This window comes from Lysinibacillus sp. NPDC096382, from assembly GCF_044762845.1.
In the GTDB taxonomy this organism is placed as follows: domain Bacteria; phylum Bacillota; class Bacilli; order Bacillales_A; family Planococcaceae; genus Lysinibacillus.
In genome coordinates, this window is sequence record NZ_JBIWFC010000024.1 from 13,824 (window position 1) to 71,494 (window position 57,671).

General features: G+C 37.3%; 53 protein-coding genes and 3 riboswitches (1 of these 56 only partly in view). Of the genes, 38 read left to right on the forward strand and 15 right to left on the reverse strand.

Annotated elements, in window-relative coordinates; translation table 11 throughout:
* From ACIQZA_RS22780 to ACIQZA_RS22790, 3 genes are all read left to right on the forward strand, one after another.
* Positions 1 to 271, forward strand: a 271-nt coding sequence (locus ACIQZA_RS22780) for a hypothetical protein (protein ID WP_403009986.1), incomplete at its 5' end; no start/stop codon positions are given.
* A 236-nt stretch (positions 272 to 507) separates the two neighbouring features.
* Positions 508 to 1,845, forward strand: a complete 1,338-nt coding sequence (locus ACIQZA_RS22785; RefSeq protein ID WP_402884118.1) for an AAA family ATPase — start codon at positions 508 to 510, stop codon at positions 1,843 to 1,845.
* On the forward strand, positions 1,838 to 2,569 hold the full coding sequence (locus ACIQZA_RS22790) for a hypothetical protein (RefSeq protein WP_400940878.1): 732 nt from the start codon (positions 1,838 to 1,840) through the stop codon (positions 2,567 to 2,569). The genes ACIQZA_RS22785 and ACIQZA_RS22790 overlap by 8 nt, the downstream gene beginning before the upstream one ends.
* A gap of 8 nt (positions 2,570 to 2,577) precedes the next feature.
* Here the strand turns inward: ACIQZA_RS22790 and ACIQZA_RS22795 are convergent, their stop codons facing one another.
* Positions 2,578 to 2,724 carry a hypothetical protein gene (locus tag ACIQZA_RS22795; protein WP_402884120.1) on the reverse strand — a complete coding sequence of 49 codons (147 nt, stop codon included), beginning with the start codon at positions 2,722 to 2,724 and terminating at the stop codon, positions 2,578 to 2,580.
* A gap of 182 nt (positions 2,725 to 2,906) precedes the next feature.
* Here ACIQZA_RS22795 and ACIQZA_RS22800 point away from each other — a divergent pair, with 182 nt between their 5' ends.
* The 6 genes from ACIQZA_RS22800 (at position 2,907) to ACIQZA_RS22825 (ending at position 9,488) form a co-directional block, all read left to right on the forward strand.
* A complete protein-coding gene (locus ACIQZA_RS22800; RefSeq protein ID WP_427495712.1) occupies positions 2,907 to 4,079 on the forward strand; it encodes a glycosyl hydrolase family 18 protein in 1,173 nt (390 codons plus the stop codon).
* A gap of 242 nt (positions 4,080 to 4,321) precedes the next feature.
* The gene (locus ACIQZA_RS22805; protein WP_402884122.1) at positions 4,322 to 6,553 is read left to right on the forward strand and encodes an S-layer homology domain-containing protein; all 2,232 of its coding nucleotides are present in this window, start codon (positions 4,322 to 4,324) and stop codon (positions 6,551 to 6,553) included.
* Positions 6,554 to 6,709: 156 nt separating this feature from the next.
* Complete coding sequence (locus ACIQZA_RS22810; protein WP_400940883.1) at positions 6,710 to 7,144, forward strand: MarR family winged helix-turn-helix transcriptional regulator; 435 nt, start codon at positions 6,710 to 6,712, stop codon at positions 7,142 to 7,144.
* Positions 7,145 to 7,192: 48 nt separating this feature from the next.
* Complete coding sequence (locus ACIQZA_RS22815; RefSeq protein WP_400940885.1) at positions 7,193 to 8,176, forward strand: ring-cleaving dioxygenase; 984 nt, start codon at positions 7,193 to 7,195, stop codon at positions 8,174 to 8,176.
* Positions 8,177 to 8,266: 90 nt separating this feature from the next.
* Positions 8,267 to 8,884 carry a nitroreductase family protein gene (locus ACIQZA_RS22820; RefSeq protein ID WP_400940888.1) on the forward strand — a complete coding sequence of 206 codons (618 nt, stop codon included), beginning with the start codon at positions 8,267 to 8,269 and terminating at the stop codon, positions 8,882 to 8,884.
* Positions 8,885 to 8,945: 61 nt separating this feature from the next.
* Positions 8,946 to 9,488, forward strand: coding sequence for an NADPH-dependent FMN reductase (locus ACIQZA_RS22825; protein WP_400940890.1), 543 nt, complete (start codon positions 8,946 to 8,948; stop codon positions 9,486 to 9,488).
* Between the two features lie 424 nt (positions 9,489 to 9,912).
* Here ACIQZA_RS22825 and ACIQZA_RS22830 read toward each other — a convergent pair whose 3' ends face one another.
* The 4 genes from ACIQZA_RS22830 to ACIQZA_RS22845 all read right to left on the reverse strand — a co-directional run bounded on the left by ACIQZA_RS22830 (position 9,913) and on the right by ACIQZA_RS22845 (position 12,409).
* The gene (locus tag ACIQZA_RS22830; RefSeq protein WP_402884124.1) at positions 9,913 to 10,509 is read right to left on the reverse strand and encodes a biotin transporter BioY; all 597 of its coding nucleotides are present in this window, start codon (positions 10,507 to 10,509) and stop codon (positions 9,913 to 9,915) included.
* 588 nt (positions 10,510 to 11,097) lie between these two features.
* Positions 11,098 to 11,412: a DMT family transporter gene (locus tag ACIQZA_RS22835; RefSeq protein ID WP_400940895.1), complete on the reverse strand. Its 315-nt coding sequence runs from the start codon at positions 11,410 to 11,412 to the stop codon at positions 11,098 to 11,100.
* Positions 11,412 to 11,765, reverse strand: coding sequence for a DMT family transporter (locus tag ACIQZA_RS22840; RefSeq protein WP_142510312.1), 354 nt, complete (start codon positions 11,763 to 11,765; stop codon positions 11,412 to 11,414). Before ACIQZA_RS22840 ends, ACIQZA_RS22835 begins: the two co-directional genes overlap by 1 nt.
* Positions 11,766 to 11,830: 65 nt before the next feature.
* A complete protein-coding gene (locus ACIQZA_RS22845; RefSeq protein ID WP_400940897.1) occupies positions 11,831 to 12,409 on the reverse strand; it encodes a TetR/AcrR family transcriptional regulator in 579 nt (192 codons plus the stop codon).
* A 149-nt stretch (positions 12,410 to 12,558) separates the two neighbouring features.
* Between ACIQZA_RS22845 and ACIQZA_RS22850 the strand changes: the two genes are divergently transcribed.
* From ACIQZA_RS22850 to ACIQZA_RS22860, 3 genes are all read left to right on the forward strand, one after another.
* The gene (locus tag ACIQZA_RS22850) at positions 12,559 to 12,729 is read left to right on the forward strand and encodes a hypothetical protein (RefSeq protein WP_400940899.1); all 171 of its coding nucleotides are present in this window, start codon (positions 12,559 to 12,561) and stop codon (positions 12,727 to 12,729) included.
* Between the two features lie 72 nt (positions 12,730 to 12,801).
* Positions 12,802 to 13,968 (forward strand): endonuclease Q family protein, encoded by a 1,167-nt coding sequence (locus tag ACIQZA_RS22855; protein ID WP_402884163.1) that lies wholly within the window; start codon positions 12,802 to 12,804, stop codon positions 13,966 to 13,968.
* Between the two features lie 212 nt (positions 13,969 to 14,180).
* Positions 14,181 to 15,806 carry an S-layer homology domain-containing protein gene (locus ACIQZA_RS22860; RefSeq protein WP_402884126.1) on the forward strand — a complete coding sequence of 542 codons (1,626 nt, stop codon included), beginning with the start codon at positions 14,181 to 14,183 and terminating at the stop codon, positions 15,804 to 15,806.
* A gap of 239 nt (positions 15,807 to 16,045) precedes the next feature.
* Here the strand turns inward: ACIQZA_RS22860 and ACIQZA_RS22865 are convergent, their stop codons facing one another.
* Both ACIQZA_RS22865 and ACIQZA_RS22870 read right to left on the reverse strand, forming a co-directional pair.
* The gene (locus ACIQZA_RS22865; RefSeq protein ID WP_132364200.1) at positions 16,046 to 16,333 is read right to left on the reverse strand and encodes a DUF2653 family protein; all 288 of its coding nucleotides are present in this window, start codon (positions 16,331 to 16,333) and stop codon (positions 16,046 to 16,048) included.
* A complete protein-coding gene (locus tag ACIQZA_RS22870) occupies positions 16,321 to 16,794 on the reverse strand; it encodes a hypothetical protein (protein ID WP_400940904.1) in 474 nt (157 codons plus the stop codon). Before ACIQZA_RS22870 ends, ACIQZA_RS22865 begins: the two co-directional genes overlap by 13 nt.
* Positions 16,795 to 17,089: 295 nt before the next feature.
* Between ACIQZA_RS22870 and ACIQZA_RS22875 the strand changes: the two genes are divergently transcribed.
* The 11 genes from ACIQZA_RS22875 to ACIQZA_RS22925 all read left to right on the forward strand — a co-directional run bounded on the left by ACIQZA_RS22875 (position 17,090) and on the right by ACIQZA_RS22925 (position 33,818).
* The gene (locus ACIQZA_RS22875) at positions 17,090 to 18,106 is read left to right on the forward strand and encodes a YdcF family protein (protein WP_402884128.1); all 1,017 of its coding nucleotides are present in this window, start codon (positions 17,090 to 17,092) and stop codon (positions 18,104 to 18,106) included.
* 59 nt (positions 18,107 to 18,165) lie between these two features.
* Entirely contained in the window at positions 18,166 to 19,452 is a 1,287-nt protein-coding gene (locus ACIQZA_RS22880) for an SEL1-like repeat protein (protein WP_402884130.1), read from the forward strand.
* A 555-nt stretch (positions 19,453 to 20,007) separates the two neighbouring features.
* The gene (locus ACIQZA_RS22885) at positions 20,008 to 21,297 is read left to right on the forward strand and encodes a methyl-accepting chemotaxis protein (protein WP_402884132.1); all 1,290 of its coding nucleotides are present in this window, start codon (positions 20,008 to 20,010) and stop codon (positions 21,295 to 21,297) included.
* 266 nt (positions 21,298 to 21,563) lie between these two features.
* Positions 21,564 to 22,952: a protoporphyrinogen oxidase gene (locus ACIQZA_RS22890; protein ID WP_402884134.1), complete on the forward strand. Its 1,389-nt coding sequence runs from the start codon at positions 21,564 to 21,566 to the stop codon at positions 22,950 to 22,952.
* 125 nt (positions 22,953 to 23,077) lie between these two features.
* A riboswitch (SAM riboswitch) is annotated at positions 23,078 to 23,176 on the forward strand.
* A 345-nt stretch (positions 23,177 to 23,521) separates the two neighbouring features.
* Entirely contained in the window at positions 23,522 to 25,369 is a 1,848-nt protein-coding gene (locus tag ACIQZA_RS22895; protein ID WP_402884136.1) for a bifunctional homocysteine S-methyltransferase/methylenetetrahydrofolate reductase, read from the forward strand.
* Positions 25,362 to 28,793 (forward strand): methionine synthase, encoded by a 3,432-nt coding sequence (metH, locus tag ACIQZA_RS22900; protein WP_402884138.1) that lies wholly within the window; start codon positions 25,362 to 25,364, stop codon positions 28,791 to 28,793. The genes ACIQZA_RS22895 and metH overlap by 8 nt, the downstream gene beginning before the upstream one ends.
* A gap of 77 nt (positions 28,794 to 28,870) precedes the next feature.
* Complete coding sequence (locus tag ACIQZA_RS22905) at positions 28,871 to 29,371, forward strand: GNAT family N-acetyltransferase (RefSeq protein ID WP_132364257.1); 501 nt, start codon at positions 28,871 to 28,873, stop codon at positions 29,369 to 29,371.
* 615 nt (positions 29,372 to 29,986) lie between these two features.
* Positions 29,987 to 31,018: a Delta(5) desaturase DesA gene (gene desA / locus ACIQZA_RS22910; protein ID WP_400940920.1), complete on the forward strand. Its 1,032-nt coding sequence runs from the start codon at positions 29,987 to 29,989 to the stop codon at positions 31,016 to 31,018.
* Positions 31,019 to 31,330: 312 nt separating this feature from the next.
* Positions 31,331 to 32,476, forward strand: a complete 1,146-nt coding sequence (locus tag ACIQZA_RS22915; protein ID WP_427495703.1) for a sensor histidine kinase — start codon at positions 31,331 to 31,333, stop codon at positions 32,474 to 32,476.
* 16 nt (positions 32,477 to 32,492) lie between these two features.
* Positions 32,493 to 33,104, forward strand: a complete 612-nt coding sequence (locus ACIQZA_RS22920) for a response regulator (RefSeq protein ID WP_400940923.1) — start codon at positions 32,493 to 32,495, stop codon at positions 33,102 to 33,104.
* Between the two features lie 171 nt (positions 33,105 to 33,275).
* Positions 33,276 to 33,818, forward strand: a complete 543-nt coding sequence (locus ACIQZA_RS22925) for a methyltransferase (RefSeq protein ID WP_400940925.1) — start codon at positions 33,276 to 33,278, stop codon at positions 33,816 to 33,818.
* 236 nt (positions 33,819 to 34,054) lie between these two features.
* Here ACIQZA_RS22925 and ACIQZA_RS22930 read toward each other — a convergent pair whose 3' ends face one another.
* The 3 genes from ACIQZA_RS22930 to ACIQZA_RS22940 form a co-directional block, all read right to left on the reverse strand.
* Positions 34,055 to 35,029: a proline dehydrogenase family protein gene (locus ACIQZA_RS22930; protein WP_142510327.1), complete on the reverse strand. Its 975-nt coding sequence runs from the start codon at positions 35,027 to 35,029 to the stop codon at positions 34,055 to 34,057.
* A gap of 80 nt (positions 35,030 to 35,109) precedes the next feature.
* Positions 35,110 to 35,862, reverse strand: a complete 753-nt coding sequence (locus ACIQZA_RS22935) for an ABC transporter permease (protein ID WP_400940930.1) — start codon at positions 35,860 to 35,862, stop codon at positions 35,110 to 35,112.
* A complete protein-coding gene (locus ACIQZA_RS22940; RefSeq protein WP_400940933.1) occupies positions 35,859 to 36,590 on the reverse strand; it encodes an ABC transporter ATP-binding protein in 732 nt (243 codons plus the stop codon). Before ACIQZA_RS22940 ends, ACIQZA_RS22935 begins: the two co-directional genes overlap by 4 nt.
* A gap of 110 nt (positions 36,591 to 36,700) precedes the next feature.
* Here ACIQZA_RS22940 and ACIQZA_RS22945 point away from each other — a divergent pair, with 110 nt between their 5' ends.
* Positions 36,701 to 37,201 (forward strand): methylated-DNA--[protein]-cysteine S-methyltransferase, encoded by a 501-nt coding sequence (locus ACIQZA_RS22945; RefSeq protein WP_400940934.1) that lies wholly within the window; start codon positions 36,701 to 36,703, stop codon positions 37,199 to 37,201.
* A 94-nt stretch (positions 37,202 to 37,295) separates the two neighbouring features.
* Here ACIQZA_RS22945 and ACIQZA_RS22950 read toward each other — a convergent pair whose 3' ends face one another.
* The gene (locus tag ACIQZA_RS22950) at positions 37,296 to 38,591 is read right to left on the reverse strand and encodes an ammonium transporter (RefSeq protein ID WP_402884141.1); all 1,296 of its coding nucleotides are present in this window, start codon (positions 38,589 to 38,591) and stop codon (positions 37,296 to 37,298) included.
* Positions 38,592 to 38,604: 13 nt separating this feature from the next.
* Positions 38,605 to 38,946 carry a P-II family nitrogen regulator gene (locus ACIQZA_RS22955; protein ID WP_142510350.1) on the reverse strand — a complete coding sequence of 114 codons (342 nt, stop codon included), beginning with the start codon at positions 38,944 to 38,946 and terminating at the stop codon, positions 38,605 to 38,607.
* Between the two features lie 312 nt (positions 38,947 to 39,258).
* On the opposite strand from ACIQZA_RS22955, the gene ACIQZA_RS22960 reads away from it, so the two are divergent.
* The 12 genes from ACIQZA_RS22960 (at position 39,259) to guaA (ending at position 53,595) form a co-directional block, all read left to right on the forward strand.
* The gene (locus tag ACIQZA_RS22960) at positions 39,259 to 40,719 is read left to right on the forward strand and encodes a nicotinate phosphoribosyltransferase (RefSeq protein WP_142510332.1); all 1,461 of its coding nucleotides are present in this window, start codon (positions 39,259 to 39,261) and stop codon (positions 40,717 to 40,719) included.
* Between the two features lie 22 nt (positions 40,720 to 40,741).
* The gene (gene nadE / locus ACIQZA_RS22965; RefSeq protein ID WP_402884143.1) at positions 40,742 to 41,566 is read left to right on the forward strand and encodes an ammonia-dependent NAD(+) synthetase; all 825 of its coding nucleotides are present in this window, start codon (positions 40,742 to 40,744) and stop codon (positions 41,564 to 41,566) included.
* A gap of 660 nt (positions 41,567 to 42,226) precedes the next feature.
* Entirely contained in the window at positions 42,227 to 42,547 is a 321-nt protein-coding gene (locus ACIQZA_RS22970; protein ID WP_402884144.1) for an NAD synthetase, read from the forward strand.
* A 515-nt stretch (positions 42,548 to 43,062) separates the two neighbouring features.
* The gene (locus ACIQZA_RS22975) at positions 43,063 to 43,704 is read left to right on the forward strand and encodes a nitrous oxide reductase accessory protein NosL (protein ID WP_400940943.1); all 642 of its coding nucleotides are present in this window, start codon (positions 43,063 to 43,065) and stop codon (positions 43,702 to 43,704) included.
* A 60-nt stretch (positions 43,705 to 43,764) separates the two neighbouring features.
* Positions 43,765 to 45,036 carry a right-handed parallel beta-helix repeat-containing protein gene (locus ACIQZA_RS22980; RefSeq protein ID WP_402884164.1) on the forward strand — a complete coding sequence of 424 codons (1,272 nt, stop codon included), beginning with the start codon at positions 43,765 to 43,767 and terminating at the stop codon, positions 45,034 to 45,036.
* A complete protein-coding gene (locus ACIQZA_RS22985) occupies positions 45,033 to 45,485 on the forward strand; it encodes a nitrous oxide reductase accessory protein NosL (RefSeq protein ID WP_400940946.1) in 453 nt (150 codons plus the stop codon). The genes ACIQZA_RS22980 and ACIQZA_RS22985 overlap by 4 nt, the downstream gene beginning before the upstream one ends.
* Complete coding sequence (locus ACIQZA_RS22990) at positions 45,485 to 46,297, forward strand: ABC transporter permease (protein ID WP_255505275.1); 813 nt, start codon at positions 45,485 to 45,487, stop codon at positions 46,295 to 46,297. The genes ACIQZA_RS22985 and ACIQZA_RS22990 overlap by 1 nt, the downstream gene beginning before the upstream one ends.
* 227 nt (positions 46,298 to 46,524) lie before the next feature.
* A complete protein-coding gene (locus ACIQZA_RS22995) occupies positions 46,525 to 47,205 on the forward strand; it encodes an ABC transporter ATP-binding protein (protein WP_402884147.1) in 681 nt (226 codons plus the stop codon).
* A 239-nt stretch (positions 47,206 to 47,444) separates the two neighbouring features.
* Positions 47,445 to 48,389 (forward strand): AAA family ATPase, encoded by a 945-nt coding sequence (locus ACIQZA_RS23000; protein ID WP_402884149.1) that lies wholly within the window; start codon positions 47,445 to 47,447, stop codon positions 48,387 to 48,389.
* The gene (locus tag ACIQZA_RS23005; RefSeq protein WP_402884151.1) at positions 48,386 to 49,567 is read left to right on the forward strand and encodes a DUF58 domain-containing protein; all 1,182 of its coding nucleotides are present in this window, start codon (positions 48,386 to 48,388) and stop codon (positions 49,565 to 49,567) included. Before ACIQZA_RS23000 ends, ACIQZA_RS23005 begins: the two co-directional genes overlap by 4 nt.
* Entirely contained in the window at positions 49,564 to 51,750 is a 2,187-nt protein-coding gene (locus ACIQZA_RS23010) for a transglutaminase TgpA family protein (RefSeq protein WP_402884152.1), read from the forward strand. The genes ACIQZA_RS23005 and ACIQZA_RS23010 overlap by 4 nt, the downstream gene beginning before the upstream one ends.
* A 35-nt stretch (positions 51,751 to 51,785) precedes the next feature.
* Positions 51,786 to 51,887, forward strand: a riboswitch (purine riboswitch).
* A gap of 157 nt (positions 51,888 to 52,044) precedes the next feature.
* Entirely contained in the window at positions 52,045 to 53,595 is a 1,551-nt protein-coding gene (guaA, locus tag ACIQZA_RS23015) for a glutamine-hydrolyzing GMP synthase (RefSeq protein WP_402884154.1), read from the forward strand.
* 47 nt (positions 53,596 to 53,642) lie between these two features.
* On the opposite strand, the gene ACIQZA_RS23020 is transcribed toward guaA, so the two are convergent.
* Genes ACIQZA_RS23020 through ACIQZA_RS23030 form a run of 3 tightly spaced genes read right to left on the reverse strand, consistent with a single transcriptional unit; the run spans position 53,643 to position 55,049 of the window.
* Complete coding sequence (locus ACIQZA_RS23020; RefSeq protein ID WP_400940958.1) at positions 53,643 to 54,185, reverse strand: DUF7010 family protein; 543 nt, start codon at positions 54,183 to 54,185, stop codon at positions 53,643 to 53,645.
* 10 nt (positions 54,186 to 54,195) lie between these two features.
* The gene (locus tag ACIQZA_RS23025) at positions 54,196 to 54,612 is read right to left on the reverse strand and encodes a hypothetical protein (protein WP_402884156.1); all 417 of its coding nucleotides are present in this window, start codon (positions 54,610 to 54,612) and stop codon (positions 54,196 to 54,198) included.
* A complete protein-coding gene (locus ACIQZA_RS23030; protein WP_402884158.1) occupies positions 54,609 to 55,049 on the reverse strand; it encodes a LytTR family DNA-binding domain-containing protein in 441 nt (146 codons plus the stop codon). The genes ACIQZA_RS23025 and ACIQZA_RS23030 overlap by 4 nt, the downstream gene beginning before the upstream one ends.
* Before the next feature lie 439 nt (positions 55,050 to 55,488).
* Here ACIQZA_RS23030 and ACIQZA_RS23035 point away from each other — a divergent pair, with 439 nt between their 5' ends.
* Positions 55,489 to 56,157 (forward strand): MOSC domain-containing protein, encoded by a 669-nt coding sequence (locus ACIQZA_RS23035; RefSeq protein ID WP_402884160.1) that lies wholly within the window; start codon positions 55,489 to 55,491, stop codon positions 56,155 to 56,157.
* Positions 56,158 to 56,383: 226 nt separating this feature from the next.
* Positions 56,384 to 56,485: riboswitch (purine riboswitch) on the forward strand.
* A 135-nt stretch (positions 56,486 to 56,620) separates the two neighbouring features.
* Positions 56,621 to 57,671: the 5' portion of an NCS2 family permease gene (locus ACIQZA_RS23040; RefSeq protein WP_142510346.1), read on the forward strand. 254 nt of this gene lie beyond the right edge of the window; the window shows 1,051 of its 1,305 coding nt (coding positions 1–1,051); its start codon is at positions 56,621 to 56,623; the stop codon falls past the right edge of the window.

Below are 57,671 nucleotides of genomic sequence, written 5' to 3' on the forward strand. Positions count from 1 at the left end.
TATGGTTGTGGCGGATATGGTTGCGGAGGACGTGGTGGATATGGTTGTGGCGGATATGGTTGCGGAGGACGTGGTGGATATGGTTGTGGCGGATATGGTTGCGGAGGACGTGGTGGATATGGTTGTGGCGGATATGGTTGCGGAGGACGTGGTGGGTATGGTTGTGGCGGATATGGCCGCGGTGGATGTGGATGTGGTGGATATGGCTGCGAAGGTCGTGTCGGATACGGTGATGGGTTTAAAGATGGATATGGGCTACCAGAAGGCATAGTAGGGTGAAACGGAATGTTAACATCAAGATCTTCGGGATTAAATCCAGGATTGACCAATGAAACACACCTTTCTTCGTTTTTTCTTTTCTAACATATGCCTACTATTAGGATTGTCATAGGCATTAAACTAGAAGAATGATCGATAAGCGTATATTTAATTAAAATAGAAAATGTTATAAAATATATCAAATTTAATTATAATAGAAGAAAATATCATTAAAGGATGTTTATATAAATGACTATTATAAAAATCAAGAAAATAAAAGTACAAAATTTAAGAAATGTACGTCATGGTGAAATTGTGTTAGCGGTAAATTTCGAGACATTCCTTAAGCCAAATGTTGTAGGTTTATACGGACAGAACGGTTCTGGAAAAACAACTATTGTTGATGCATTCGGCTTGTTAAAGGCACTTATCTCCGGTTGGATAGCTGAAATTAAATTACCATCTGAGGAAAAGAAATTAATTATGGCAGGGGAGGATACGGCAAGTATTGAGTTCGAGTTTCTAGTAGAAAATCAATTTGGCACATTTTTTCTCAATTATTATGTAGAGTTACAAGAAGATGATAACAGACTGTACACAACGGTTGAACGTGTAGCTTACAGAGAAAACGAGAAAGGGAAGCGTTCAAAGATTTTAATTAATGTTACAGAGGAAGACATACAACTACGTAAAGCAAATCTTTCTGATATGAATGAAAAAATGCGTATCCAATTACTAGTCATTCACCAATTGTCTAAAAAACAATATATGTCCTTTGTCTTTCACAAAGATTTAAAGCCGTTATTACAGGATAGATTGTCAGAGTTAGAAATGCAATTGCTTCATAATTTAGCAATAGATTTTAATCGTGATTTACATGTTGTTAACAATCAAAATATCGCACCATTATTTGAAGAGCGCAGTATGCCTTTTAGCATCCATCTCGAAAAAACTCGTGGTTCTATCCCTTACAATTTGAAGGGGCCAGCATTATTGCCAGAGGAAGCATTTTACGTGTTATGTGAAGTAATAGAGCAAAGTAATCAAGTATTATCAGCGATTATTCCAGGTCTCTCTATAAAGATTAATGTACTTACAAAACAAACTATGGATAATGGAGAAAAAGGAATTCGTTTTGAATTTTTATCGCAACGAGGGGAGCGCGAATTACCGTTAAGGACAGAGTCAGAAGGGATTTTGAAAATTATATCTGTACTCAGTGTGCTCATTGCGGTTTATAATAACCCAAATGCTTGTGTAGTAATAGATGAATTAGATTCTGGTGTTTTTGAATATTTGTTAGGCGAGTTGTTAACAGTGATTGATGAGGGCGGAAAAGGTCAACTTATTTTTACGTCTCATAATTTACGTGTGTTAGAGGTGCTAGCTATTAAAAACTTATGGTTTACGACAACGAATGAGGATCGTCGTTATATACAGCTAAAGGGTATTAAAGAGGTAAATAATGCTCGAGATGTTTATTTACGTGCAATTCAGTTGGGCGGACAGGATGAAGATGTTTATAAAGAAACGAAGACATTTAAAATTAAGCGTGCCTTTAGAAAAGCGGGTGTCCAGCGTGACTAAAAAAGTTCTTTTAATTATTGTAGAAGGGCATACGGAGCAAATTGTTTTAGAGGATTTTCTAGATGAACATTTTGCAAATTCAACGATTCGCTTCGATGTACAACGGGAAGATATTTTAACGAAATGGGATGCTAATAAACGGATACCTAATATTAAAAATAGTGTTACACGAGTGATTCAGAACTATTTGGAGAAGTATAAGTTTTTAGCGAAGGATTTAACCGCTGTCGTTCATATTACTGATGCAGACGGTTGTTTCATAGCCCCTGAATTTGTCAAGGTGAAGGGAGATATTGAGCAAAATTTATTCTATACAGAAGATGCAATATTAGTGAAATCAGAGAAGCGTAAGGAACAAATCGAACAACGAAATGACATGAAGGCGAATAATGCTAAAATCCTTATGGCAAATGATCATTTTAGCATTCATCGATTAAGAATACCGTATCAGCTATTCTATTTTTCTACAAACTTAGAGCATGTACTATGGAATGAGCGTAATGAAGTAGCGACGGAAAAGGTGCAAAAGGCTGATGAATTTATGGAAAGTTTATCGAGCTCCATAGAAGAATTTTTAAAAGAATATCTCCCAGTTAACCCAGAGCTTCCGTATAAAGAAAAAATGAAAATGAGTTGGTCATTTTTAATGGAGGGCTGTAATTCGTTACAACGCGGAACAAATGTACCGTTATTATTTGAAATGATTAAATCGGATATACAATAAAGTGAGAGTTAATCAGTAGTGAAAAATGAAGCGTCAGCAACGACAAATATAGAGGAAGCGGTTAGACGCTTGCTCACTAAAAAAGGTCCTTTCGTTAGAATAAGCGATGGCTCTTTTTTCGTTTTAGGGAAGCTATTCTTACTTAGTAATGACATCTTTTCATTTCCTAATTCATAAGCTTTACAGGTGTGATTTTATCAAGCAAGAAGGAGGCATTGACATTCAAATACATGTTGTACGGGCAGGGGAGTCCTTATGGGGTATTGCGAAGGCATATGGGACAACAGTTCAAAATATTGTAGATGCCAATCAAGTTCCTGAACCAAATCGATTAGTTATAGGGCAAGCTCTTGTGGTACCGATTGTCGGAAATTTCTATTATGTGCAGGCAGGAGACAGTCTATATTCAATCGGCCAACGCTTTGGCATTAATTATTTAACACTTGCTCAGGTGAACAATATTAGTCCGAGTCAACCGTTATCGATTGGTATGCGACTTTATATTCCACCTCAACCAAAAACAAGAGCTGAAACATTGGCATATTTAGAGCCGAGAGGGACATTCGTTAGTGAGGCATTACTAAGTCAAGCAAGAGAAGCGGGTCCATTTTTAACTTATCTAGCTTTATTTAGCTATGAGGCAAGAAGAGATGGAACGCTTAAGGTGCCACCGAGTCAAGGTGTGGCGCAAATTGCAAATGATACAGGTGCTTCTCTAGCAATGGTTGTCTCGAATTTGGAGAATTTTAGTTTTAGCGGTGACTTAGCGAGAGATATTTTTCAAAGTACAGCCGTACAGGATTTGCTCTTTAATAATATTCTTGAAGAGGCAAAGCGTTTAGGAACCGTTAAAGATATTCATTTTGATTTTGAGAATTTGCCGGGCGATCAACGACAGGCGTATAACAATTTTTTAAGGAGAGCGGTGAGTCGATTCCATCCTCAGGGATATACCGTATCGACAGCGCTAGCTCCGAAAACAAGTGCTAGTGAGCGGGGTCCGTGGACGGAGGGGCATGATTATAAAGCACATGGAGAAATAGTGGATTTTGTTATGTTAATGACCTATGAATGGGGCTATTCTGCAGGGCCCCCTATGGCAGTATCGCCACTTCCAGAGGTAGAAGCGGTTGTTAAATATGCAGTAAGTGAGATACCTCGGAACAAAATTATACTTGGACAGAATTTATATGGGTATAACTGGACATTGCCTTTTGTGCAGGGGGGGCCTAATGCAGAAGCAGTTAGCCCACAAAGAGCAATCGAGATTGCTAAGAAATATAATGCTGCTATTCAGTTTGATTTGAGATCTCAAGCACCGTTCTTTGAATACTACGATGAGCAAGGTAAAGCACATGTGGTATGGTTCGAAGATGCCAGATCCATTCAAGCGAAGTTCGATTTAATCAAACGGTACAGACTCCGAGGAGTAGGCTATTGGAAGTTGGGTCTACCATTCCCTCAAAATTGGTTATTAATTGGGTCCAACTTTGATGTAGTAAAGAAATGAGAATTTTTAGGGAGCAACCAAGCAATTTCGCCTTGGCTTAATTGTAGCTGTCGCTTTGCTTTCGCGCAGACAAACATTGCGGCTGACGCATCGCTTTCGTACAGAAAAGATATGCTGAATGAAGATAAAATAGCTCTATGTCTATTCTATTTTCCGATAAAAATGAATAATCTGAAAATGTCATATCTATTTATGGTAATCTATACTATAATTATGGTAAATGATAATCCAGGAGGGATATTTTGGGTAAATTTAAAAAGTTAGGTATTATACTAACGTCTACTGCATTTTCTGTTAGTGTACTTTCGCCAATGGCACAAGCTTCGGCAAATGTAAAAGAACCACAAGAGAGAGTTGCAATTCAAGTTTCTTCAACAGAAACAAAAGTAACAAAAAGTATGCTTATTAAGCAATTGAATACAATATTCCCAGACAAATTCAATTTTGTAACAGAGAAAGATTTCTCAATGGGGGAAGCGCATTACTTTAATGATGACAAAACGATACGCTATGAATTGAACTTTAATAAAACAATCAATGGCAAAGACGTTTATGGTGATTTTACTTTTAAAGGCGAAGATTTGGAATTAGAAAATTTCTCCTATCAGCCTGTCAATATAGCGGAAGCATTGTACCCGGTGAAATATTCAGAGGGTGAAGCAAAGAAAGTTGCTCAAGACTTCCTAAAGAAATTGCCGAGCACTGCGAATTACAAGCTTCGTGAGGACAATAGATTTGGTGACTTTGGTTTTAGTTTTAGTAGACCTTTATCCGAACCAACTTCGTATTCATTCATGTACTCGCCTACACACAATGGTGTGTCACTTAGTAATGAGTTTATCCATATTACAGTTCTAGCAAATGGTGAAGTTACAAGTATGTATCGTAATACTGAGCCAACTAGCAAGGCAACATTTGATAACTTAGATCAGAAAAAGAATGAGTCAGACATCCTAGCACAGGTTCGTGAAAAACTGTCAGTTGACTTACGTTATATAGTTGACTATAACTACCAAACAGGCGAAGCGATTGCTAAGCTTGTGTATATGCCACCAACTAGCTTTAATGGTGTACATGCAATAAATGGGCAATGGCAAACAATGAATGGTTTCACTTCTCAAGTACCGAAGACAAAAGGTGTAGAAAAACTTGCAGCGCAACCACTTGCACCTAAGAAAAATGGTATTACATTAGCAGAAGTTGAAGAGTTAGCTAAGTCTATCTTAAAAGTTGATACAGACAAAGCCAAGCTACAAATTCATTCGGTTAATGAAAGAGAAAATGAAAATGGCGAAACAATTTATGATGTGAATTATATGTATGATCTCGGTAATTACGGCACAGGTAGTTCACTTGAAGTCAACAAAGCAACAGGTGAAATTACAAACTACTGGAATACAAGTAGAGAATTCATGCAGACAGATGTTAAAGTAGAACCAATTTCAAAAGATGCTGCGTTAGCAAAAGCGATAGACTACTTAAAAGAGTGGTCTCCGTCATATATTCATAATTATTCAAAACCACTAGAAGATGCAATATATGATAAAGACAACAAACAGTATTACTTCTCTTTCCCACGTATTGTCAATGGCATTGCCGTAGCAGGGGATGAAATTTCCGTAGGTATCAGTGCTGATGGGAAATTAAGTTCTTTAAATGTTAATTATCGCAAGATTGATAATTGGCCGTCTGTAAACAAAGCTATTCCTGCTGATAAAGCAAAAGCAACATTCAATGAGGGGCTGAAATTGGAGCTACAGTATGCAAAACAGGATGGCGAGGATAATCACCACTATGATTTAGTATACACGCCGGTTTATAATGGAATTTTGTTCAATAGTATTGATGCAACAACGGGTGAATGGCTTCAAAAAGTTGGTGATACGAAAGAAAAACCTGCCATTTCGCATCCAACAGCTGGAGGAGAATTAACTTATTTATTACACCAAAATGTGTTAGAGGTTAAAGACCCAGCAAACTTTAATGCTGATACAGCCGTAACAAGAGGAGAAGCTTTGAAAATTTTAGTTAAATCATTATCATACGGATATGATTTCAATCCGTATGGAGGAGACAACGTTAAGCAATCCTTCAAAAATATTGACAAAAAGCATCCATTATACGGAATCGTTGAACAAGCTGTAAGAATGGGCATTTTACAACCGGCGGATCAATTTGCAGTAGATACAGCATTGACTCGTCAAGAGCTTGCCGAATGGTTAGTTCGTGTACTAAATTTAGAGAGTGCTGCTAAGCATAGTGACATTTACAAATTAAACTTTACTGATGCAAGCTCAATTGATCCAGCGTACGCAGGTTATGTTGCTTTAGCGAGTGCAATGGGACTAATTGATGGACAGCAAAATAAATTCAATGCTACTGAGAAAGTGACGTATGCAGATTTGGCTGTATCTACAGTTCGTCTAGCAAAGGCTGCCTTTGAACAGAACGGCAACGGTCGTCATTACTATTAATAGTCGATAATTTATACATGAAAGGGCATCCCCTGATTTTTGGGGATGCCTTTTTTGTGATTACAGTAAAAAGGATTGCTGATCAGCAGCTTATATGTTATTATTATCTCGAATTAGAGATAATTGAATTCGAAGTAAATGGAAAGAGGGAGTCGTATGAAGGAAGACAATCGTAATTTAAAAGCTTTTACGGTCTTGTTCCGAGCATATCAAACGATTCAAGATGCAACAAAGAGAGATTTACTTCAATACGATTTAAATCAAACTGAATTTTCGGTACTTGAGTTTTTATATCATCATGGTGAGCAACCAATCCAAGTAATTGGAAAGAAAATTTTAATCGCAAGTAGTAGTATTACGTATGTTATTGATAAGCTCGAACAAAAAGGTTTTGTGTATCGACGTGCTTGTCCGAGGGATCGTCGTGTCACATATGTTTTATTAACATGCGAGGGTCAAGCGTTGATGGAAGAAATATTTCCGAAGCATGAACAAAAAATTAACGAGATTTTTGAAGTATTAGATCAACAGGAGATGGACACAATGACCCTGTCTTTGAAAAAGGTTGGTTTGAACGCAGTTAATAAATAAATACTTTACTTAATATCTCGAAATCGAGATAAATAGGAGGGGCATAAAATGAATCATTTAAAAGGAATTCACCACGTTACCGCTATTACAAGTAGTGCGGAAGAGAATTATAAATTTTTTACTTATGTATTAGGGATGCGATTAGTGAAAAAAACGGTTAATCAGGATGATATCCAAACATATCATTTATTTTTTGCAGATGATAAAGGTAGCGCTGGCACTGATATGACATTTTTTGATTTTCCAAACATTCCAAAAGGTGTGCATGGAACAGATGAAATTTCTAAAACTTCATTCCGCGTGCCAACAGATGCGGCATTGGACTATTGGGTAAAACGTTTCGATCGATTAAATGTTAAACATTCAGGTATTAAAGAGCAATTTGGCAAGAAAACTTTATCATTCGTCGATTTTGACGATCAGCAATATCAACTTATTTCTGATGAAAACAATACAGGTGTTTCATCAGGCACTCCATGGCAAGATGGACCGATTCCTCTTGAATATGCAATTACAGGCTTAGGTCCGGTTTTTGTGAGAGTTGCTAATTTTAAATATTTCAAAGAGATGCTAGAAAAAGTGATGCTCTTTACAGAAATCGGTGAAGAAGGGGATTTCCATCTGTTTGAGGTTGGTGAAGGTGGAAACGGTGCACAACTTGTTGTAGAACTTAACACAGTTCTACCAGTAGCTCGTCAAGGCTTTGGTACAGTACATCATGCTGCATTCCGCGTAGAGGATCGAACTGTACTAAATGAATGGACTGAACGATTTGAAAGCTTTGGCTTCCATACCTCAGGTTACGTAAATCGTCATTTCTTTGAATCACTTTATGCACGGGTAGCACCTCAAATTTTATTTGAGCTAGCTACTGATGGCCCAGGATTTATGAGTGATGAGCCTTATGAAACTTTAGGTGAAAAATTGTCGTTGCCACCATTTTTAGAGCCAAAGCGTGCACAAATAGAAGAACTTGTCCGTCCAATTGACACTGTAAGAAGTACGATTACGTTCGATAAAGAATATGAGTAAAACTTTTTATCCCATTCAGCAGAGAGACTCAAGCCTCTGCTGAATGAAAATTACATACTCTAAAAAGAAAAATGATTGGAGGTCAGTTAGATGGAATTTTCAAAGCTAATAGATAAGCGTCGCTCTGCGAATAATTTTATAGAGGACATCAAGATGAGCGAAGAAGATATACGTCCCATTTTGGAGGATGTTAAGCTTGCTCCTTCCGCCTTTAATTTACAACATGCTGATTATATCGTTGTATTAGATGAAGAAAAAAAAGAAAAAGTACGAGAAGCTGCATACGGGCAATATAAAGTACATTCAGCCTCAGCGGTTATACTTGTATTAGGAGATAAAGAAGCCTATAAAAATACTGCTAACCTTAATCAAGGGATGGTAGACTTAGGCATTATTAATGCTTGTGAATTAGAAAATATCGTCAATGAAAACGCTAAATTTTATGAAGAACGTGGCAAGGAATTTATGAAGGAGGAAGCAATTCGTAACGCTTCACTTTCAGCTATGTTATTTATGCTGGCAGCCAAAAATCGTGGATGGGACACATGTCCAATGATCGGCTTTGATCAGCAACAAATGAGAGCTCTTTTTAATATTCCAGAAACACATGAGATTGCACTAATGATTACTATAGGTAAAGAAAAAGAAAGTAGTCGCCGCTTGCGTGGTTACCGTAAACCAGTTGAGGAATTTGCAACCTATTATTAGGACAGTATAAAATAAAACTGTCTACAAATAATAAAATTAATGCACATTTAGGAGGAATATTGTGAAAGTAGTAGCAATCGTAGGTAGTATCCGTAAAGAATCTTATAATATGCAATTAGCAAAATTTATTCAAAAGCGTTATACTGAGAAATTTGATCTTGAAATATTAAGTTTGAACGATTTACCAATGTATAATCAAGATATCGAAAATGAAGCACCACAGCCTGTACTTGATTTTAAAGTACAAGTAAAAGCGGCAGATGCAGTTCTTTGGTTGACACCAGAATATAATGGTACAGTGCCAGGTGTTATGGTTAACGCCATCGATTGGTTATCTCGCGTTGATAAAGTAATGATTGGCAAGCCATCATTCATGATGGGGGCATCAATGGGTAACTTAGGTACTGTTAAAGCACAATTACATTTACGAGATATTTTATTCTCACCTGGAGTAAATTCACCATTACTTAGTGGTAATGACGTTTATATTGGAGCAGTACACACTAAATTTGATACAGAAGGCAATTTAACAGATGAAGGTACTATTAAATTCCTTGATGTAGTTATTGATAACTTTTTAAACTGGATGAAAAAATACGTTTAAAAATAAAAAAGAATGTCCCATAAGTATGCAATAAACTTATGGGACATTTTTTTGTTTGTTGGATTTAAAATAGAGCGACAGATAGAAGAGCCAAGCGACAAATAGGACAATTAGAAAAACGCCCTTTCTAGCATTACACTAAAGTGGGGCATTTTTAGGAGATAAATTGTTTATTTATTCTTTAACAAAAAAGTTGTGAATAAAATGTATGCTATTTATATAAGTTGGTTGGAGTGGAGGCTGGGCGACTCCTTGGGGATCAGCAATAAAGGAACGAAGGCTAAAAGCATCACGTCCTGTGATAACGCTTTCGTGACCAACATCGTGTTGGCCCGAGACCCTGGTGCGAGCAGCGCGAGTGAAGCGGCTCATCGGACGCCCCCAGCCGGAACGGAAATCAACCCCTCGTTATGGTGATAAGCTTTTATCTAATCGGGATTATTTTTAACACTTTTTGAAGGCGGTATGCAAAAATACCTGCAAATATAGCTAAAATAATATCCTTTGGCAAAGGAGGCATCATCCAAAGCCATGCCACTTTATAAGTGAAAGCATCAGGAGCACTAGCCCATAGCTTGTAGGCAAAGTACATCCAATTTGTTCCTAGTAAGTAATTAATAGCTGTAGCAACTAATGCAGCAACTACATAGCTTTTTTTCGTTCCACTACGTTCTACAATAAGCCCCGCGACAAATGCAGCTAATATGAAAGAAACAATGAAACCAAAAGTAGGGCTAATCATTTGACCAAAGCCTCCGTTGAAACGAGCAAATACAGGTGCACCTGCTAACCCTATGCACATATAAACAGTACAAGCGAATGCCCCTTTTCTACTACCAAGAATAAGTCCTGCTAAAATAGCAAAAAATGTTTGCAATGTGATAGGTACGCCACCAATCATCATGAAAGGTACAATAGACGTGATATTAGCTCCTATCATCATCAATGTTGAAAATAGTCCAATGTATGCAAGATCGACAGTTCTTAATTTGTGATGTGTATGTTCCGCAACTGTTGCCATTATTTCACCCCTAAAAAGTAATGCTACTAATAGTAGTGTAAAAAAATAAGCATTTTGTGTCAACTTAATAAAAATAAATAGTTAACACAAAATGTTTATTTTGCTTGTTAGCTATAGACTAACGTTTAAAGTATATGCTGGAAACGTCATAATTAAAAAACGGACGCTGTCTCTTAACGAGGAGTTCTATGATGATTTAGCCATTGTTCTAGAATGGGGAGGCAAGGGTTTGAAGCCAGGAGACCTGCTATTTAGTGATTCCTGTAATATACACGAGGATGAATGCAATTACGAACAATATCAAACTTTGTTTAATCGAGGTATTTTCATGCCCATTCTCACTGTGATAACGCCTTCGTGACCAACATCCTATTGCTGCCGCTACGTTACACTACGCTTTCGCACAAAAAACATCCGTTGCCCCAAGTGGCTCATCGGACGCCCCCAGGAAGCTTTGCTCTGTGCGAAAGCGAAGCGTCAGCGGCAAAGCGCCCAGTCGGAACGGAGATCAACCTATCAATTTGCCAAAAAGCCCTACTAGGCTTTAGCACTTACTCACTCACAATACTTTGAATTAAAATGAATAAATTAAGATACTGCTTTTAATCCTGCCACACCAATGATAATGGCGATGATACTAATAATTCGAGTCAGGTTTTTAGATTCTCCGAAGAATATAATATTCACGAGAACAGCACCAACTGTACCAATGCCGACCCAAATTACATAGGCAATGCTTAACTGTAAATAGTTAAAGGATGCATATAATAGCATAAAGGACATCCCAAAGCCGCCTAGATATATCGATAAATTTCGTATATTTTTTTCCTGACTATAAAAGCGTAAACCTACAACACCGACAATTTCCGAAATTGCAGCTAATAAAACAAGTATCCAACCCATTATGCATTAGCTCCTTTCTCTTTAACATGATCTTTTGAAGGGTTATCAGCTAAATTAAGACCAATAACACCCAGTACTAAAATAAACATGAAAATTCCTTTAATAGCATTAAACTCACCTTCAAAAATAAAAATGTCCATTAATGTAGTACCAATTGTACCGACCCCAGCAAAAGTCGCGTAAACCGTTCCTGTAGGTAGGTTTTCACAAGCCTTCGATAAGAAGTGAAAATCCAATGCAATTAGGGACACAATAATAGCCCAATGCCACCAAGAATCGGCAACATTAAAACCAAATATCCAAAACAATTCAAACAAACTAGTTAATCCAACATAAATCCAATCTTTTTGCATAGTTAAATTCCTTTCTATCATTATGACTGACATTCAGTCATTTTTAGCGTAAAAGAGAACGTCACTTATGCGTGACGTAAATCGAGTGCATGATGTAAAAAGTCGAGGAGCTCAAGCTTTTGAAGTCTAATTGTTTCTTCTTCACTATCATCATACAAATAAATTTGTTCAGCGGCAGACTCTACTAGACCGATTATAAGTTTAGAAGAACGAGTAGTATTTAGGGAAGCGCGTATCGTTCCTTGCTGTTGAGCTTCAACCAAGAAATGATTCATCCATTCGTAATAGGGAGCATATATATTTTCCCATTCTTTCATATGCTCAGTTTGTGTAATACCGGCATAGATAAGTGCAAATACATCTCGATATTCCTCTGTTAGAGAAAAAACAATATCTACTACTTTTTCTAGCTGCTTTGCGAAAGGCTCCTGTTTTGAAATCCCATCGTTAATAGCAGCAATAATTTTCTCAACCATAACCTTTGCAATGGCTGGCATAACTGAAAGGCGTGATGGAAAATAAAGATAAAATGTCCCTTGCGCGATACCTGCAGCTTTTACGATATCTGAAACCTTTGTTTTTTCAATTCCTTTTTCACGGAAAACTTCAATTGCGGCTTGGATAATTTTCTCTTCTTTTGACATGAAATCCCTCGCTTTTGTCCTGCTTATTTAATATGTTACAAAATAGCTGAAATAAAGTCAAAGAATAATGACTGACAATCAGTCATTATTTTTTTTAGTATATATGTTTTTTATTTGGGGAACTTTATTCATGAAAGGATTTGATGAAAATGGAAGAGATAAAGATTGCGCAATTAGATCAACAACAGCTTGAAAAACTTAATGAGCTTGAAAAGAACATTGGAGTGACATTAGTGGCCTATGATTCTTCGACAATACCATCGCAGGGCTCGGGTGCTTTCGAGTCAAACAATAGTACTAACAGCAATCATCCATCATAATTAAGAATAAAATGCCTTGCAGCAATGTGAGGCTTTTTTATGTCATCTAAAAGTAGGGGGAGGGAGACAATGATGCAAGATTTTTATGCAGATTTACACGTTCATATTGGGCGTACTTCAAGTGGTCGTGCTGTTAAAATTACTGGCAGTAAAACGTTAACGTTAGCAAGAATTTTAGAGTCTTCAAGTGCAAGAAAGGGACTAGATATTATCGGGATTATTGATTGCCATTCACCAGAAGTAATGGATGAAATGTCAGAGATGATCGAACAAGGAGAACTGAAGGAGCTAGAACAAGGAGGGCTTCGTTTTCAAGAAACAACACTTATTCCAGGTACTGAAATAGAGATTTATGATCATCATTGCCTTGGACCAATCCATGTACTTGCCTATTTTCCAACACTTGTGCTTATGAGGGAATTTTCAAAATGGATGTCTAATCATATGAAAAATATTCATTTAAGCTCTCAGCGCATTTATTGTGATGGTCGAACATTACAACAAAAGGTTCATGAATTAGGCGGGCTTTTTATTCCTGCTCATGTTTTTACACCATTTAAAAGTTTGTTCGGTAAAGGCGTACATCGTAGTTTAACAGAAGTACTTGACCCTCAACTTATAGATGCGATAGAGCTTGGTTTGAGCTCCGATACCGAAATGGTGAGTAACATTAAAGAACTGCAAGCATATACATTTGTCAGCAACTCTGATGCTCATTCACTTGGAAAAATTGCACGTGAGTATCAAAAATTAAGACTATCTAATGCAAATTTTACAGAATTAAAGATGGCGCTTCATGAACAGCAAGGTCGAGCAGTAACAGCCAATTATGGCTTAAATCCTTTGCTTGGTAAATACCATGAGACTGTCTGCGCGAAATGTGGTGAGCAGCTTAGCAATTCTGCAACAATCTGTACAAACTGTGAAAGCACGCAAATTATAAAAGGTGTTGCAACACGGATTAAGGAGCTTTCAGAGCAAGTTACAGATAAACGTGCACGACCGTCATATATTCACCAAGTACCACTAGATTTTATTCCAGGATTAGGGCCAAAAATGATGGAACGATTAGTACAAGCATTTGGTACAGAGATGAACATCTTGCATCGGGTTACGCTAGAACAACTCGAACAAATCGTGCCGTACAAAATTGCCAAGATGATCGATTTAGCAAGAACAGGGCAATTGGCTATTGAAGTTGGTGGTGGCGGTATTTATGGGAAGGTTCAACTGGAGTAAAAAATGATTTTTAGCTCATCATCAAAAGTTGTGGATGACATTTGTTAAAACGTATGTAGTTTATATAAGTTGAAGACTGGACGCTACGAGGAAAGCGCCCAGTCGGAACAGAAATCAACCACACGTTATCGTGAAATATCGCCTCTCGTTTAACCCATTTTTACCCTATTTATATTAAAATAGTAATTAGTGAAAATTGGAGGAGTGGGTGTATGCAATTATCAAAGAAATTTCGTTTTTTAACGGCTAGCGTTTTGGCATGCCAATTAGTAGTACCACCAATAGGTGTGAATGCTGAGGAACAAAGAGACTACATAGCGCCAAGTTGGGTAGTTCAAGCTGATTATGTAGCACTGGGTGATTCCTTAGCACACGGTATGAATGACGGTGGTATCATCGGGTTAGGTTACACAGATTTTGTTGCACAAGCTTTACAGCAAGATGGTTTCATTACTTCTTATAATAAAGGGTTTGCATATTCGGGCTATACAACGAAAAATATATTAGAAGATATACAAAATAATGTGGAAAAGCCAGTGGTAGGATTTGGTTATCGAAGTGAGGAGGTAAAGCTCCGTACATCTATTAAAGAAGCTGAGATTATTACGCTAACTGCTGGCGCCAATGATATAATACCTATTTTAAAAGAGTCGCAGATAACTGGCATTAATGCAGCAATGATGTTAAAAGCTTCACAAGAGGCAATAAAAAATATTGCGGCTATTTTAGAAGAAGTGAAGAAGCTTAATCCGAATGCTCAAGTTTATGTCATGGGCTATTATAATTCTTTTCCGTACTATAGCGAGGATTTACAGACACAATTTAAAATGCTATTAAAGGTTATGAACGCAACGATAAAAACAACTGCTGAAAAATCGGGTGCCGTTTTTGTACCGACATACGATATTGTAGCAAAAGATATTCCGAGCTATTTGCCAAATCCTGAAAATATTCATTTAAGTGAAGCAGGCTATTTCGCAGTAGCGAACGAGGCATTTCTACCAGCGATTAAAGCAAGTTCTTTATGGGATGTATCAAAATTTATTCAAGTAAATATGAAAGATCGTACAACTGTAAAAATAAGCTGGCAGGAAGCGAGAGATAATGTAGGTGTCACTAGTTACAACGTATATGTAAATAGTAAGCTAACATTTACACAAAATGCTGAGACAACGACGATAACCTTGGATAATTTAACAGAGAATACAGCATACACGATAGCTGTTAAAGCGGTTGATGCAGCTGGTAATGAAAGTGTTCAAAGTCCATCAGTTACTTTTACTACAGGGAGAAATTTAACCTTTACCGATATAGAAAAACATTGGGCAAAGGAGTATATTCTAAAGGCCACTAAAGAAGGTATTATGAAAGGTTACGCAGATGGTACGTTTAGACCTGAGCAAAATGTTACTCGTGCACAGGCTGCTACGATGCTTGTTAGAAGCCTAGGTTTAACGACGAAGGAACAAGCACCATTTAAAGACATCGCAAACTATGACGTTGGAACTCAGTCAGAAATTGCAGCAGCTTATGCGTATGGGTTAATTAAGGGAACGAATGGGAAGTTTAATCCAGGACAGCCGGTTACTCGCGCGCAATTAGCATTAATGATAAATAGAGCCTATGAATCTAAACAAAAGCAACATTATGCTATAAAAGGAAAAGCACCATTCACTGATATTGCTTCCTACAATGAAGAAACAAAACATGCAATAACGATGTTGTATGAGCTTGATATGGTTAGAGGGAACGAAGGGGAATTTTCACCTGAAGCTCCTACAAAACGTAGCCATGCTGCGAAAATATTTGTGAATTTTAACAGTCTATTAAAAAAGTAAAATAATTTAAGGTAGAGGTTGTGAATAGAAACCTCTACCTTTAGACGTTTACATTTGTTATTTTTATTGCGATGAATATCTAGCACAATTTAGGAGCTCATATCAAAAGTCGGGGATGACAATTATTGAAATATATACCATGTGGATAAGGTGAATAACAAGCAAAAAAAACGTCTTTAAAAATAACAAAGCAGTTCAATAAATCTTTAAGATTTATTGAACCGCTGTTTTTTACTTATTTACGATAGTTTAGCAATAATACCTTCTTCGTCGTCCAGAACGAGTTCGATGCCTGTTGAAAAAGGGTCACCATGTAGGACATCTTTAATCCATACACGTAGTGCACCGATCATTGCGGCTGTATCGAACATTTCGATTTGACCATTAACTTCAATTTCTGCACCAAAGCCTGTGTCATCGTCGTATGTTAGTTCTACAAGTACATCTTCAGGGCGAATGTTTTTATAGTAGGACTGTGATAAACAAATTGCATTTATAATATCTTGCTCATTAATTATTTGTGCCATTGTGCTTCCTCTTTACGTTTTTTATCTTTAAACATATTAACAATTTTTATAACTAGCGTTACGATAATCATGATGGCTGCAACGTTAATTAATAAGCCTAAAATATTACCAAGCATACCCATACCACTGAAAAGACTTCCGAATAATAAACCAGCTAAGCCACCAAGCATTAAGCCTTTCATAAGGCCGCCTGAGAAGAACCCACCTTTCTTAGCTGTTGAATCCGTTTTGTTTGTAGAAGTTGTATTATTTTTATTTGTTGTTGCATTATTTTGGTCTTTAGTTTTATCCTGAGATTTTTGGATATTTGAGTTGTTGTTATTATTGTTGTTTGAGAAACCTTTTTTACCTGACTTATAGGATTTAGCTTCTGCAGTTGGTGTATCTGAGATGAATAATGTTGCTCCAACAGACGCAAACATAAGTGTCGCTGCAAAAATAGCAGCAAGGATTTTTTTCATTACTTGTATTCCTCCAATATAATTTTTAGTTTTGTCTAAACTAGTTCTTAATAGTAATTTTACATGAATCTTCTCGAAAAATAAAATAAACGCTTCGATCAATTTAGAGATAGCATCAAATTTGAACAAGAAGTGTCTGTGTTATCACCAATTTTATGCATGCACTACTTATAATGTATGCTGTATATTGTTGATTGCAGTGGAGGTTGGACGCCGCGCTCAGTCGGAACGGAAAACAATTCAGCGTTATAAGGTGAACCTTAAAAATTGTAGATAAAAAGAAAGGAGTGAGACGATGATTTCAACATTATTACTATTAATTTCATTTTTTTTACTGTTATATGTATCGGAAAAAAGACGTCTTCTCAATGCAGTAGTTCTTGGCCTTTTAGGGTTGTTTATTTTAAGCACAATAATAATTAGTCATCCTGTAATTCTCCCAAATGAGCAGGGGATTGTGTCGAAGATGGGTATAGTCATTATACTAGGAAGTTTCCCCAGTATGATGTTTATTTTATCGATAGCTACGTTTTTTAATAGTAAAGTTTTACTTGAAAAAGAGGGCCGTAAAGTCCGTAATCTATTGTTAGCTGTTTTTGGCTTGTGCTTTTTTATTATGATGATTTGGTATGTATTTGTAATTTTTATGAAAATCGAACATGAAATTTGGCACATTCTTTTCTTCTATGCGTTTTTAGTTTTTGGCTATACAATGTTTTTATACACAAGCATAATGGCCTATGCGACTCTCTATCATTTTACGCCGATCCTGTATGAGCCAAACTATATTATTGCATTAGGATCAGGACTAATAGGAGATAAGGTGCCACCACTTTTAGCTAGCCGTTTAGACGAGGCAGTAAAGCAATTTCAAAAATATGGTGAACGACCTTACATTATCGTCTCAGGTGGACAGGGGCATGATGAAAAAGTATCAGAAGCATATGCCATGAAAAAATATATAGTTGACGAACATCAAATACCAGCTCAAAAAGTATTAATGGAAGATCAATCAACAAATACGGAACAAAATATGGCATTCTCTAAAAAAATTATGGATAAGCATGCTCAAGGACAGAAATATCGATCCATATTCGTAACGAATAATTTTCATGTTTTTCGTGCAAGTATTTATGCAAAAAAGGCGAAGCTTGATGCACAAGGTGTTGGTTCGAAGACGGCCTTTTACTATGTACCTAATGCATTTACTCGTGAATTTATCGGATTATTAGAAATGTATAAATGGATGAATGTCACTGTCTTTTTATTCATTACATTGTTTATTGGATTAATCTTGAGAGCATATGTGTAACCAATTTAGAGCTGTTTTCCATATAATAGTGGCAAGATAGAGTGCAAGGGGGGAAATGAATGTATGGGCAATTTTTAGCAAAAAAAAATAAAGAGCGAATTGTATCTCTGCAAAAGCTCACGCAAACAGATGATACATGGTTTGCGCAAAACATTAATTTAATAACAGTTGAACAAGTACAATTAGCAACCTTGCACAAAATACTATATCAAGTTGTGCAAGGACTGTTGAAAAAGAATCAACAACGACATTTACAAATTATACATCCAGAACAGACGAAGTCAGTACAGGAGAATGTGCTAACGCTTTTAGCTGAATATGATGATTTACTGCGTGATGCAATTCCACTCCCTATCTATATATTTATTTGGCAAATTTCTTCTCTGGAGAGGTTATCCAATTGCAATGAAGTTGTTGATGATGTACTTGATATATTGGAATGGTATTTTATTCACCAAAATGAACAGGTTGAGGCGTTTGATGAAGAAGATCTAGATCATGAGGAAATTATTGACTTATACAAAGATGCCATTGAGGAACAGGATACAGATGCACAATTTCAGCTTGGCGAATATTATAGCGTAATTGACGGCGAATATTTCCGACCAGAAAAATCAATAAAGTGGTTTGAGTTAGCAGCGTCACAAGGAAATGCCGATGCACAATATGCACTTGGTAATTTTTATTTTGAAGGTCTAGGTGTTCAAGAAAACTATAATAGAGCTTTTATATTGTATGAGGCTGCAGCAAAGCAGGGGCATCCAGATGCTGCGAATAATTTAGCAGATATGTATTTTAACGGTGAGGGAGTACTAGAAAATTTGGTACTTGCGAAGAAGTGGTTCGACTTTGCTGCACAACAAGGTGTGGCAGAGGCAATGTTTACCCTTGGAATTATTTACGAGCAGGGATTAGGAATCGACAAAAATGAGGAGCAAGCATGTAGCTACTATAGAAGATCCGCTGAAGCAGGCTATGTCGAAGCGCAATACAGGCTTGGAGGAATCTATTTAGAGGGACGGTTAGGGCAACCTAAAGATGCGAACCGTGGATTATTTTGGTATGAAAAAGCTGCAGAGCAATATCACGTCGATACCTTTTATGATTTGGGCTTTATTTGGAGCCAAGGGTTAACAGGTATACGTAATATTGAAAAGGGTATTCATTGGTTTAAACAGGCTGCTCTGCAAGGGGATTCGGAAGCTAAATTACAATTAGGGCACATTTACAATAAAGGAGAAGGAATAGCTAGAAATATTAAAGAGGCAATAAAGTGGTATGGACTTGCAGCAGAAGCAGGAAGTGAGGAGGCTGCAATTTTACTGCAAGAGTTGAAAGGAATATAAGTATTTTTTATTAAAAAATAACAGGTATTTAGATTCGATTATTAACGTTTTGTATACAGGTCTTAAGTTCTTATTGAGGGTATTTCGTAGGTTTATATCACTACGAATGAATGATTGTAAAAATATTAATATAACAAAGAGGTAATTACTTCAAACTAAAACTCGGAAAAAAATAAGGATAAAAAATAGAGATGATGTAAATTGGCTACCCAAAAGTATTGTGGTAGCTTTTTTATTGCTTTAGATAATAGGTTAGATAACAGGGACTTTTTATATAATTTAAGGAAAAAAATGTATATCCGAAAATTGACAGCTATTTATAAAGTGTATAATGTATATGAGTGATTTTGAAAGAGTAGTTAGTAGTAATAGCTAGTAATAAGATTGCTATTTTTAGCTGATGGTAGCCCGTAGCAGAAATCAGCGTTCTAAGTAGTGTGATGGCTTATTACCAAAAGTTGGAGATGAATCTTCCTGATCTTTCATATTTTTGGTAGACGAAATTAGATTTTTCTCAGCTTTTCAAAAGTACACGGCATGAAAGAGGGTAAATGTGTGATTTTTCAAAAACAGAGAAAGACAACGGCGTTAGATTTAAAGCAATACACTGTGAAAATGGATATAGTGAATTGCCATTCAATAAAAAAGCAAATTGATTTGCTCAAATTGACAAAGAAGGATTTACAATATTTAAAAGCCTTTCAACCTTTTGTAGAAGGCAATATTGATAATATTGTTAATCGATTTTATGAAATGATTGGAACTGAACATAGTTTAGTAGATATTATTAATAGACATAGTTCTGTGGAGAAGCTGAAAATTACATTACGACGTCATATTATTGAAATGTTTAATGGTAAGATTGATAATGAATTTTATCAAAGACGAATAAAGATTGCTAAAGTACATGTCCATATTGGGCTTAAAACACAATGGTATATTTGTGCGTTTCAAGATTTAACAGCGTCATTTATTGACTTGGTTGAAGAACATGTTATTCATCCAATAGATCAGCTTAATACAATTCGAGCCATTTCGAAAATTTCCAATTTTGAGCAACAATTGGTTTTAGAGGCGTTTGAGCACACAATTGAGCAACTTCATGAAAAAATGGAACATAGAAAAGAAGCGATAGAGCAAGAAATCGTAAAGTCTTCGGAAGGTCTTGCCACAATATCTCAGGAAACGAATAATTCATTTCACCGCTTAAGTGGACAATCAGAGGAAATTAAACAACTAGCGAAAAAATCACTTCAAGTGTCGACTATGGCTGAGAGTCAGGCATTAGAAGGTCGTGAACGCTTAAAGAGTCAATCGCAAAATATGAATACTATTATTTGCTCACTTGATGATATAGACGAAAATATTGCACAGTTGGCAGATATGTCAAAGGAAATGGAATCGATTATGAATGTTGTGACGAACATTGCTAATCAAACGAACTTGTTGGCTTTAAATGCGGCAATAGAAGCGGCTCGTGCTGGAGAAGCGGGTAAAGGCTTTAGTGTTGTTGCAGATGAAGTGAGAAAACTATCGATCCAAACAAAGGAATCTGTCACATCGGTAGCAACGTTACTACATAAAACGAATGAGCGGACAGATAAACTTGTCCATTCGCTTAGTAATATTCAAGAAGAGGTAGCCTCTGGTGAGGAAAATATGGTTCAAACGGAAGGGCAATTTACTAACATATTAGAAGCTATGACCGAGGCGAAAGACCAAAATGGTCGGATGGAAAAAGAAGTACAAGCAATAGCAGAAGTACTAAGTGAATTAGGTATTGCCTTTAACGAAGTGAAAAATTCAGCTGGAAAATTAGCTAGCTTTGCACAAAATTTAAATTAATGAAGAGAAAAGGAAAGAAAATTGTTGTTTCCTATTAAGGCGATACATACTTTAGGGCACAAATAACACTATATCAACTGTTAATAGATAATTTCCGAAATGGAGGTAAAAGCCTCTAGCGAATATATGTTATTTGAATATAAAAAAAATGGAGCTGTCCAATGTGTTGGATAGCTCCATTTTTGCTAAATTTGTAAAGGGTTTAACGTAATTTTCGATAAAAAAAGTTTATACTAAATAAAGAACTAAAAATAGGGGCGGTTAATATGAAAACAGTTGTTGTATTAGGTGGCGGAATTACGGGATTGTGTACGATGCATTATTTACAACGCCAAGTTCAGGAGAAAAACTTAAATGTAAAACTTGTGCTTGTTGAAAAAAATACATACCTTGGTGGCAAGCTTCACTCTGCATATGAACAAGGATTCATCATGGAAACTGGAGCAGATTCTATTGTAGCGCGTCATAAAGGTGTCATGGAGTTAGTAGAGGAACTAAATTTTGAACAAAATCTTGTATATAACGAAACAGGTATTTCGTATATTTACACAAATAATGAGCTACATGCCATCCCAGCAGACTCAACGTTCGGTATTCCTATGAGCTTACAATCTCTCGAGGAAAGTACGCTTGTATCAGAGGAAGGTAAAAAAGAAGTGTTAAAGGATTTAACAATGCCGAATGAAAGGTTTACAAAGGAAAGCTCGATTGGTGAATTTTTAACGTATTATTTAGGTGAAGAGCTTGTTCAAAACCAAATAGCACCGGTACTTGCAGGTGTATATTCTGGAGATTTAAATCAACTTTCAATTGCTTCTACTTTACCGTATTTAATCGATTACAAAAACGATTACGGTAGTATTATTAAAGGTTTCGATGCAAACAGGGAACAATTTGTGAAAGCTGCCAATAAAAAATTTATTTCATTTAAAAATGGTTTATCGTCACTAATTGATCGACTTGAAGAAACATTAACGGATGTAGAAATTATAAAAGGGATTGCTACTACTAGTGTTAAAAAGCAGGAGAATCTATACGCTGTTACGTTAGCAAACGGTAAAATGATTGAAGCGAATCATGTTGTATTGGCACTGCCAAATGAAGCGGTACAAAGCTTATTACAGGATGAATCTTTGAACGGCTATTTTGAACGATTTAATACTGCATCCGCCATTACGATTTATTTAGGATTTGATGTTCCCGATAATAGATTACCTGCAGATGGAACAGGCTATATTGTGTCACATAATTCGGATGTTATCTGTAATGCAGCAACGTGGACAAGCCGCAAGTGGAAACACACTTCAGCAGAAGGAAAATTACTTGTACGGCTTTTTTATAAGAGCATTAACCCTGAGTATGAGAAATTGCGTTTGATGTCAGATGAAGGGTTAGCAGCTGTTGCTCTAGAGGATGTAAGAAAAAGTTTAGGGATTGAGGAAAAACCAACTATTGTTGACGTGACAAAATGGATCGACCAGATGCCGAAGTACGACTTGGCACATCGTGAAGCGTTGCAAGGTCTCTTACAAGAGCTTGAGAAAAACTATCCGAACTTATCAATAGCGGGGTGCTCTTATTTCGGAGTAGGCATAGGTGCGTGTATTCAAAATGGTAAAAAAATTGGTGAGGAACTTGTAGAAAAACTATCGTAATTGTTTAATATAAATCAAAATTTTATAAATTTCGTAAAAATTATCCTTTGTTCAGTGAAATAGTCTTGACTCAATCGTTCGTAAACGATATGATTCTTTTAATTATTTAAAAAATTCATACTAAATTCTTATCAAGAGAAGCAGAGGGACTGGCCCTATGAAGCTTCAGCAACCAACTTATTGTCAGGTGCTAAATCCAGAAGACCGTGTGTCGAAGATGAGAAGGAAAACAATTACGAAACGTAAAAGCCTTCTTTTTTTGTGAAAGAAGGCTTTTTTATTTTAACTATTTTCGGCGGGTGTCCAAACATCCGCCGAAATAGAGGAACTCAGTCTAAGAACGCCACGTCCTGTGGCAACGACTGAGTGACCAACTTCATGTTGACCTAAAGCCTTCGGCGGATGTCACGGAATCGGCAAGGAGTTCTTAGAGGATAGTAGGTTAATATTATCGCATCCATGCGATAACGGCTAACTGACCTGCAGCGTGCAGGCCAAAGCACAAAGCCCAATTCAGGACGAATTATGCCGAGGCATAATTGATAGAAAAAGAAAGAGAGGTTAGTTTTATGGGATTGCTTGAAAGGTTAAAAACACATGTTCTTACAGCAGATGGTGCAATTGGTACAGTTTTATACGGCTATGGTTTGGAGTACTGTCATGAGGAAATGAATGTACAGAGACCTGAATTAATTGAAAAGATTCATAGAGAATATATAGCTGCTGGTGCCGATATTATTCAGACGAATACTTACGGAGCTAATGCCATAAAATTAGCCCGCTATGGATTAGAATCTCGTGTACAGCAGTATAATGAAGCCGCTATAACGATTGCAAAACGTGCAGCAACAGATGGTGGGCAATTTGTTTTGGGTACTATTGGGGGAATCCGTGGTATTCGAAAAAGTGATGCAACGTTAGAGGAAATTTTAGCAACCATTGATGAGCAGGCAACGGTTTTACTTGCAGGAAATCCAGATGGCCTTTTACTTGAAACCTATTATGATTTTGAAGAGCTAACAGCGACTTTATCAATGCTACGAGCTAAAACGAAATTACCGATTATTGCTCAAGTTTCTATGCATGAACCCGGAATATTACAAAATGGAATGAGCTTAAATAACGCCTTACATGAACTTGAAGCGTTAGGTGCTGATATCGTAGGTGTTAACTGTCGCTTAGGTCCTCACCATACTATCCAAGCATTTGAAGGGGTAGAGCTTCCTAAGCAGGCATTTATGTCAGCGTATCCGAACGCCTCTCTTCTTGATTTAGAGGATGGGCGTGTCGTTTATGAGTCGGAGGCTGATTATTTTGGTCGAGCAGCTGTAGAGCTTCGTGATCAAGGGGTTCGTTTAATTGGTGGCTGTTGTGGTACGACACCAAAGCATATTGCTGCAGCGAAAAAGTACTTAGAGGAGCTATCCCCGGTTGAGGAAAAGTATACAAAGCCAGAAAAAATAGAGATTGTTCGTGAGGCAGAGCCAGCAAATTATGAGCCATTACATGAAAAAGTAAAACGTGAACGCTCGGTTATTGTGGAGTTAGATACACCAAGACATTTAGAAATAGAAGGCTTTATTAAAGGCGCAAAAAAAATATATGAGGCGGGCGCGGATGTAGTCATGATGGCAGATAATTCACTCGCTTCTCCAAGGATTAGCAATGTCGCAATGGGTGCCTTACTGAAAGAAACGCACGGGATACGCCCTTTAACCCATATAACATGCCGAGATCGTAATTTAATTGGACTTCAATCACATTTAATGGGATTAAATGCACTAGGGATTCATGATGTTTTAGCGGTTACTGGAGATCCGACAAAGGTAGGCGATTTCCCAGGAGCAACTAGCGTTTATGACGTATCGTCAATGGAGCTAATCCAATTAATAAAACAGTTAAATGAAGGTGTTTCGTTCTCAGGGAAACCGCTTCGTAAAAAGGCAAATTTCTCTGTAGCGGCTGCATTTAATCCTAATGTACGTGTACTGGATCGCGCTGTCTCTCGATTAGAAAAGAAAATTGAACATGGAGCAGATTATTTTATTTCACAGCCTGTTTATACAAAGGAAAAAATCGTGGAAATTCACGAGGCGACAAAGCATTTAGAAACTCCAATTTATATAGGTATTATGCCAGTAACGAGCTATAAAAGTGCGGAGTTCTTACATCATGAAGTACCAGGCATCAAACTTTCTGATGATGCGTTAGCACGTATGAAGGCTTGTGGTGATGATAAGGAACGCGCAACACTAGAAGGAATTGCAATTGCTAAAGAATTAGTAGAAGTAGCAGCGGAATATTTCAATGGTATTTACCTCATCACACCATTTTTACGCTATGATATGACGCTAGAATTAATGAAAGTTATTGAGCAATTGGATGAAAAGAAAAAAGGGGTAAGTATAAATGGCTAAGCACATGATTGAAGAGCAACTAGAGAAACGAATATTAATTCTTGATGGCGCAATGGGAACAATGCTACAAAATGAAAATTTATCGGCAGAGGATTTTGGCGGAGAGGAATATGATGGCTGTAATGAAAATCTTGTGCTAACTAGACCAGATGTGCTTGAAAAGGTACATAGAAAATATTTAGAGGCTGGAGCAGATATTATTTGTACAAATACATTTGGGGGTACACCACTTGTATTAAATGAATATGATCTAGGTGCGAAGGCAGAAGAAATCAACAAACGTGCTGTAGAAATTGCACGCAAAGTAGTAGAGGAGTTGTCAACATCCGATTGGCCACGTTTTGTAGCGGGAGCGATGGGACCAACTACAAAAACCCTGTCGGTTACAGGTGGAATTACATTTGATGAGCTAGAGGAAAACTTTTATGTTCAAGCAAAGTCATTAATCGAAGCCGGGGCGGACGTTCTGTTGTTAGAAACTAGTCAGGATATGTTGAATGTTAAGGCGGGAACATTGGGGATATCTCGTGCTTTTAAGGCAACTGAAAAAGAGCTACCTGTGATGATATCCGGAACAATTGAACCGATGGGAACGACACTGGCCGGCCAAACAATTGATGCTTTTTACATTTCCATCGAGCATATTAAGCCATTGTCAGTTGGCTTAAACTGTGCGACTGGACCAGAGTTTATGACTGATCATATTCGTTCACTAGCAGAGCTTTCAACAGGCTATATTAGCTGTTACCCGAATGCAGGTTTACCGGATGAGGAAGGCTGCTATCATGAGTCACCTGAATCATTGTCACAAAAGCTAAAAGGCTTTGCAGAAAAGGGCTGGCTAAATATTGTCGGAGGTTGCTGCGGTACAACGCCAGCACATATTGCGGCTATCAGAGAGGTGCTAAAGGGCGAAAAGCCGCGCCAATTACCAGATGTTACGCATGGTCATGTAGTATCAGGGATCGAGCCATTGGTTTATGACGACTCTATGCGTCCATTATTTATTGGAGAACGGACAAATGTTATCGGTTCTCGTAAGTTTAAAAATTTAATTATTGATGGGAAGTTTGAGGAAGCGGCAGAAATCGCGCGTGCTCAGGTGAAAAATGGAGCACATGTGATCGATATTTGTTTAGCAAATCCTGACCGCGATGAACTGGCGGATATGCGTGGCTTTATGCAGGAGGTTGTAAAAAAAGTAAAAGTACCTCTTGTGATTGACTCGACAGATGAAAAAGTAATTGAGGAAGCACTTAAGTTTTCTCAAGGGAAAACTATCATTAATTCTATTAACCTAGAGGATGGCGAGGAGCGTTTTGACGCTGTTTTACCGCTAGTAAAAAAATATGGAGCTTCTTTAGTTGTAGGTACAATTGATGAGCAAGGCATGGCGGTTGATCGACATCGCAAGCTAGAAATTGCTGAACGTTCATATAAATTGTTAACAGAAAAATGGGGTATTGCTCCTGAAGATATTATTTTTGACCCATTAATGTTCCCAGTAGGTACAGGAGATGAGCAATATATTGGCTCGGCACTTGAAACGGTGGAAGGTATTCGCCTTATTAAGGAGAAAATGCCACGTACATTAACGGTGCTTGGTGTAAGTAATATTTCGTTCGGATTGCCACCAGTAGGTCGTGAAGTACTGAATGCCGTATATTTATATCACTGTACACAGGCTGGTTTAGATTATGCAATTGTTAATACGGAGAAGCTAGAACGTTATGCATCCATTCCAGAGGAGGAAATTAAGCTAGCAAATGATTTACTCTTTAATACAAATGATGAAACTTTAGCTGTCTTCACAGATTTCTATCGTGATAAAAAGAAAGAAAAAACAGAGGCGGATATTCCGAAAACAGTAGAAGGTCGCTTAGCCTACTATATTTTAGAGGGTACAAAGGAAGGGCTTATTGACGATTTAGATGCGGCTCGTGAAATTTTCGAAACATCGCTTGAGATTATTAATGGTCCTTTAATGGATGGAATGGCAGAAGTTGGGCGTTTATTTAACGATAATCAACTAATCGTAGCAGAGGTATTACAATCAGCAGGGGTTATGAAGGCAGCAGTAGCGCATTTAGAGCAATTTATGGAGAAAAATGAAGAGAGTGCTGGTAAGGGGAAAATGGTACTTGCTACTGTAAAGGGCGATGTGCATGATATTGGGAAAAACCTTGTCGATATTATTTTAAGTAATAATGGCTATAAGGTCATTGATCTGGGTATTAAAGTAACACCTTCTCAGTTAATAGAAGCGATTCGCAAGGAGAAGCCGGATTTCATCGGGCTTTCAGGCTTACTTGTAAAATCAGCACAGCAAATGGTTATTACTGCTCAGGATTTCAAAGAAGCGGGTATTGACGTACCTATTTTAGTAGGGGGAGCGGCATTATCTCGTCGCTTTACTGAAACAAAAATTGCCGGCGAATATAATGGACCTGTCATTTATTCAAAGGATGCGATGCAAGGATTAGAGCAGGCAAATCGGTTAATGGGGACAGATACACGTGCCGATTTCTTAGCTGAAATTAAGGAATCTCGTGAAAAACGCTTAGAGGCAGACGAAAAAAGAGCGGCTCGCCCTGCAAAAGAAATAATTATAAAGCCTGTGCGTACAGTAAAGGAAGCATCTGTCTTTCTTCCAGCTGATTTACGACGCCATGTAAAGAGAGAATATGCTGTTTCGCATTTATATCCATATGTTAATATGCGGACATTACTTGGACATCACCTAGGTTTAAAGGGTCAAGTACAGCAGTTGCTTGATGTGGGTGATGAAAGAGCAACAGCGTTAAAAGATTTAGTCGACGACTATTTACAAAGTGACCTATTGAGGCCGTCGGGTGTGTATCAGTTTTTCCCTGCTCAAGCCGATGGGGATGATGTAGTCGTTTATGATCCAACAGATAGCAAAACAGAAATTGAACGATTTACCTTCCCTCGTCAGCAAGTTGAACCGTTTTTATGTCTTGCAGACTTCCTTAAAACAGTAGAAAGCGGTGAAATGGACTATATTGCCTTAATGGTGGTAACAGCAGGACAAGGAGTTATGGCGCAGGCTCGTCAACTAAAAGAGGAAGGGAAATTCCTCGAAAGTCATGCATTACAATCTACTGCCCTTGAGCTTGCAGAAGGTTTCGCGGAACGTATGCACCAAGAAATTCGCGATCAGTGGGGCTTCCCAGATGCGACAGATTTTACAATGCGTGATCGTTTCGCGGCAAAATATCAAGGACAGCGCTTCTCATTCGGTTATCCAGCATGTCCGAACCTAGAGGATCAAGAGAAATTGTTTGGCTTATTAAACCCGGAGGACATTGGTGTACATTTAACGGAAGGCTTTATGATGGAGCCAGAAGCGTCTGTTTCAGCAATGGTCTTTGCACATCCAGATGCTCGATATTTTAATGTGTGATGCTAGGAAAAGTAGTAAAATCTTATGTAATAGTAGCAATTTGCCGAGGCGTAATTGATGGTTAGGACGTGAGCATGATGATTCGATTCATGGAAGAGAAAGATTTACCCGAGATTTTAGATATTTACAATGACATTATTTTAACGAGCAAAGCTGTTTATCGATATGAAACACAATCGTTAGAAGAAAAAAAACAATGGTTCAAGGAGCAGCAAACGCTCGATAATCCATTGCTAGTCTTTGACGAGAATGGCACAGTAGCCGGCTTTGCAACATATAGTCAGTTCCGTCCATATCCAGGTTACAAGCACACAATGGAGCACTCTGTATATGTGCATAAGGATCATTACCAAAAAGGGATAGCGTCACAATTAATGCAAGAGCTAATTCGAACTGCCAAAGAGCAAGGTGTGAAGACACTCGTAGCGGGCATTGATGGTGAAAACATCGGAAGTATTAAAGTACATGAAAAACTAGGTTTTGAATATGCAGGTACAATTAAAAATGCAGGCTATAAATTTGGACAGTGGCTAGATCTTGTATTTTATCAGCTACAGTTAACTGGACCAAAAGGATAGAAAGGGTATGACATTCATATTCTTTCTTTATAATATGTGAATCCTAGCTATACTTTTTTTGTTCAGCTTGCCTACTCATACTAATGCTACATTTAAAAGTTTATCACCAAAAGTTGGAGATGAAATATGCATTTGTATAATAGGTTGATTGGAGTGGAGGCTGGGCGACTCCTTGGGGATCAGCGATAGAGGAACGAAGGCTAAAACCATCACATCCTGTGATAACGCCTTCGTGACCAACCTCGTGCTGCTGTCGCTACGTTGCACTCACGCTTTCGCGCAAAAAACATCTGTTGGCCCGAGACCCTGCAGCGAAGCGAAGCCGCTCATCGGACGCCCCCAGGAAGCTCTGCTCTGCGCGAAAGCGAAGCGTCAGCGGCAAATGTTTTATCTGTGCGAAAGCGTAGCGTCAGCAACAAAGCGCCCAGCTGGAACGGAAATCAACTCCACTTTATGGTGAGGAGCCATATTAATTTATTTTTATTCCTTTGTACACATGATAAAAGGGTATGACAAATGTCATATCCTTTTTATGATGTTTGCTTCTGTTGTATGATTATACTCTTGCTTTATGATGAGGTCATAAGGAAAAAAGGAAATGAGGGAGTAAAAACAATGGCAACAGATCGAGAAAAAACAAAAAAACTGCGCCAGGATGTAGCACCATTTGCGAAGTCTGATACAGCTAAAAGTATTTTTCAAATGGTAAATACAATTGTGCCTTTAATCGCTCTATGGGTAGCTGGCTATATGTTAATGGATATTTCACCATGGCTAACTGTTGGATTAAGTGTAATTTCTGCTGGCTTTGTCGTACGAACATTTATTATTTTCCATGATTGTACACACGGTTCATTTTTCAAAAGTAAAAAAGCAAACGACTGGGTTGGTTTTGTATCTGGGGTGTTAACATCATTCCCATATGAAAAATGGAAGCGTGAACATACAATTCACCACGCAACTAGCTCGAACTTAGACAAGCGTGGTATCGGTGATATAGATATGATGACAGTGGAAGAGTTTTTACAAGCATCTAAAGGACAACGTTTATGGTATCGTTTTTACCGCAATCCATTCGTTATGTTCGGCTTAGGTCCACTATTTATGGTGTTAATATTAAATCGCTTTAATCGTAAAGACGCTAAACAGAAGGAACGCTTTAACACACATTTAACAAATGTCGTTATTGTTGGAGTTTGTATAACACTAATTTACTTTATGGGCTGGCAAGCATTTTTATTAGTACAGGGTATAACATTATTTGTAGCTGGTTCTCTTGGTATTTGGTTATTCTATATCCAGCATACGTACGAGGATTCTTATTTTGAGCATGATAAAGAATGGGATTATGTAAAGGCTGCTGTCGAAGGTAGCTCGTATTATAAATTACCAAAGCTATTACAATGGGTTACAGGAAATATTGGCTTCCACCATGTACATCATTTAGCCCCTCGTGTTCCAAACTATAACCTTGAAAAAGCGCATAATGAAACACCGCCATTACACACGGCGACAACAATAACATTGCGTACAAGTTTAGAATCATTACGCTATAAACTATACGATGAAGACCAAGGTAAGTTTGTAAGCTTTAAAGAAGTTAATGAGATAATTAAACGAAAAGCAAGGGGCAGTATTGCTGCTTAGTAGAATTTTTCAGCCATCTCTTCTAAGGGATGGCTGTTTTACGTAAATGAGTTGTCTATTGCAGATGAAGCAATTACTGTGCTCATCACCAAAAGTTGAGGATGACATTTTTAAGACATAGCTTATATATAAGTTGATCTTCGTTTCTGCTGGGCGACTCCTTGGGGATCTGCGATTACTCCACGTTATGCAAATGAGTCCATTACTACGGGGAATGTTATTATGTGGATAATGCATTAATAACCATGTACAGGCATAAAATTAATTTTCTTGTTATAATAAGGGAAAAGTAGGAAAGAGCGTGAGATTATAATGAGGAAATGGCCCAGTATTATTCCGAATAGTCCAATGCTCAGTGTATATTTATGGATTATTTTCTGTTTCCTACCGTTTTTCTTCATTTTTAGGAAATCATCTTATATAGAAATATCAGTAGGTATTACATTTTTAATGCTATATTTTATTTTCTATCGGTTTTCCATGAATTCGAAAAACGGTCTTGTTTATATGTGGATTAGCTTTGAAATGGTCATTAATATCGTTATGACCATATTATATGGCTATGTGTATTTATCGATTTTCACAGCATTCTTCATTGGAAATATTCGTAAACCTGTTGGCTTCTATATTATGTATGGACTACATATTGGCTTTACGGTTATCTCTACAGGTGTTGGCTTTTTCGTTGAGCTACACTTATTTTTATCACAACTACCATTTGTTGTTTTAACGATTCTAGCGGTTGTGCTACTTCCACTAACGATTTATGCAAAAAATAAACGCGAAAATTTAGAGGGACAGCTTGAGACTGCTAATGAACGAATAGCTGAGTTAATTGTTTTTGAGGAACGCCAACGTATTGCACGGGATTTACATGATACGCTCGGCCAAAAGTTATCGATGATAGGTTTAAAAAGTGACTTAGCTTCAAGATTAATTGAACGTGATCCACAGCAAGCTTTAATAGAGATTAAGGATATTCGTCAAACGGCAAGTATCGCATTAAAAGAGGTACGTGAATTAGTATCGGATATGCGAACAGCTAGGTTTGAGGATGAGCTTATGCGTATTTCTCAAATATTAAAGGCTGCTGAAATGGAGTTTGTATTTGAAGGTGATAAAGATAATTTACAAGTTCAACCACTTGTGGAAAATGTATTATCCATGTGCTTAAAAGAGGCAGTGACTAATGTCGTTAAGCATAGTGGTGCTACAAAATGTGAAATTGCCTTCCATCAAAATTTTAAGGAAGTATATTTAGTTGTTCGTGATAACGGGCAAGGAATCACTAAAAAGCAAGCTTGGAAAACGGGTAACGGTTTAAAGGGAATGCGAGAACGGTTAGAGTTTATAAACGGTTCTTTTAAAATCGAAAGTGAAGAAGGCACTACATTAACAGTGTCGATTCCAGTGGCGATTACGCATCAGAAGGTCAAAGAAAATCTGAAGAACATATAGAAAAGAGGATTGCGACATGATACGAATTGTAATTGCTGAAGATCAGGGTATGCTATTAGGCGCACTGCGTTCATTACTTAGTATGGAGGATGATATGGAGGTCGTTGGATTAGCAAAAAATGGTGAAGAAGCACTGGCGCTTGTTGAAGAGCATCAGCCTGATATTTGTATTATGGATATTGAAATGCCAGTGAAAACGGGATTGGATGCTGCCGAGGAACTGCATAGCACAGGTTCTGATTGTAAAGTGATTATATTAACGACATTTGCAAGGCCAGGTTATTTTGAACGTGCAAGAAAATCCAGCGTTCGTGGCTATTTACTAAAGGATAGTCCGATAGAAGAATTGGTCAGTGCCATTCGTACAATTATGGACGGCAAAAGAATATATGCGCCAGAACTCGTTGATTTTGTCTATGAGGATGATAGTGAAAATCCTTTAACTGACCGAGAGAGCCAAGTACTGACACTTGTTGCAGAGGGAAAGACGACAAAAGAAATTGCTGCAGAATTATTTTTATCGGCAGGGACTGTCCGTAACTACATTTCCACTATTTTAGAAAAATTAAATGTTGGGAATCGTATTGAAGCTATTGCCCGTTTTAAGGAAAAAGGGTGGAATAAGTAATAATACACTTAGACCTAAGAAAAAATAAAAAAAAATAGACAAAAGGCATTGAATAATTTAAATTCAGTGCCTTTTGTCATTATAAAAGAATAATTGGTATTGTATATTTTGACTACTAATGATAATATTTAGTAAACGTAAAACGTTTTAATGGGAAGGATGGAAATAATTATGGGAAAAATCACGAAAATTACTTCAATAGCTTTTTTAGCAACAACATTTGTCGTGACAAGCGCAAATCCTTCAGCCGTTTTTGCTGCAAGCAACGATATAGTTGAGACAGAGTCATCTATTCCATTAGAAAGTAGTATGGATAAAGCTGTTCAGGCAGCATTAGTTGGACCTGAAATCAAAAAACTAGATGTACTAGGTCATGAATTTAATATAAAACCTGTTTCTACTACGAAAAAGGATCATCTAACAGTTGTAAATGGGCAAATCTCCCATCACTTAAGCTGGCGTCCAGATGATCAGTTATACTACCGCATTGAAAAAGAAAATGGAGAAGTAAAACAAGTGGAGATCAAAATTGATCGAGGCGGATGGACAAGTTTATCTGCTCCATTTATCGCTACATTAGCGCAAAAAAATGATATCCCGATTACACTAGAAATGATCCAAGAGCTTGGGCAAAAATTAGGTAGTCTTATTGATGGTAAATGGGAGTATGCAGCAGAAGCTATTGTTTCAACCATTGCTTTACATGTTGAATAATATAAAACTTTAATCAGTGGGGCTTTTCATTACCCTCACTGATTATTTTTATTACACGTTTTTAATGGAATTCGAATAAATGAAATTACTCTTATGGGAACAACAAATAAACTGACAATCTGAAATAAGCAGTGAGTGAGGGAAGCGGTTAAGTGTTGGCCTGTGGAAAGTACGTTCTTGAAAGACTAAAGCCAGAAGCTTATTCAATTAAGCTTCTGGCTTCTTTATGTGGGACCTTATTTTTTACGTTTTGTTAAACGTCCAAGAACGAATGCACCTGCTGCTACAGCAAGGACTGTATTCGTTTTTTTCGTAAATACTTGTTTAGTAACAAGATTAAGATTTTGAGGACGCTCCGCTAAACGGCGCATAAAGTAGCCGTACCAATCTTCGCCGAATGGTACATATACACAGAAGTTATAGCCTTCTTTAGCAAGCTCTTTTTGCATATCTGTACGGAAGCCGTAAAGCATTTGGAATTCGAATTTATCAAGTGGAATATTATTGTCAGCTACAAAACGTTTTACGTGTGCAATAACATTATGGTCATGTGTTGCGATGGACGTAAATTTACCGTGTAGTAAATGATATTCGATTAACTCGATGAAATTTAAATCAATATCTAATTTATCTTGGAAAGCAACTTCTGCAGGCTCTTTATATGCTCCTTTTACGATACGAAGGCGATAATCATTGAATTTTTCGATATCGTCCTTAGCGCGGTAAAAGTAAGATTGGATAACAGTACCTACATTATTAAACGTTTTGGATAGCTCTTCAACCATATCAAAGGATGTTTGTAAACGACCGTAGTCTTCCATGTCAAAGTTAACGAATATATCATATGCTGCTGCTTTTTCTACAATTTCATATAAATTATCGTAGCAAAAATCAACATCAATATCTAAACCTAATTGAGATGGCTTTAACGAAATATGTGCATCAACGCTGTTTTCATTAATAGCCTCAATAACAGCAAGGATTTGTTCTTTAGCTTTTGTTGCTTCTTCTTCAGTTGAAACAAATTCCCCTAAATTATCTACTGTGCAAGAGATTTTATGTGCGTTAAGCTCTTTGATGCTCGCAATCGTTTCTTCAATATTTGTACCAGCTACTACACTTTGTGCTCCTAATTTTAGTCCGTATTTTTTTGCAGCACTATTTAATAGTTGGTTTTCAGATAAATGGATGAAAAAATCGCGTAATAACATGGTCATTCTCCTCACTGCATTTCTTTTTTTTCTATATTATAGCACAATTTAGAAAATAAATATTGTTTTTACTATAACAATTATTTCACTTCAAGTAGTTGCATGCGCTCATTAAAAAGTGCAGGATAGCTTAAAAAACCTATCATTATACTTGATAATGTCGCTGCTGTTAGTAGGGCGAAAATGATTAATAGTTGGAATTGCACCGCTTGAATAGGGTCTGCTCCGCCAATTATTTGGCCACTCATCATACCTGGTAATTGAACTAGACCAATTGTTTTTTGGCTTTCAATTGTAGGAATCATACTGGCTTTTATCGCATTCATTAGCTGTTGATGAATTGCCTGTTTTGGTGTGCCGCCTAACGACAAAATTAACTCAATTTCGTTCTGATGACTTGCAATTTCCGATGTAAAACGATTTAAAAATAGAACCGATAATACCATTGAATTACCAATCATCATGCCGCTAATTGGAATAATATACTGCGCTGTTGCAGGTACAATATCAAAACCTAGCAATACTCCTTGCGTAACAAATTCTACTACAATAAGAGTTAGTGCTATTTTCCATGTAATACCTTTAATACCTTTCCCTTTTTTACGAGCATTTAATGTTGCTACTATAACCATTAAAGTAACCATAAGGAAAATATAAATATAGCTTTGAGCATCAAAGACAAATTTTAAAATGTAACCTACGGCAAGTAGTTGAACAATAGAACGAATAGTAGCTATGAGTGTATCCTTTTCAAGTCCTAGCTTTAAGGTTTTTGACAGTAGAAGAGGAATTAAAACAAAAATTAACGTTAAGGAAAGCGAAGTATACGTCATACATTCACCCCCTGTACAAATTCAGCGACACGTGGATTTTTAGGTGCGTTAAGTAAGGAACTTTTTCCTGTTTCAATTAGTTCTCCGTCCATCATGACCCAAGTATAGTGTCCGATTGTCAGCGCTTGCTGTAAATTATGAGTGATCCAAATGATTGTGACATTAAACTTTTTATGGATTGTAGCAATAAGTGTCTCAATTTCTTGCACGGATTGACGGTCTAGTGCAGATGTGATTTCATCTAGCAATAAAATGGAGGACTGATTAATAAGTGTTCTTGCAATAGAGACTTTTTGTCGTTGTCCACCTGATAATTTATTCGTAGGGCGTTGTAAAAAGCTTTGATCGAGTCCAACGTCTCGTAAATATTGGATAGCTTCTTGCTCTGTAAGCTTTTCTCCTTGCAACGAACGAGGGAGTGCAAGATTGTCAAATACGGTTCCTTCTATCATTGGGGCTGCTTGAAGAGCCATACTCACATACCTTCTTAAAGCGGTCGGCTCGTAAGTAGAAATGTCTTGATTATCAATTAATATTTGACCATCTGTAGGAGATGATAGTCCATTGCACAATTTAAGTAGGGTTGTTTTGCCGGCACCTGAAGGGCCGACTAATGTAGTGATTTTTCCTTTTGGGAATGAACCAGTAATCGATTTTATTATCATCTTGTCATTCGATGAAAAGGTGACCTGTTGAAAGTGAATGGCAGGCTCATATGAAGTATTCATAAAGTTAAAACTCCTTTATACTAATAGGTAAAATAACTGTAGCATGAAACAAAGGGATTCTAAAGTTATTTACAGGCAGTGGATAATAATTAAGTTAAGGGGGTTAGAGAATGGATGTATTATATGTAGATACATTAACATATGCACAAGGTAATATGTATATCGTTGCTTCAGATGAAGGTCTTGTATATATAGCAACTCCGAATGCACCATTTGAAGAGGTAGAAGTTTGGGCAAAAAAACCATTTAAAGGCTACCGCTTTGAAGAGAATAAAGAAAAGTTACAGCCATATGCTAAGCAATTAACGGCTTATTTTAATAAAGAGCTCATTGAATTTGATGTACCAGTACATGTCAAGGGGACACCATTTCAACTAGCGGTTTGGGATGCTTTGAAGGAGCTACCATATGGTACAACGACAACGTACTCAGATATTGCACACCGTATCGGAAATCCGAAAGCAGTAAGAGCTGTAGGCAGTGCAATTGGTGCCAACCCGGTATTAGCAATTATTCCTTGTCATCGTGTAATTGGAAAAGATGGCAAGCTAACAGGTTTTCGTAGTGGACTAGCTATGAAAGAATTTTTATTGGAGCTAGAGAGAGCATAAAACAAGAATCTGCATAATCTTTTGGGAAACAGTTTGCCGAAGAGATTGCAGATTCTTGTTTTTTAGTATTTAAGAAGATGAAGTTCATTAAATACTATACATGGTCTTCTTGGACATTGTTATTTGCTTTACCGAAATGAGTTAAACGATGAGCAAATGTTTCTCCCCGCACTGCAGAGCCTTTGAAAATATCCTGAAACTCATAAGCAGGAGCACCGTGTTCAATGACATCTAGGCCAGTGACTTCTTCTTCGGCAGAAACTCGTAATGGCACAAATGCTTTTATAATAAGTAAACCAGCTGCTACTGAAACGCTAACCCAAGCGAGGGTAGCAAAAATCCCAATGGCTTGCACTCCTAATTGGCCGAAACCTCCTCCATAAAATAATCCTTGACCACCAATATCAAACAAGCCAACTGCTAGAGTACCCCAAATACCACAGATACCATGGACAGCGATTGCACCAACAGGATCATCGACTTTTAACTTCCATTCAATGAAGCGAACGCTCTCGACCAATAATGGAGCAGCCATTAATCCGATAATGAGTGAACCAAAAATACTAACATTAGCTGCACCAGCGGTAATACTCACAAGTCCTGCTAAAGCACCGTTTAATGTGAGTGAGCCATCGATATGACCATATCGAAATTTCGTATAAAGGGCAGTAACCACAACTCCAGCAGCAGCAGCGAAAAATGTATTTGCTATTACGCTCGGAACAAGTTTAGGATCAGCAGCTAATGTGGAGGCACCATTGAAGCCAAACCAGCCAAACCAAAGTAAAAATACGCCTAAAGCTCCTAATGGAATACTATGTCCTGTAATAATGTTAACACGACCATTTTCATATTTACCGAGACGTGGACCGACCATTACCGCAGCTACAAATGCCGCCACTGCACCTGTTAAATGTACAACGGTAGATCCAGCGAAGTCGATAAAACCGAGATTTGTTAACCATCCATGACCACTCCAAACCCAGTGACCAACAACAGGATAAACAAGTGACGACATGAGAATAATGACACCAATATAAGCAAAAATATTAGTACGTTCTGCTACTGCTCCAGATAAAATCGTTGCTCCCGTTGCTGCAAACATCGTTTGGAAAATAAAGAAGGAAAGATCATCTACACCATTTAAGGCAAAGCCACTTGTACCGAAGATACCGCCAACTGAATCACCAAACATAATAGCGTAACCACAGAGAAAATAGACAATGCCACCAAGTGATATCGTTAGGAAGTTTTTCATAATAATATTGACTGCGTTTTTTGAGCGTGTAAAGCCCGCTTCAACCATCGCAAATCCTGCATGCATAAAGAATACTAAAATTGTACCGAGCATCATCCAAACTAAATTTATAGATAATGTTATTTCATCCATATATATCGCCCCCTTATTCTACTGCAATTGATCCGACTTCTTTTGTACGGATACGAATTGCTTGTTCTATTGGATAAATGAAGATTTTACCATCCCCGACCTTACCGGTTGCTGCCTTACGTAATAAAACTTCAACAATGGGATCTACTTTTTCATCATCAACAATCATTTCTAATTTCAACTTTGGCAAAAATTCAATTTCGTAAGTATTTCCACGAAATAATCCTGTACGCCCTAATTGACGACCGCAGCCAGCAATTTCTGAAACACTGAGCCCTGCAATTCCTTCCTGTGCAAGTTCGTCCCTGACCGCTCCGAAAACTTCAGGACGGATGATTGCTTCTATTTTTTTCATCAATATCAGCTCCTTGAATAAATTTAATTTACATGTTAAGGCGCTATGAAAAATGGCGCAATAATTATTTGAATATTCATGTTATGTTTTGTTACATGTAATATTTCGACTTTCGTAATAGTTTGCTGAAAATGTTTTTAAAAGGGGAATGAAAGCGGTATTAAAAAGTGTGTCTAAAATGTGAATGTTTCTAAATTTTCTGATTATTAATGTAAGGAAACCTAACATTATAGTTGGAGGATGTAATACGCAAGAATTTGGATATATAGTGTATACTAGGACTAATTATCAAACCGGAAGAAGGGGTTTCTTGTGAGATCAAACTATGCAGATGATAGCTTAGCGCTACACACTGATTTGTACCAAATCAATATGGCAGAATCTTATTGGGCTGATGGTATACATAATAAAAAAGCGGTTTTCGAACTATATTTTAGAAAATTACCTTTTGGCAATGGTTATGCAATTTTTGCGGGATTAGAGAGAATTCTTGAATATTTACGTGATTTTCGTTTTACTGATTCGGACATAACATATTTGCGTGAAGAGGTTGGTTATAAAGAGGATTTTATCGAATATTTAAAAAATATCCGCTTTACAGGGGATATGTACTCTATGGTGGAAGGAGAAACTGTTTTCGCTAATGAACCAATTATCCGCATTGAAGCACCTTTAGTGGAAGCGCAACTAATTGAAACTGCATTACTTAACATTGTGAATTACCAAACCTTAATTGCAACAAAGGCTAGTCGTATTAAACAAATTATAAAAAATGAAGTAGCGATGGAGTTCGGTACACGACGCGCTCAGGAGATGGACGCAGCAATTTGGGGAACGCGTGCGGCGTTTATTGGTGGTTTTGCTTCAACTAGTAATGTGCGAGCAGGTAAACTCTTTAATATTCCAGTATCGGGTACACATGCACATGCACTTGTACAAGCCTATAAAAATGATTATGATGCATTTCACTCCTATGCAAAACGTCATCGTGATTGCGTATTCCTTGTAGATACTTACAATACGTTAAAATCGGGTGTGCCAACAGCGATCCAAGTGGCTAAAGAACTTGGAGACAAAATTAATTTTATTGGAATTCGACTAGACAGTGGGGATATAGCTTTCTTGTCAAAAGAAGCACGTCGTATGTTAGATGAGGCAGGATTCCAAAACGCTAAAATTATCGTATCAAATGACTTAGATGAATACACGATCTTAAACTTAAAGGCTCAAGGTGCAAAAGTTGATGTGTGGGGAATTGGTACAAAGCTCATTACTGCATATGACCAACCAGCTTTAGGGGCTGTGTATAAAATGGTCGCTATTGAAAATAACGATGGGCAATTAGAAGATACGATTAAAATTTCTGCGAATGCTGAAAAGGTAACGACGCCAGGTCTTAAACATGTATATCGCATTATTGATCGAAAGAATGGCAAGGCAGAGGGAGATTACATCACTATGCAAGATGAAAGTCCTCAATCAGAGGAAAGAATTAAAATGTTCCACCCTGTTCATACATTCGTATCAAAATTTGTAACGAACTTTGAAGCTAAGAATTTACATCAACATGTGATTAAAAATGGTGCAATACATTATCAAAATCCTACTTTGGAAGAAATGCGCGATTATGCAGCTAATAATTTAGAGTTGTTATGGGATGAATATAAACGTGCCATGAATCCTGAGGAATACCCAGTCGATTTAAGCCAAAAATGCTGGAATAATAAAATGCGTAATATTGAAGAAGTAAGTGAAATGGTCAATCGATTGTAAAGTGTAAGGAGTGAAGGACAAAATGACATTACAGCAAGAAATCATTAAGGAATTACGTGTGTTACCTACTATTGATGCGCAGGAAGAGATTCGCAAATCCATTAATTTTTTAAAGGACTATGCGCGTCGCTATAGCTTTGTAAAGGGATTTGTTCTTGGGGTATCAGGTGGTCAAGACTCCACGTTAACTGGAAAATTAACGCAGCTTGCAGTCGATGAATTAAATGCCGAGGTGGGAGAAGCGAAGTACTCATTTTGGGCTGTTCGTTTACCATATGGTGTGCAAGCGGATGAAAAGGATTGTCAGGATGCGCTTGACTATATAAAACCTACGAAGACTTATACGGTCAACATTAAAGATGCAGTCGATGCAAGTGTTAGAACATTAACGAATGCGGGTATTGAACTAAGCGATTTCGCTAAAGGGAACGAAAAGGCACGTGAGCGAATGAAGGTGCAGTATTCTATTGCTGCTATGAATAATGCTGTTGTGTTAGGTACCGATCATGCTGCGGAGGCAATTACAGGTTTTTACACAAAATTTGGGGATGGTGGTGCGGATTTAATGCCAATTTTCCGTCTCAACAAGCGTCAGGGTAAGCAGTTACTAGCTACGCTTGATTGCCCGGAGCACTTATATTTAAAGGTACCAACTGCAGATTTAGAGGAAGATCGTCCTTCATTACCAGATGAAGTAGCTCTTGGTTTAACGTATGACCAAATTGATGATTATTTGGAGGGGAAGGAAATCCCTGAAGATGCTCGTAAAACATTGGAAGGGCATTATTTACGTTCACAACACAAACGCCATATGCCAATTACTATATTTGATGATTTTTGGAAGTAATTTATAGCTATCAACATAGCGTGGGGTTGATTTCCGTTCCGGCTGGGCGCTTTGCCGCTGACGCTTCGCTTTCGCGCAGAGCAGAGCTTCCTGGGGACGTCCGATGAGCCGCTTCACTCGCGTTGCTCGCTCCAGGGTCTCGGGCCAACACGATGTTGGTCACGAAGGCGTTATCACAGGACGTGATGCTTTTAGCCTTCGTTCCTTTATTGCTAATCCCCAAGGAGTCGCCCAGCCTCCACTCCAATCAGCCTATATAATGGAATACGTTTTAATAAATATGATTTCTAATTTTTGGTTATTAATAAATAAATATTTGGGAAAAGAGTTATAAGAAATAGTGAGAAACACTTTTTCTTATAGCTCTTTTCTCTCTTTTTTAACTTCTTTCAGCAAAAGCCTCCAACCTTTATAGGTGGTGATATGAATGAGAGTTTAAGTCACTTTTCAACGGGTGTCCCATATGCTGAAAGAAGTTAAAGCCTCCGGCGGATGTCACGGAATCGAAATGGAGTGCTTTGTGCAAGCGCAAAGCCGATTCCGGACGCAATTATGCCAAGGCATAATTGATTAATTTGGTTCTGTATTATTAAGTTCGAGCATATAATGTCGATATATATACCTACAAAGTTGATAAAAAGTAAAGGAGGGTAATTATATATGAGGACTTCTAGAGTAAGTTCGACGACTAGTAGTATATTTCGCAACGAACAACAGTATTTACATGCTGGGGATTTAAGTCATAATTTCGGACAAAACCGGAAACAACAGTTTAAAAATAGTCTGCAAAAGAATAAAGATAAAAAGCATATTAGTAAGACTAGACAAATTCAGCAGCAACGTCCTAATAAAATAACGGCTAGTTATGTGGACAGTGCGTACAATTTACAAATACGCAGTGAATTAAATGAAACTGCCGTTAAGCTAAGTCTTGTCAGCAAGCAAAAGAAGCTTCTCAATAGTTACCGCTCGTCTATATAACATACTCAAACTCTCTACTCCATTCAGGATGTAGGGAGTTTTTTGTGTTGAAAACCCAAATGGTGCCAATAAAATCTTAAGAACTGTGAAGGACCTTGAATTGTTCCAGGCTACTCACTTTTCTGTAGACCAAGAAATCATTTGTTTCTGTTGCTATGCTTTCGCACAGATACATTGCGAGGTTCGGTTTAAATTAGAATGGCATGCTAGAAGATACATGCTTGGTGAAGCGGTTGATTGGAGTGGAGGCTGGGCGACTCCTGGGGATCAGCGGCTCATCGGACGCCCCCAGGAAAGCGCCCAGCCGGAACGGAAATCAACCCCTTGTTTTGCCGAATAGCGTTATAAAAAATAGAAAGTATATATTTTTTATTCAAAATATTTGAAGTCAAGATGTTCAATGAATATTCAAGGTAATTTTTCCAATACTTCACAGCGATTTTTAACTTATTTCACAATTTACCTGTAAAGTATGTAATAGAAACAGAAAAAACGAAATATTGGGGGAAGCAATTGTGAAAAAAATATGGTTACCTGCACTTGCAACATTACTTTTACTCGCGGCGTGTGGTACAGAAAAAGATCAAGTTAAGAAAGAAGAGTCTAAGCAAGAAGATGTTACAACAAGTGAAGCAGAAGCAAAGGATAAAACTACACAAGTCGCTTCTTTAGTGGATCCACGTTTACAAGAACCAAAAGAAGGTACAATGTGTGAAATGTGTAATATGAAAGTGTATTTGAAGGACGAAGATATGGGGGAATTCTCTACTCAAGCAATAAAAGAGGATGGAACAATTGCCTTTTATGATGACATAGGCTGTTTAGTAAATGCCGAGGTTGCAAATAATGAAAAGAACGAAAAATTTGTACGTGATTATATCACGAAAGATTGGGTAAAGGTTGATGATGCAACGATCGTCAAAACGGACCTAAAATCTCCGATGAATTGGGGATATATTTATTTCAAAGATAAAGCGGATGCAGACAAATATATTGCTGATAATCCAACTGCACATGTAGAGGAATTACAAAAAATTAAAGATGATGCGTTAGAGCGTCGTAAAAAGAAAATGAAAGAAAAAGCTGAAAAAGAAGCAAAAGGTGAATCTGATTCTATGCATATGGAAGAAAAGAATCATGATGGTCATAGTCATTAATCGAATGGACTAGGGGGAAATCCTCTAGTCTTTTCGTGCTGAACTGGGAGGTGCGGATTGGTGAAAAAAATAGGGTTTGCCTTATTATTTTTTCTATTTATGAGTCAGACAGTGCACGCCGATTTTAATGTACAGGAGGCCATTAATATAGCAAAGCCTGGGGAAGTCGTTCATATTCCTGCTGGTCGTTACCAAGGTAATTTTATTGTGACAAAACCGATAACGCTACAAGGTGAAGAGGGAACGGAACTTATCGGTGAAAGAGACAATCCCTCACTCCGAATTGAAAACACTACTAATGTCACTGTGGAAAATATAAAGTTATCAGGGAAAAATAAAGCGATCGTAGCTAGTACTGTAGATGGACTGGAGCTACGAAAGTTACAAATTAAAGATGTTCATACAGGTGTCCATATACAGCGCTCAAAAAATATACGTATACAAAATATCAATGTGACTGGTATTGAAGGTCATTATTCCAAAAAAGGTAATGGGGTGGCTGTTTTTAAGAGTGAGGACATCACTATCGAAGGCAATACTGTTGAGCAAGTGCAGGATGGAATATATGTAGAAGAGGTCAAGCATATTGTTGTTCAACATAATAATGTAACGAGTAGTCGTTACGGTACACACTTTATGTATACAACTGATGCTGAAGCACTTTTCAATACATATGCTCAGAATGTGACTGGCCTTATGATTATGATGACGACAGACATATTCCTGGAGAATAATATAGTAGCTAATCATTTTGATTTTAATGGCTACGGTATGTTGCTGTATGATGTGCAACAGGCCGAAATTAAACATAACACGATTAAAAATAACCGAACTGGTGTGGCAATGCAGAAAAGTTCAAATATCCAAATTGAAACAAATGATTTTCAGATGAACCAAACAGCCATTGAAGGTACAAAGGTAAGTGACGACACAACGGCTAGTAGTAATAACTTTACAGGTAACATTTTAACTGCTCGCTCCGATAAGCAAGGCTTTCAACTAGTAAGTAATTATTATGATGATTACTCAGGGATTGATTTAAAAGACAATGGTATCGGTGATATTCCATATGTGGCTGTGTCGAGCTTTGGTCAATGGATGATACGCCAGCCTGTTTACCAATATTTCGTGGCATCTCCGAGCGTCATTTTATTGACATCGCTGGATCAGCAAATTAATAAAACTGAAGAGAATATGCTTGTTGATAATACGCCCAAATTGGCGACGAAGCATGTGAACGAGAAGACCAAGATGAATGTGGTGCAAATGCTAGTAGGATTATTCTTGACATTAAGTAGTTTATGGCTATGGAAAAGAGGAATAACAGAATGAAAAAATGGATGATGATTGTAATGCTATGTTGTGGTGTTTTGATGGGCTGTAGTGAAAAAACATATGAGCCTCGTGAAATAGTTAGTGAAACCGATGTTTGTAAAATTTGCAATATGAGTATAGTTCACAATGCATATGCTGGTCAGATTGCGTTGAAGAATGGTGATTATGAAATTTTTGATGATATTGGCTGTCTAATGGAATATATCGAAGCGAATGGGGAAGGTGAGATTGGAGCAGCCTTTATTAAAGATGCAGCAAAAAATGAATGGATTGATGTTTTTAACGCTGTTTATGTATACAACAAGGATTATTGGACTCCGATGAATTATGGGGTAGTTGCGCTCGATTCGAAGGAAGCGGCACAGGAGTGGATGACTACAGAGGGAGAAGGTCAGCTGCTTGCTTATAAGGATTTACACGATTTTAAATGGGGGATCCATAAGTGATGTACAGTATGCTTATTAAACTAGAATTAAAGCAAATGCTCAGAAGTCGTTGGATGCAACTTGTAGGCATACTTTTCACATTCGTTTTTACAGCTATCATTGTCATACAGCAAATGGCATTACCAGATGTAGAGGGTTTTACAAGACAGACAGCTTCGTTTTTAAATGTATTGTTGTTTTTATTGCCTCTGTTTATTTTAACGATTGGTAGTATGAGCATCGCTGGTGATGTGGAATCAGGCTGGTTTTCGTTATTAAAGACATATCCGATGACACGTCCGCAATATATTGCAGGAAAGTATATTGCCTCTGTGCTTGCCTTTTTATTAGTCATTGTCGTGGCGTTTGGCGTAATTTTAGCGCTTGGTGGATTTCTTGGCGGAGTACGTTTGCCATTTATTTTCATTATTCTAACTTTGCTATGTATCTTCATTTTTGTGTCATTGGCTATTGCTGTGGGAGCTTTTGCAAAAACAAGATTATTTGCACTGTCGTTATCACTTGTATTTTGGTCCACTTTTTTATTGCTAATCTCTTACGCTTTAATGGCTATTGGAACGATCGTGGCGGGGCATATTCTTCAAAAACTGACGATTATAGCGATACATATTAATCCTGTGGAGTGGCTGCGCTTTGGTTACTTTATTTTTACAGATCAGGCTAGTGTGCTTGGACCAGCATTTTATAACGTAACGCAGTTTTATTCGTCACCACTAGGTTACGTAGTATACGTAGCTGTGACATTGCTTTGGATAGTATGTCCATTAGTTTACACTAACTTACTTTTATCTTCTTTCAGTGAAAGAAGATAAAGCCTCCGGCGGATGTCACAGAATCGGGAAGAAGTTCTTAAAGGATGTTAGCCTAAAATCATCGCATCCATGCGATAACGGCTAACTGACCTGCATCGGTAAAAACGCCACGTCCTGTGGCATTACCGAAATGACCGACATCGTGTTGGCCCTCATGCAGGCCTAAGCACAAAGCCGATTCAGGACGCAATTATGCCGAGGCATAATTGATAGAAAGGGGAAAGAAGATGGTGCTTTTAGAAACAAAGAAGTTATCGAATATCTATGATAATAATAGAGGTCTTCATGAAGCCTCCTTTTCTTTACAGGATGGGCGTATTTTAGCGCTTGTAGGAGGAAATGGTGCTGGAAAGAGTACTTTAATTCGCCTGCTAACTGGGCAAGAAAAGCAAAAATCAGGAGAAATAATATGGCATAAACCACAAGCTATTCGATATATGCCTGACGATGTGGACTTTCCGTCTATGTTAACAGCTGCAGAAATTTTGCAACTACTTGCCTCTTTAAAGAAAATTGGCAAAAAGGAACAGGAAGATGTACTGAGACGCGTAGCTTTATGGGATGTTCGAAAGCAAAAAGTGAAGCATTTCTCAAAGGGGATGCGTCAACGGCTTAATCTCGCTCAAAGTTTACTTGGTGACGGTTCTTTGCTTATTTTAGATGAGCCTACGAATGGTCTTGATCCTTTTTGGATTGCGGAGTTGAAAAAAATGATGCTAGAGGAAAAAGCAAAGGGCTGTACTGTAATTTTTTCTACGCATTTGCTTGCTTTTGCGGAGGAAATAGCGGACGATGTGTTAGTTTTACATGAAGGAAACATACTTATTTCCGGTGATCTACAAGAAATATTTTTACAAGAAAATTCATCTTCGTTAGAGAATTTATGGTTAAAAAAATTAAATCTGTAACATTTTGATAGGTAATAACGTTATACTAAAAGATAGGTTTGTTTGAATTGTATTCAGACAAGCCTTCTTTTTCATGCTGAAGTATTATTAGTTTTCCCGCTATGTGCTCAAGCTATAGTGATGGAGCAATAGATGTGTGTTTCATACTAATTGTGTTACTAAACATATTTCGTTATTCTTAAATAAGTTGTCATGCAATTCGAACAATTGCTGAAAATGAAATAGGAGGTTTTTGATTTATGAATTCACAAATACAAGATGTATTAGAAAATATAGAAAAAGTAATGATAGGCAAAAGAGAGGTTGCAGAGCTCAGCATAGTAGCATTACTGGCAAGAGGGCATGTCTTGCTTGAGGACGTACCAGGTGTTGGTAAAACGATGATGGTGCGAGCACTGGCAAAATCCTTTGATGCACAGTTTAAAAGGATTCAATTTACACCTGATTTATTACCGTCTGATGTTGTAGGAGTATCTATTTATAATCCAAAAACGTTGGAGTTTGAGTTTCGACCTGGTCCGATTATGGGAGATGTCATTTTAGCTGATGAAATTAACCGTACGTCTCCTAAAACACAATCTGCTTTACTTGAGGGGATGGAGGAAGCATCTGTCACGATTGATGGTAAAACCTTAACAATCAATCAACCATTTTTCGTTATGGCCACTCAAAATCCAATTGAGCATGAAGGAACATATCCGTTACCAGAAGCACAGCTAGACCGTTTCTTACTAAAAATAAAAATGGGCTATCCTTCAAGAGGACATGAAGTGGAAATTCTCCGTCGTGCTGAACATGGTAAACCAATTGAAAAAATTGAAGCGGTGCTAACAGTTGCGCAATTAAATGAATTGCAGGAGCTCGTACAGGGTGTGTATGTTGAAGATTCGGTCAAAAACTATATGGTCGAACTAGCGACTCAAACAAGGGAAAATAGCTATGTATATTTAGGCGTAAGTCCTCGCGCAACGATTGCTTTAATGAAAGCTTCACAAGCTTATGCATTTATAAAAGGGCGTAGCTATGTTACTCCTGATGATGTTCAATATTTAGTACCATTTGTTTTTAGCCATCGTCTAGTATTAAAACCAGATGCTCGTTACGATAACGTTACGGCAGAGGAAATTATTGAGCGAATTATTGCGAAAACACCTGTGCCGACAAAGAGGTTTGCAGAGCAATGAAGAAATGGCGAGCTTTAATAGAGAAAAGTAAACATTTCTTATTAGTATCTTTGTTAATGATCATAACGTTTTGTTATGCCATGTTCCAAGGTGGGTTTGTCAGCTGGTTTGTGTTTTTTTCAGTTAGTCCGTTTTTGTTATACGCATTTATTTTTTTACTGGTGAAAGAAGATATTTTACTAGTGGAACGCAAAATTGAGCCTTCCCATGTAGAGAGTGGACAATCTGCTAAGGTTACAATTACCGTGGAACGAAAAACACGCTTTCCGTTTGCTTATATGATGATGGAGGAACTTGTGAACAGTGAAGCCCTTGTTCAATCGAGGGTGCAAGGAACGAATAGCATTAAGTTCGTTGGCTTCAGGAAAAAATTTAGCTGGGATTACGTGTTGGAAAATATGTCCCGTGGCGAGCATCGTTACTTAGGTGTTACTATTGTTTTCTGTGATTTTTTTGGCTGGGCAAAAAAGCGAGTTACGGCAGAAAAGGAACAAGTCATTTTAGTTTACCCGAGAGTACGCGAGATGAGATATGCCTCGCTTCAAACAAAATTTGATGTTGGTACAATGATGTCACCTTATTCAATTGTTAAGGATACATCTATGGCTGTTGGCTTACGTGAGTATGTTCCAGGTGATCGTTTTTCGTGGATTCACTGGAAATCATTTGCGAAAACACAAACATTGCAATCTAAGGAATTTGAAGATCGTCAATCGCAGGAGTTAATGTTGGTACTCCATGCTGGACAATCTCCGTTATTTGAAGAAAAAATTGAGCTTGTAGCTTCGATGCTACAAACAATTGTCGGAGAACGTGGAGATATCTCATTTATTTCAGCCGGTTCGAACACGAAGGTGTTTCCGATTATCCAAGGTAATAAGCAGCTAGATCAAGTAATGCATCATTTAGCTGCTATAAAACCTGCTGAAACGGTCAAATTTCAATTACGAGATCAGCAAGTGTTTAAGCGTATTGCAACATTACTGTATGTTACGAGTGAAGTATCAGATGAATTACTTCATTCTTTAGCCAATATGGTGAAAAGCTGTATTTGTTTTGTAGTAGCGGAGCAACCACCTATGCAAACAGAGTTGGCGAAGCGTTATAGACAAATTCATGTTGTACATGTAAATCCAACAGATTATTACCATCTGTTCACGGAGGTGATGAAGCCGTGAAAAAATCACTAGGAAATTTTATAGAATTAGCAATAGCATACGTAATAATTTTTCTAATTTTACGTGAATGGCTTATTCCTGTGATGCAGCTGACGAATACAGGCTTGGTTCATTTGTTTTTAGTGTTTATCGGTCTAGCATTGATACTCAGCTTATTTCAAGTACATCCAATATTGACGGGATTAATGAAATTTGGTTATATTACTTGGTTTATAGTGTTTGTTTATAGTGAAAGTCCCTTTTTTTCAGGACAGACAATACCATTTTTAATACATGAGTGGAAATGGAATATGACGACCATTCTTTCGGGCGATTTTGGACAAGTTTCGGATTCATTTAGAACGGTGCTATTCCTTGCGCTTATTTGGATGTTAATATACCTAATTCATCACTGGATAACTGTGCGGAAAAATATATTCTATTTCTTCGCGTTAACTGTATTCTTTATTGCCACACTAGATACGTTTAGTGACTATGATGGAAAGGTAGCGATTGTTAAAGTACTTGTGCTTGGATTAATAATGACAGGTTTGCTTTTTGTTAAAAGCTTATGGCTTCAAACAGATGCACCGAGCAATGTAATAGGAAAGTGGAAACTGGTTATTCCAATGATCGTTTCGGTAATGCTCGTTAGTTCAGTGGCATTCTTTTTACCTAAGACAGGACCAACATGGGCTGATCCAGTGCCTTTTATTAAAGGAGTTGCAGGGCAAGGGGGCTTTGGAACAGGTGCAAAAACAGTTGGTTACAGCGAGGATGATAGCCGATTAGGAGGACCGTTTCAAGGTGATAATACGCTAATTTTTACGGCAACTTCTCGTGATCGTCATTATTGGCGTATAGATACAAAGGACACTTATACTTCGAAGGGTTGGATTCTTTCGAAGGGGAACTTTGGCAAAAATGTTTACCAAACAAATACCCCTATTCAAACTTCGTTACAAGTTGGATCTTTAGAAAAAGAACGTCAAATTCAAATAGACATTGCTACTCCAATGCCATTTTTATTGCAAACGTATGGTATGATATCTGTTTCTGCCCAAGATTCACCGCTGTTTATTCAGGATGAACGCACTGAAAAAATAGCAATAGAACAACAGAATGGTGAATCAAAATTATTGTCTAACTATAAGATTTCTTATAGTGAGCCAGAATATAGCATGAAGCAGCTTCAAATGTCTAAAACATCTACGTTAGAAACATTAGATCCTTCCTTTAATCGTTTTTTACAATTGCCAAATACAGTTCCGCCACGTGTAGTGAATTTAGCGAAAGAAATCACACACGATAAGGCTTCAGTATATGATCAAATAAAAGCAGTTGAAAGTTATTTTTCATCTCACGGCTTTAGATACGATAAAAAAGAAGTAGCAATTCCGGCTGAGGGACAAGATTATGTTGATCAGTTTTTATTTGATACTAAAGTTGGCTACTGTGATAATTTCTCAACATCAATGGTGGTCCTCCTACGTTCAGCGGGGATACCCGCACGTTGGGTAAAAGGCTTCGCACCGGGCAAGCCTGGTCGAATAACAGATGGTTTACAGGAGTATCAAATTACAAATGATAATGCACACTCATGGGTCGAAGCATATGTACCTGGAACAGGCTGGATGGAGTTTGAACCGACAATTGGATTTTCTAGAAATATGAATATCAATTATGATATGGAGCAAGACACTCCTCAGCAGGAGCAAGTACTGCAGCCAGAAAAAAAACAAGAGCAACCAAAGAAGAAAGAACAAGAGCCGAAGAAAGAAACATCTAGCTCAACGTCGTTTAGTTTTGATTCTGTTTGGACGTGGATGAAAAAGCTTACTTATGTATGGATTGCTCTAGGCATTTTGATGGTCATCGCAAGCATTGCTTTGTTTATGCAACGTAAAACGTGGATACCTAAAATGCAAGTACGAGCATTTCGTAAAAAAGAAGCGGACTGGACAAATTTTGATGCTTCATATCATGTTTTAACGAAGCAATTATCTCGTATTGGATTACGCCGGAAAGATGGCGAAACATTACGTGCATTTGCTACAAGAGTAGATGAGTCGCTAGAGACAGAAGAGATGCAAAAACTAACTGCTGTATATGAACAACATATTTATGGTAAGGATAAACAAGAGGTTGATTTTATGGAACTGAAAGAAAGTTGGGAAAATTTAATCAATCGCACTATCAGTTGATTTTGATGGGTACAAAGAGTAAAATGAAAAAAATTATATATGATGAGGATTGCTTTCATATAAGTTCGATAATAAGGTTCGGATGTTTCTACGAAATCACCGTAAATGATTTCTCTATGAAGGTGAATGTTTTGGTTAGGTGAGAAGGTTAGTAATTAGTAAATCACTTTTCTTTGCTACGCATTCGCCTTTATAAATTAGAGCTTATGAACGCGTAGGAAGGTTTTACTTTCATACGCGTTTTTCTTTGAACATATGAAAAGTCCTTTAAAAATAGTAGAAGAGGTGGATATATTGTCAGCAAGCCCTTTATTAGAGCAAGAAAAAATCGTCGTTCTTGATTTCGGTAGCCAATTTAACCAATTGATTACGCGTCGTATCCGTGAATTTGGTGTTTTCAGTGAGTTACATCCTCATACGATTACAGCTGAAGAAATTAAAGGTATGAACGCAACAGGCATTATTTTTTCAGGTGGTCCAAACTCAGTTTATGACGAAAATGCCTTCCATGTAGACCCAGCTATTTTCGAATTAGGCTTACCAATCTTAGGTATTTGCTATGGTATGCAATTAATGGCACATACGCAAGGTGGTAAAGTTGAAGGTGCTGAAACACGCGAATATGGTAAAGCAGAAATTAAAGTAACAGCTTCAAACAAATTATTCGGTAACTTACCAACTGAACAAATCGTTTGGATGAGCCATGGAGACCATGTAACAGAAGTACCTGCTGGTTTTGAAGTAATCGCAACAAGTGCTGCTTGCCCAATCTCTGCAATGGCAAATGTAGAACGTAAACTATATGCAGTACAATTCCACCCGGAAGTACGTCACTCTGTATACGGTAACGACTTATTACGTCAGTTCGTATTCGACATTTGTGGAGCAAAAGGCGATTGGTCAATGGCAAACTTCATTGAACTTGAAATCGCAAAAATCCGCGAAATAGTAGGCGACAAAAAAGTATTATGTGCACTTTCTGGCGGTGTAGACTCATCAGTTGTTGCTGTGCTAATTCATAAAGCAATTGGCGACCAACTAACTTGTATGTTCGTTGACCACAACTTAAACCGTAAAGGTGAAGTTGAGCAAGTTATGAAAACATTTACAGAAGACTTCGACATGAATCTTATTAAAATTGATGCACGTCAACGTTTCATGGGTAAACTTGCGGGCGTTTCTGATCCAGAGCAAAAACGTAAAATTATCGGTAACGAATTTATTTACGTATTCGATGAAGAAGCAGCTAAACTTGAAGGAATGGACTTCCTAGCACAAGGTACGCTTTACACAGATATCATTGAATCTGGAACATCAACTGCACAAACTATTAAATCTCACCATAACGTTGGTGGTCTTCCAGAAGACATGCAATTCCAATTAATTGAGCCACTTAACACATTATTTAAAGACGAAGTGCGCGCACTAGGATTAGAGCTTGGCCTTGACGAAAAAATCGTTTGGCGTCAACCATTCCCAGGTCCAGGTCTAGGAATCCGTGTACTTGGTGAAGTAACAGAAGAAAAACTAGAAATCGTACGCGAATCTGATTTCATCCTACGTGAGGAAATCGCAAAAGCTGGTCTTGATCGCGACATCTGGCAATACTTCACGGTATTACCTGACATCCGTTCAGTTGGCGTAATGGGCGATGCACGTACGTATGACTATTCAATCGGTATCCGTGCAGTAACATCTATCGACGGTATGACTTCTGACTGGGCGCGCATTCCTTGGGATGTACTAGAGAAAATCTCTGTCCGCCTAGTAAACGAAGTAAAACACGTTAACCGCGTGCTGTATGATATTACATCTAAGCCACCTGCAACGATTGAGTGGGAATAATCCCCTCATTTGATTTTGAATAAAAAGCTAGTCTGATTTTTTTCAGACTAGCTTTTTATTTCTTTTTTTAGCATTAAAAATAAGAAAAGTACACCAATTTCTACGATTAACGAGACAAAAATAATATTTAAATGGAAGAAAATTATACTTATCAAAATCGCTATACAAATAATTATTGAACTATATCGATAACTTTTTGATTGATAAAAGAATGAATACGGTAACAAATGTGCACCGTAAATAATTGCATATACAGGTAAGACCCACATAGGTGCTTTAATTAAAAGAAGGATACAAATAATTAAATATAAAATTTGATTGTTTGTTGCAATCAATAGTCCATTAATCAATGGATTTTCTTTATAAAATAAATCAACATTTAATATTTTGGCACAAAGAATTGACACAGGAAACAACAATGCACCGCAAGATAAAATACCTATATTTTTTATCATTAAATCTAAAGGCAGTAACGCGATTACTGTGATAACTCCCCAAATAAATATTGAGGCCATTATAAAAGGAAGCCCCTTCCTTTGTTTCTGAGCAATATCATTTAATAGTACTTGTAAGCTAGTATTGAAGTTCATTTCAGTCTCCTTAATCTTCAAGTGATCTGTTCAAACTATCCGCTATTTTTTTATTTTCATATTTTGAGAAAAAATAAAATCCGATGATATGACCAATCAACGTTATCAATAAAATTAGCAATAAATAAGGTTTAATAATTGCAAATACTTTCAGTGAAAAAAGATATACACTTCCTATGCCACAGAAAAAATTCAAAACAGTACTAATAGCAATTTTAAATGTTACTTTTAATGTTGAGTAGTTCCACAAATATGGATAAGCTATACCAAAAACAATCCCCATTAGTACGCTAATACCAATTAAATTCCAAATGTAAAGAAAGTTGACTATTTCTTCGTGAAGATTAAAAATGGTAATTAAAAAAACAATCCAAATCAACCCCAAAAATGAAACGTATAAAAAGCTGTTTTTTAAGTCTTTTATCATATTAATTTCTCCTTAATAGATTTTGCATAATGTCTACTGACAATATACTTATTTTGTTGTTTTGTAATAACTTCCAATCTAGCATGACTTCCCGAAGCAAATGAGCGTATTTGATGCAAATTTAAAATCATAGAATTATTGATTCTAACCAATCCGAAAGATTCCAAGTAAGATAATTCTTTTAAAATCTTATTCAGCAATAGTTCTGTACCATTTAATAAAAAGACTTTGGTGAAATGACCAGATGCTTCAATTGCCTCGATGTTATTGAGTTCAATCATAACCTGACGATTTGTTTTGAGATCTGTTGCGCTTAATGTTGTAGATTGAAAAAATTGCTGTTCAATTGTCGATAGCAATTCTTTATTCGATGGATTACTGATAATCTTAATTTCAGAAGATGATTGATTGTTTTTCCAAATGTAGTTGAATTTCATGTGGATCTCCTTCCTGTTTTAATCGTAACAACACTTCTCGGAACTTACGACGAGTTTTCGTTTTGTTGCAAAATTAATAGGTTTTGTTACAACGTTGATTCAGTAAATTTAAAGCTACAGTTTTCACACCATCAAAAAAAGATTTTCAATTGGTGTTTAACTTCAGCAATTATTTCTATAGCGAAAGCGAAGCGACAGGTACAGAAGTAGCTGGTGAGATGGATACATGTTTAAGTTACTTTTCAGCAGATGAAGAAGTTAAACTGATTGTATATTTTTATGGAATTAGGAGTTGAGAAAGTAGAGGATGTTAAGCCACAATAAATTATAGTTTTTGAAATTCTTTAGTTTAAGGATAATACTTTCGAAACGTTAGGTATAGTAAACTAATGAATATAAATAGGACTCTATGTCGTTGTTTAGTTTAGGAGGGACGGAAATGGAAAAAAATAAAGCGATGATTCACACACTTGCTATTGGTATGCCGAAAGAATTGCATTATAGTAATGGGCGCTCAATGATTACAGGGATTGAAAAACGAAAAGTACAAGAAGTATATTTGTCTGCTCGTGGATTTGAGGGAGACGATGTAGCAGATAAAAAACATCATGGTGGTCCTGATCGTGCCGTTTGTTTATATCCTGCGGAGCATTACATACAATGGGAACAGGAACTTGGTAAACCGTTGCCGACAGCAGCATTCGGTGAAAACTTAACAGTAACGAATATGTTGGAAGCGGATATTTGTATTGGTGATATTTATAAAATAGGTGATGCTGTCATCCAAGTTACCCAAGGACGTGTACCTTGTAGTACGATTGATAAATATGCAGAGGCGAACATTTTACTTAAACGTTTAATTGAAACAGGTTATACGGGCTTCCTTGCTCGTGTACTGGAAGAAGGGACAATCTGTGCAGATTCAAAAATTGAATTAGTGGAAAAGCACCCTGAAGGTATTTCAGTTTTACATTGCAACGAAGTGTATTTTAAAAACAAAGACGCACTTGCGATGAAACGTATACAAGTAGTTGATGCATTAGCAGAAGATTGGAAACAAAAATTAGAAAAAAGAGTTCAGCTCTTGCAAAGTAAAGTGATGAACTAAACATATGTTGCTCAAGGGAGCTCTATTAATATCCTCAAGAATTCGATTGAGTTCTAGGGGATTTTTTATTTTATAACTATCGCTAAAACGTTCAGTCTTGACCTATTTATGCAACGATTTCTTATAATGTGAACATTAAATAAGGATTTTACACGAACTTTCGTGTAGATTTTATAAAAAATGTTCGGAAATAGGGTTGAAATCTGAAAAGTGAAATGATATATTGATTGTAAATTAAATATGTCGTCGTATAATGTCGGGGATAAGGCCCGTGAGTTTCTACCAAGTTACCGTAAATAACTTGACTACGATTTTAGTTATATATACCAATATATAGACACTAATTGATTTCACGCTATAGTAATGGTGATGAAATGTATCGTAGACATGCGACTAGTAGAGTAGTCAGCGTGTTTTTTTTGTTTTCGATATTGAAGACGACCATACGGAGGATTTCTTTAAAATGAAAAAGTATTTCATGTTCGATGAATTAGGAACTAATTATCGCCGCGAAATAATAGGTGGTATTACAACATTCCTTGCTATGGCTTACATTTTAGCTGTTAACCCTGGTATGTTAGAAAATGCAGGAATGGATAAAGGAGCTGTATTCGTAGCTACAGCATTAGCAGCTGCAGTCGGTTCTCTGATTATGGGTATTTTCGCCAAATTCCCAATTTCACTTGCTCCTGGTATGGGCTTAAACGCATTCTTTGCTTTCACTGTAGTTGGAGCGTACGGTATTCCATGGCAAACTGGTTTAACAGGTGTTTTCTTCTCAGGTGTTATCTTTATCATTCTTTCGTTAACAGGTATTCGTGAAACAGTCATTAATGCAATTCCGGTCCAACTTAAATATGCGGTTTCAGCAGGAATTGGTTTGTTTATAACATTTGTAGGGTTACAAGGAGCTAAGATTATCGTTGTTAGCCCAGCTACATTGGTTACTTTAGGAACATTCTCTGGTTCAACTTTACTAGCTGTATTCGGGATTGTCCTTTCAATTATTCTTATTATTAAACTACGAAGTATTGGTATTTTCTTAGGGATGGTTATAACAGCAGTTGTTGGTATGATTACAGGTGTCATTGTACCTCCTACAGCAGTTGTTTCAGCAATTCCAAGTGTAGATTCTACGTTTATGGTAGCTTTAAAACCAATTTTTAATGACTTTGATTCATTATTAAACGTTAAATTTTTAGTAGTTGTCTTAACATTCTTGTTTGTAGATTTCTTTGATACAGCAGGTACTTTAATGGCAGTTGCGACACAAGCGGGATTAGTAAAAGATAATAAATTACCACGTGCAAGCCGTGCATTGATGGCTGATGCTCTTGCAACAACAATTGGTTCTTTATTTGGTACATCAACAACTACAGCATATGTTGAATCAACTTCTGGTGTAGCTGCAGGTGCTCGTTCAGGTTTCTCTGCTGTTGTAACGGCAATACTATTCCTGGTCGCATTATTCTTCTCACCATTACTCGCTGTAGTAACTCCAGCAGTAACAGCGC

Coding starts and splice junctions, on each gene's coding strand:
- ACIQZA_RS22875 (WP_402884128.1), top strand. CDS start 17,090: ATGATTTCAACATTATTACTATTAATTTCATTTTTTTTACTGTTATAT.
- ACIQZA_RS22995 (WP_402884147.1), top strand. CDS start 46,525: ATGGTGCTTTTAGAAACAAAGAAGTTATCGAATATCTATGATAATAAT.
- ACIQZA_RS22930 (WP_142510327.1), bottom strand. CDS start 35,029: ATGTTATTACGCGATTTTTTCATCCATTTATCTGAAAACCAACTATTA.
- ACIQZA_RS22820 (WP_400940888.1), top strand. CDS start 8,267: ATGGAATTTTCAAAGCTAATAGATAAGCGTCGCTCTGCGAATAATTTT.
- ACIQZA_RS22950 (WP_402884141.1), bottom strand. CDS start 38,591: ATGGATGAAATAACATTATCTATAAATTTAGTTTGGATGATGCTCGGT.
- ACIQZA_RS23020 (WP_400940958.1), bottom strand. CDS start 54,185: ATGAACTTCAATACTAGCTTACAAGTACTATTAAATGATATTGCTCAG.
- ACIQZA_RS22810 (WP_400940883.1), top strand. CDS start 6,710: ATGAAGGAAGACAATCGTAATTTAAAAGCTTTTACGGTCTTGTTCCGA.
- ACIQZA_RS22840 (WP_142510312.1), bottom strand. CDS start 11,765: ATGCAAAAAGATTGGATTTATGTTGGATTAACTAGTTTGTTTGAATTG.
- ACIQZA_RS23000 (WP_402884149.1), top strand. CDS start 47,445: ATGAATTCACAAATACAAGATGTATTAGAAAATATAGAAAAAGTAATG.
- ACIQZA_RS22955 (WP_142510350.1), bottom strand. CDS start 38,946: ATGAAAAAAATAGAAGCAATCATCCGTCCTGAAGTTTTCGGAGCGGTC.
- ACIQZA_RS22870 (WP_400940904.1), bottom strand. CDS start 16,794: ATGAAAAAAATCCTTGCTGCTATTTTTGCAGCGACACTTATGTTTGCG.
- ACIQZA_RS23005 (WP_402884151.1), top strand. CDS start 48,386: ATGAAGAAATGGCGAGCTTTAATAGAGAAAAGTAAACATTTCTTATTA.
- ACIQZA_RS22905 (WP_132364257.1), top strand. CDS start 28,871: ATGATTCGATTCATGGAAGAGAAAGATTTACCCGAGATTTTAGATATT.
- ACIQZA_RS22835 (WP_400940895.1), bottom strand. CDS start 11,412: ATGGGTTGGATACTTGTTTTATTAGCTGCAATTTCGGAAATTGTCGGT.
- ACIQZA_RS22860 (WP_402884126.1), top strand. CDS start 14,181: ATGCAATTATCAAAGAAATTTCGTTTTTTAACGGCTAGCGTTTTGGCA.
- ACIQZA_RS22945 (WP_400940934.1), top strand. CDS start 36,701: ATGGATGTATTATATGTAGATACATTAACATATGCACAAGGTAATATG.
- ACIQZA_RS22850 (WP_400940899.1), top strand. CDS start 12,559: ATGGAAGAGATAAAGATTGCGCAATTAGATCAACAACAGCTTGAAAAA.
- ACIQZA_RS22830 (WP_402884124.1), bottom strand. CDS start 10,509: ATGGCAACAGTTGCGGAACATACACATCACAAATTAAGAACTGTCGAT.
- metH (WP_402884138.1), top strand. CDS start 25,362: ATGGCTAAGCACATGATTGAAGAGCAACTAGAGAAACGAATATTAATT.
- desA (WP_400940920.1), top strand. CDS start 29,987: ATGGCAACAGATCGAGAAAAAACAAAAAAACTGCGCCAGGATGTAGCA.
- ACIQZA_RS22785 (WP_402884118.1), top strand. CDS start 508: ATGACTATTATAAAAATCAAGAAAATAAAAGTACAAAATTTAAGAAAT.
- ACIQZA_RS22985 (WP_400940946.1), top strand. CDS start 45,033: ATGAAAAAATGGATGATGATTGTAATGCTATGTTGTGGTGTTTTGATG.
- ACIQZA_RS22915 (WP_427495703.1), top strand. CDS start 31,331: ATGAGGAAATGGCCCAGTATTATTCCGAATAGTCCAATGCTCAGTGTA.
- ACIQZA_RS23035 (WP_402884160.1), top strand. CDS start 55,489: ATGGAAAAAAATAAAGCGATGATTCACACACTTGCTATTGGTATGCCG.
- ACIQZA_RS22845 (WP_400940897.1), bottom strand. CDS start 12,409: ATGTCAAAAGAAGAGAAAATTATCCAAGCCGCAATTGAAGTTTTCCGT.
- ACIQZA_RS22925 (WP_400940925.1), top strand. CDS start 33,276: ATGGGAAAAATCACGAAAATTACTTCAATAGCTTTTTTAGCAACAACA.
- ACIQZA_RS23030 (WP_402884158.1), bottom strand. CDS start 55,049: ATGAAATTCAACTACATTTGGAAAAACAATCAATCATCTTCTGAAATT.
- ACIQZA_RS22890 (WP_402884134.1), top strand. CDS start 21,564: ATGAAAACAGTTGTTGTATTAGGTGGCGGAATTACGGGATTGTGTACG.
- ACIQZA_RS22920 (WP_400940923.1), top strand. CDS start 32,493: ATGATACGAATTGTAATTGCTGAAGATCAGGGTATGCTATTAGGCGCA.
- ACIQZA_RS22895 (WP_402884136.1), top strand. CDS start 23,522: ATGGGATTGCTTGAAAGGTTAAAAACACATGTTCTTACAGCAGATGGT.
- ACIQZA_RS22815 (WP_400940885.1), top strand. CDS start 7,193: ATGAATCATTTAAAAGGAATTCACCACGTTACCGCTATTACAAGTAGT.
- ACIQZA_RS22990 (WP_255505275.1), top strand. CDS start 45,485: ATGTACAGTATGCTTATTAAACTAGAATTAAAGCAAATGCTCAGAAGT.
- ACIQZA_RS22855 (WP_402884163.1), top strand. CDS start 12,802: ATGCAAGATTTTTATGCAGATTTACACGTTCATATTGGGCGTACTTCA.
- ACIQZA_RS22795 (WP_402884120.1), bottom strand. CDS start 2,724: ATGTCATTACTAAGTAAGAATAGCTTCCCTAAAACGAAAAAAGAGCCA.
- nadE (WP_402884143.1), top strand. CDS start 40,742: ATGACATTACAGCAAGAAATCATTAAGGAATTACGTGTGTTACCTACT.
- ACIQZA_RS22880 (WP_402884130.1), top strand. CDS start 18,166: ATGTATGGGCAATTTTTAGCAAAAAAAAATAAAGAGCGAATTGTATCT.
- ACIQZA_RS22935 (WP_400940930.1), bottom strand. CDS start 35,862: ATGACGTATACTTCGCTTTCCTTAACGTTAATTTTTGTTTTAATTCCT.
- ACIQZA_RS23025 (WP_402884156.1), bottom strand. CDS start 54,612: ATGATAAAAGACTTAAAAAACAGCTTTTTATACGTTTCATTTTTGGGG.
- ACIQZA_RS22970 (WP_402884144.1), top strand. CDS start 42,227: ATGAGGACTTCTAGAGTAAGTTCGACGACTAGTAGTATATTTCGCAAC.
- ACIQZA_RS22940 (WP_400940933.1), bottom strand. CDS start 36,590: ATGAATACTTCATATGAGCCTGCCATTCACTTTCAACAGGTCACCTTT.
- ACIQZA_RS22865 (WP_132364200.1), bottom strand. CDS start 16,333: ATGGCACAAATAATTAATGAGCAAGATATTATAAATGCAATTTGTTTA.